General features: G+C 58.3%; 55 protein-coding genes and 6 tRNA genes (1 of these 61 running past the window's edge). 46 read left to right on the top strand and 15 right to left on the bottom strand.

Annotated elements, in window-relative coordinates; translation table 11 throughout:
• From DW171_RS00555 to folB, 18 genes are all read left to right on the top strand, one after another.
• Positions 1-910, top strand: the 3' portion of a protein-coding gene (locus DW171_RS00555) for an ABC transporter permease (RefSeq protein ID WP_118270155.1). The gene continues 128 nt to the left of window position 1, outside the view; 910 of the gene's 1,038 nt are visible here — the last part of the coding sequence; the start codon falls outside the window, past its left edge; it ends in the stop codon at positions 908-910.
• A gap of 14 nt (positions 911-924) precedes the next feature.
• Positions 925-1,860 carry an ABC transporter permease gene (locus DW171_RS00550; protein ID WP_118270154.1) on the top strand — a complete coding sequence of 312 codons (936 nt, stop codon included), beginning with the start codon at positions 925-927 and terminating at the stop codon, positions 1,858-1,860.
• A gap of 2 nt (positions 1,861-1,862) precedes the next feature.
• Positions 1,863-2,954, top strand: coding sequence for an ABC transporter ATP-binding protein (locus DW171_RS00545; protein ID WP_118270153.1), 1,092 nt, complete (start codon positions 1,863-1,865; stop codon positions 2,952-2,954).
• Entirely contained in the window at positions 2,954-3,982 is a 1,029-nt protein-coding gene (locus DW171_RS00540) for an ABC transporter ATP-binding protein (RefSeq protein WP_022094888.1), read from the top strand. Before DW171_RS00545 ends, DW171_RS00540 begins: the two co-directional genes overlap by 1 nt.
• 590 nt (positions 3,983-4,572) lie before the next feature.
• A tRNA-Leu gene (locus DW171_RS00535) sits at positions 4,573-4,662 on the top strand.
• Positions 4,663-4,721: 59 nt separating this feature from the next.
• Entirely contained in the window at positions 4,722-7,067 is a 2,346-nt protein-coding gene (locus DW171_RS00530) for a GAF domain-containing SpoIIE family protein phosphatase (protein ID WP_118270152.1), read from the top strand.
• A gap of 78 nt (positions 7,068-7,145) precedes the next feature.
• Positions 7,146-7,892, top strand: a complete 747-nt coding sequence (locus DW171_RS00525; protein ID WP_118270151.1) for an anti-sigma factor antagonist — start codon at positions 7,146-7,148, stop codon at positions 7,890-7,892.
• Between the two features lie 105 nt (positions 7,893-7,997).
• Positions 7,998-8,073: transfer RNA gene (locus DW171_RS00520), tRNA-Gly, on the top strand.
• A gap of 34 nt (positions 8,074-8,107) precedes the next feature.
• A tRNA-Cys gene (locus DW171_RS00515) sits at positions 8,108-8,181 on the top strand.
• Between the two features lie 42 nt (positions 8,182-8,223).
• Positions 8,224-8,299 (top strand) — tRNA-Gly (locus DW171_RS00510).
• Between the two features lie 528 nt (positions 8,300-8,827).
• Positions 8,828-10,561, top strand: coding sequence for a glycoside hydrolase family 13 protein (locus DW171_RS00505; protein ID WP_233539058.1), 1,734 nt, complete (start codon positions 8,828-8,830; stop codon positions 10,559-10,561).
• A gap of 141 nt (positions 10,562-10,702) precedes the next feature.
• Positions 10,703-10,778, top strand: a tRNA-Gly gene (locus DW171_RS00500).
• A 3-nt stretch (positions 10,779-10,781) separates the two neighbouring features.
• A tRNA-Val gene (locus DW171_RS00495) sits at positions 10,782-10,856 on the top strand.
• 667 nt (positions 10,857-11,523) lie between these two features.
• Positions 11,524-13,746 (top strand): anaerobic ribonucleoside-triphosphate reductase, encoded by a 2,223-nt coding sequence (gene nrdD, locus DW171_RS00490; protein ID WP_118270150.1) that lies wholly within the window; start codon positions 11,524-11,526, stop codon positions 13,744-13,746.
• Positions 13,747-14,172: 426 nt separating this feature from the next.
• The gene (gene nrdG, locus DW171_RS00485) at positions 14,173-14,754 is read left to right on the top strand and encodes an anaerobic ribonucleoside-triphosphate reductase activating protein (protein WP_118270149.1); all 582 of its coding nucleotides are present in this window, start codon (positions 14,173-14,175) and stop codon (positions 14,752-14,754) included.
• A 66-nt stretch (positions 14,755-14,820) separates the two neighbouring features.
• Complete coding sequence (folE, locus tag DW171_RS00480; RefSeq protein WP_055251394.1) at positions 14,821-15,378, top strand: GTP cyclohydrolase I FolE; 558 nt, start codon at positions 14,821-14,823, stop codon at positions 15,376-15,378.
• Between the two features lie 2 nt (positions 15,379-15,380).
• The gene (locus tag DW171_RS00475) at positions 15,381-15,962 is read left to right on the top strand and encodes an HD domain-containing protein (RefSeq protein WP_172622418.1); all 582 of its coding nucleotides are present in this window, start codon (positions 15,381-15,383) and stop codon (positions 15,960-15,962) included.
• A gap of 43 nt (positions 15,963-16,005) precedes the next feature.
• Complete coding sequence (folB, locus tag DW171_RS00470; protein ID WP_117648306.1) at positions 16,006-16,491, top strand: dihydroneopterin aldolase; 486 nt, start codon at positions 16,006-16,008, stop codon at positions 16,489-16,491.
• Between the two features lie 6 nt (positions 16,492-16,497).
• On the opposite strand, the gene DW171_RS00465 is transcribed toward folB, so the two are convergent.
• Complete coding sequence (locus DW171_RS00465) at positions 16,498-17,274, bottom strand: M48 family metallopeptidase (protein ID WP_158570984.1); 777 nt, start codon at positions 17,272-17,274, stop codon at positions 16,498-16,500.
• Positions 17,275-17,348: 74 nt separating this feature from the next.
• Positions 17,349-18,362 carry a dipeptidase gene (locus DW171_RS00460; protein WP_117648308.1) on the bottom strand — a complete coding sequence of 338 codons (1,014 nt, stop codon included), beginning with the start codon at positions 18,360-18,362 and terminating at the stop codon, positions 17,349-17,351.
• A gap of 120 nt (positions 18,363-18,482) precedes the next feature.
• Here DW171_RS00460 and DW171_RS00455 point away from each other — a divergent pair, with 120 nt between their 5' ends.
• From DW171_RS00455 to DW171_RS00445, 3 genes are all read left to right on the top strand, one after another.
• Positions 18,483-18,911 (top strand): peptidylprolyl isomerase, encoded by a 429-nt coding sequence (locus DW171_RS00455; protein WP_117855062.1) that lies wholly within the window; start codon positions 18,483-18,485, stop codon positions 18,909-18,911.
• A gap of 3 nt (positions 18,912-18,914) precedes the next feature.
• On the top strand, positions 18,915-19,493 hold the full coding sequence (locus DW171_RS00450; RefSeq protein WP_117855061.1) for an urease accessory protein UreE: 579 nt from the start codon (positions 18,915-18,917) through the stop codon (positions 19,491-19,493).
• 83 nt (positions 19,494-19,576) lie between these two features.
• Positions 19,577-20,374, top strand: coding sequence for an HAD-IIB family hydrolase (locus tag DW171_RS00445; RefSeq protein WP_117855059.1), 798 nt, complete (start codon positions 19,577-19,579; stop codon positions 20,372-20,374).
• 15 nt (positions 20,375-20,389) lie between these two features.
• Here the strand turns inward: DW171_RS00445 and DW171_RS00440 are convergent, their stop codons facing one another.
• From DW171_RS00440 to DW171_RS00420, 5 genes are all read right to left on the bottom strand, one after another.
• On the bottom strand, positions 20,390-20,770 hold the full coding sequence (locus DW171_RS00440) for a Fur family transcriptional regulator (protein ID WP_172677978.1): 381 nt from the start codon (positions 20,768-20,770) through the stop codon (positions 20,390-20,392).
• A gap of 61 nt (positions 20,771-20,831) precedes the next feature.
• Positions 20,832-21,242, bottom strand: coding sequence for an acylphosphatase (locus DW171_RS00435; protein ID WP_117655275.1), 411 nt, complete (start codon positions 21,240-21,242; stop codon positions 20,832-20,834).
• A 2-nt stretch (positions 21,243-21,244) separates the two neighbouring features.
• Entirely contained in the window at positions 21,245-22,351 is a 1,107-nt protein-coding gene (locus DW171_RS00430) for a Gfo/Idh/MocA family protein (protein ID WP_117855058.1), read from the bottom strand.
• A gap of 73 nt (positions 22,352-22,424) precedes the next feature.
• Positions 22,425-22,961 (bottom strand): ribonuclease HI, encoded by a 537-nt coding sequence (gene rnhA / locus DW171_RS00425; RefSeq protein WP_117637459.1) that lies wholly within the window; start codon positions 22,959-22,961, stop codon positions 22,425-22,427.
• A 48-nt stretch (positions 22,962-23,009) separates the two neighbouring features.
• Positions 23,010-23,912 carry a LysR family transcriptional regulator gene (locus DW171_RS00420; protein ID WP_117855056.1) on the bottom strand — a complete coding sequence of 301 codons (903 nt, stop codon included), beginning with the start codon at positions 23,910-23,912 and terminating at the stop codon, positions 23,010-23,012.
• A gap of 273 nt (positions 23,913-24,185) precedes the next feature.
• Between DW171_RS00420 and DW171_RS00415 the strand changes: the two genes are divergently transcribed.
• The 3 genes from DW171_RS00415 to DW171_RS00405 all read left to right on the top strand — a co-directional run bounded on the left by DW171_RS00415 (position 24,186) and on the right by DW171_RS00405 (position 26,982).
• Positions 24,186-25,496 carry an O-acetylhomoserine aminocarboxypropyltransferase/cysteine synthase family protein gene (locus tag DW171_RS00415; protein WP_055251414.1) on the top strand — a complete coding sequence of 437 codons (1,311 nt, stop codon included), beginning with the start codon at positions 24,186-24,188 and terminating at the stop codon, positions 25,494-25,496.
• Between the two features lie 311 nt (positions 25,497-25,807).
• Positions 25,808-26,584 (top strand): hypothetical protein, encoded by a 777-nt coding sequence (locus DW171_RS00410; RefSeq protein WP_117855053.1) that lies wholly within the window; start codon positions 25,808-25,810, stop codon positions 26,582-26,584.
• 191 nt (positions 26,585-26,775) lie between these two features.
• Positions 26,776-26,982, top strand: a complete 207-nt coding sequence (locus DW171_RS00405) for a hypothetical protein (RefSeq protein WP_117564436.1) — start codon at positions 26,776-26,778, stop codon at positions 26,980-26,982.
• A 108-nt stretch (positions 26,983-27,090) separates the two neighbouring features.
• On the opposite strand, the gene DW171_RS00400 is transcribed toward DW171_RS00405, so the two are convergent.
• Both DW171_RS00400 and DW171_RS00395 read right to left on the bottom strand, forming a co-directional pair.
• Positions 27,091-28,005: a ketopantoate reductase family protein gene (locus DW171_RS00400; RefSeq protein ID WP_229057805.1), complete on the bottom strand. Its 915-nt coding sequence runs from the start codon at positions 28,003-28,005 to the stop codon at positions 27,091-27,093.
• A 117-nt stretch (positions 28,006-28,122) separates the two neighbouring features.
• The gene (locus DW171_RS00395; RefSeq protein WP_118270147.1) at positions 28,123-28,893 is read right to left on the bottom strand and encodes a cyclase family protein; all 771 of its coding nucleotides are present in this window, start codon (positions 28,891-28,893) and stop codon (positions 28,123-28,125) included.
• A 163-nt stretch (positions 28,894-29,056) separates the two neighbouring features.
• On the opposite strand from DW171_RS00395, the gene DW171_RS00390 reads away from it, so the two are divergent.
• The 5 genes from DW171_RS00390 to DW171_RS00370 all read left to right on the top strand — a co-directional run bounded on the left by DW171_RS00390 (position 29,057) and on the right by DW171_RS00370 (position 34,460).
• Positions 29,057-30,244: an aldo/keto reductase gene (locus DW171_RS00390; protein WP_118270146.1), complete on the top strand. Its 1,188-nt coding sequence runs from the start codon at positions 29,057-29,059 to the stop codon at positions 30,242-30,244.
• 98 nt (positions 30,245-30,342) lie between these two features.
• A complete protein-coding gene (locus DW171_RS00385; protein WP_117716548.1) occupies positions 30,343-31,209 on the top strand; it encodes a deoxyribonuclease IV in 867 nt (288 codons plus the stop codon).
• 147 nt (positions 31,210-31,356) lie between these two features.
• On the top strand, positions 31,357-32,217 hold the full coding sequence (locus tag DW171_RS00380; RefSeq protein ID WP_117629739.1) for an ABC transporter substrate-binding protein: 861 nt from the start codon (positions 31,357-31,359) through the stop codon (positions 32,215-32,217).
• A 116-nt stretch (positions 32,218-32,333) separates the two neighbouring features.
• Entirely contained in the window at positions 32,334-33,695 is a 1,362-nt protein-coding gene (locus tag DW171_RS00375) for an ABC transporter permease subunit (protein WP_233539057.1), read from the top strand.
• A 12-nt stretch (positions 33,696-33,707) separates the two neighbouring features.
• Entirely contained in the window at positions 33,708-34,460 is a 753-nt protein-coding gene (locus DW171_RS00370; protein ID WP_055251428.1) for an amino acid ABC transporter ATP-binding protein, read from the top strand.
• Positions 34,461-34,577: 117 nt separating this feature from the next.
• Here the strand turns inward: DW171_RS00370 and DW171_RS00365 are convergent, their stop codons facing one another.
• Both DW171_RS00365 and DW171_RS00360 read right to left on the bottom strand, forming a co-directional pair.
• Positions 34,578-34,997, bottom strand: coding sequence for a flavodoxin (locus DW171_RS00365; RefSeq protein WP_118270145.1), 420 nt, complete (start codon positions 34,995-34,997; stop codon positions 34,578-34,580).
• A gap of 46 nt (positions 34,998-35,043) precedes the next feature.
• Complete coding sequence (locus DW171_RS00360; RefSeq protein ID WP_158551283.1) at positions 35,044-35,748, bottom strand: DUF3793 family protein; 705 nt, start codon at positions 35,746-35,748, stop codon at positions 35,044-35,046.
• Positions 35,749-35,923: 175 nt separating this feature from the next.
• On the opposite strand from DW171_RS00360, the gene DW171_RS00355 reads away from it, so the two are divergent.
• A complete protein-coding gene (locus DW171_RS00355) occupies positions 35,924-36,307 on the top strand; it encodes a heavy-metal-associated domain-containing protein (RefSeq protein ID WP_118270144.1) in 384 nt (127 codons plus the stop codon).
• A gap of 26 nt (positions 36,308-36,333) precedes the next feature.
• Here the strand turns inward: DW171_RS00355 and DW171_RS00350 are convergent, their stop codons facing one another.
• The gene (locus DW171_RS00350) at positions 36,334-36,759 is read right to left on the bottom strand and encodes a hypothetical protein (RefSeq protein ID WP_233539056.1); all 426 of its coding nucleotides are present in this window, start codon (positions 36,757-36,759) and stop codon (positions 36,334-36,336) included.
• Positions 36,752-38,278 carry a DNA repair protein gene (locus tag DW171_RS00345; RefSeq protein WP_118270195.1) on the bottom strand — a complete coding sequence of 509 codons (1,527 nt, stop codon included), beginning with the start codon at positions 38,276-38,278 and terminating at the stop codon, positions 36,752-36,754. The genes DW171_RS00350 and DW171_RS00345 overlap by 8 nt, the downstream gene beginning before the upstream one ends.
• A gap of 250 nt (positions 38,279-38,528) precedes the next feature.
• Between DW171_RS00345 and pgi the strand changes: the two genes are divergently transcribed.
• The 14 genes from pgi (at position 38,529) to DW171_RS00275 (ending at position 53,565) form a co-directional block, all read left to right on the top strand.
• A complete protein-coding gene (gene pgi, locus DW171_RS00340) occupies positions 38,529-40,223 on the top strand; it encodes a glucose-6-phosphate isomerase (protein WP_118270142.1) in 1,695 nt (564 codons plus the stop codon).
• A gap of 237 nt (positions 40,224-40,460) precedes the next feature.
• Positions 40,461-41,303 (top strand): Cof-type HAD-IIB family hydrolase, encoded by an 843-nt coding sequence (locus DW171_RS00335; RefSeq protein ID WP_199586761.1) that lies wholly within the window; start codon positions 40,461-40,463, stop codon positions 41,301-41,303.
• Between the two features lie 63 nt (positions 41,304-41,366).
• Positions 41,367-42,026, top strand: a complete 660-nt coding sequence (locus tag DW171_RS00330; protein ID WP_334204046.1) for an HAD family phosphatase — start codon at positions 41,367-41,369, stop codon at positions 42,024-42,026.
• A 150-nt stretch (positions 42,027-42,176) separates the two neighbouring features.
• A complete protein-coding gene (locus tag DW171_RS00325) occupies positions 42,177-42,920 on the top strand; it encodes a GntR family transcriptional regulator (protein ID WP_117629749.1) in 744 nt (247 codons plus the stop codon).
• 218 nt (positions 42,921-43,138) lie between these two features.
• Positions 43,139-44,602, top strand: coding sequence for a YfcC family protein (locus DW171_RS00320; protein WP_118270140.1), 1,464 nt, complete (start codon positions 43,139-43,141; stop codon positions 44,600-44,602).
• A gap of 9 nt (positions 44,603-44,611) precedes the next feature.
• Positions 44,612-46,195, top strand: a complete 1,584-nt coding sequence (locus DW171_RS00315) for an amidohydrolase (RefSeq protein WP_118270139.1) — start codon at positions 44,612-44,614, stop codon at positions 46,193-46,195.
• A gap of 1 nt (position 46,196) precedes the next feature.
• Complete coding sequence (locus tag DW171_RS00310) at positions 46,197-47,048, top strand: sugar phosphate isomerase/epimerase (RefSeq protein ID WP_117629752.1); 852 nt, start codon at positions 46,197-46,199, stop codon at positions 47,046-47,048.
• Positions 47,049-47,110: 62 nt separating this feature from the next.
• Positions 47,111-48,079 (top strand): SIS domain-containing protein, encoded by a 969-nt coding sequence (locus DW171_RS00305; RefSeq protein ID WP_022094440.1) that lies wholly within the window; start codon positions 47,111-47,113, stop codon positions 48,077-48,079.
• Between the two features lie 14 nt (positions 48,080-48,093).
• Complete coding sequence (locus DW171_RS00300; RefSeq protein WP_035138847.1) at positions 48,094-48,957, top strand: PfkB family carbohydrate kinase; 864 nt, start codon at positions 48,094-48,096, stop codon at positions 48,955-48,957.
• Positions 48,958-49,078: 121 nt separating this feature from the next.
• Positions 49,079-49,879 carry a fructoselysine 6-kinase gene (gene frlD / locus DW171_RS00295; RefSeq protein ID WP_118270194.1) on the top strand — a complete coding sequence of 267 codons (801 nt, stop codon included), beginning with the start codon at positions 49,079-49,081 and terminating at the stop codon, positions 49,877-49,879.
• A gap of 27 nt (positions 49,880-49,906) precedes the next feature.
• On the top strand, positions 49,907-50,767 hold the full coding sequence (locus DW171_RS00290) for an amidohydrolase family protein (RefSeq protein ID WP_233539055.1): 861 nt from the start codon (positions 49,907-49,909) through the stop codon (positions 50,765-50,767).
• A gap of 2 nt (positions 50,768-50,769) precedes the next feature.
• Positions 50,770-51,198, top strand: coding sequence for a secondary thiamine-phosphate synthase enzyme YjbQ (locus DW171_RS00285; protein ID WP_117735290.1), 429 nt, complete (start codon positions 50,770-50,772; stop codon positions 51,196-51,198).
• A 33-nt stretch (positions 51,199-51,231) separates the two neighbouring features.
• Complete coding sequence (locus DW171_RS00280; protein WP_233539054.1) at positions 51,232-52,041, top strand: BtpA/SgcQ family protein; 810 nt, start codon at positions 51,232-51,234, stop codon at positions 52,039-52,041.
• Positions 52,042-52,047: 6 nt separating this feature from the next.
• Positions 52,048-53,565, top strand: a complete 1,518-nt coding sequence (locus DW171_RS00275) for an FGGY-family carbohydrate kinase (protein ID WP_118256440.1) — start codon at positions 52,048-52,050, stop codon at positions 53,563-53,565.
• A gap of 79 nt (positions 53,566-53,644) precedes the next feature.
• On the opposite strand, the gene DW171_RS00270 is transcribed toward DW171_RS00275, so the two are convergent.
• Complete coding sequence (locus DW171_RS00270; RefSeq protein WP_118256441.1) at positions 53,645-54,427, bottom strand: TatD family hydrolase; 783 nt, start codon at positions 54,425-54,427, stop codon at positions 53,645-53,647.
• 14 nt (positions 54,428-54,441) lie between these two features.
• Complete coding sequence (locus DW171_RS00265) at positions 54,442-55,233, bottom strand: ThiF family adenylyltransferase (RefSeq protein WP_369832451.1); 792 nt, start codon at positions 55,231-55,233, stop codon at positions 54,442-54,444.
• A 461-nt stretch (positions 55,234-55,694) separates the two neighbouring features.
• Here DW171_RS00265 and DW171_RS00260 point away from each other — a divergent pair, with 461 nt between their 5' ends.
• Together DW171_RS00260 and DW171_RS00255 are read left to right on the top strand one after the other, a co-directional pair.
• Positions 55,695-55,973, top strand: coding sequence for an autorepressor SdpR family transcription factor (locus DW171_RS00260; protein WP_022094448.1), 279 nt, complete (start codon positions 55,695-55,697; stop codon positions 55,971-55,973).
• Complete coding sequence (locus DW171_RS00255) at positions 55,966-56,670, top strand: SdpI family protein (RefSeq protein ID WP_118270138.1); 705 nt, start codon at positions 55,966-55,968, stop codon at positions 56,668-56,670. The genes DW171_RS00260 and DW171_RS00255 overlap by 8 nt, the downstream gene beginning before the upstream one ends.
• Positions 56,671-56,830 lie beyond the last annotated feature (160 nt).

Here is a 56,830-nt window from a genome sequence, read left to right as displayed (position 1 = left end):
TCTGTCCCCCGAGGTGGAGCTTCAGCTTCGCGTGCGCTATCACCTGGTCCAGGCGGATGAGGACGGCAACGCGATCCTTGACGAGAACGGCGATCCCGTTCAAACGTCGCTCGTGGACCGTTATTTGTATTACATGAACGGTCTGCTTCATGGCGATCTGGGCAATTCGTACCAGCGCAAGCTGCCGGTTACGGATATCTTTGCCCAGAAGTATCCGTATACGGTCAAACTTGCCGCGTGCGCTATCGTGCTCGAGGCAATCATGGGTATCGGTGCGGGTATTATTTCGGCGGTCAAGCGTTACTCCTTCTGGGATATTTTGGTAACGCTGACCACGTCGATTCTCGTTGCCGTCCCTGCTTTCTGGCTCGGTATGCTGCTGCAGCTGTTCTTCGGCGTCATCCTTAAGGATGCCACCGGCGGCGCATTCTCCATGCCGATCTCGGGTGCCGGCGGTGCCAGCTCCCAGTATCAGGATTGGATGCACTACGTGCTTCCGACCATCACGCTGGCTTCGGTTTCGACCGCCTATGCTGCCCGCATCATGCGTTCGCAGCTGCTCGACGTCATGAACCAGGATTACATCCGCACGGCAAAGGCAAAGGGTCTCTCCAATCGCGCGATCATCATCAAGCATGCGCTTAAGAATGCACTCATCCCCGTCGTTACCTATATTGGTGTCGACTTCGGCGGCATGCTTTCGGGCGCCATCCTGACCGAGACGGTCTTTAACTGGCCCGGCATCGGCTTCGAGGTCTACCGCGCCATTAGCATGCGCGACTGGCCCATCGTTATGGGCGGCGTTACGCTCATTGTTGTCGTCGTTATGGTGATCAACCTGCTCGTCGACATTAGCTATGCATTCCTCGACCCGCGCATCCGCCTCGGCGGTCCGTCGGATAAGGCCTAAGGGAGGTACGTCTCATGCAGGAAACTGATTCTCAGTCTCAGGAGCAGGCTACCGCCACCAAGGCCGCATCTGCTCCCGCCAAGTCCCGCACGCTGTGGGGCGACGCTTTTAAGCGTCTTCGTAAGAACAAGCTCGCCGTTATCGGTGTCTGCTGGATCATCATCGTTGTTGTGGTTGCCCTGACCGCCGATCTGTGGGCTCAGCCCTGGCTCGGCTCTCCTACGGCTTCCGACTCGACTACCATGGCCGAGACTTCGCTGCTGGCTCCGTGTGCCGAGCACCCGTTTGGCACCGACTCTCTTGGTCGTGACATTCTCGTCCGTGTTATCTACGGTGCACGCGTTTCGCTTTCCGTCGGTATTATGGCCACCGCCATCTCCACGGTGATCGGTCTGGTCATGGGCGCCCTCGCCGGTTTCTATGGTGGCATCTGGGATACGATCATCATGCGCTGTGCGGATATCTTCCTGGCGTTCCCGTACGTGCTGTTCGTTGTTGCCATGATTGCCGTTATCGGTCGTGGTCTTCAGAACGTCTTTATCGCCATCGGCATTCTCGGCTGGCCTTCGATTGCGCGCGTCTTCCGATCCGCGATCCTGACGGTCAAAGAGAACGACTATGTTGACGCCGCTCGCGCTATGGGTGCATCCGATGCCCGTATCGTTATGCGCCATATCTTCCCGAACTCCGTTGCTTCTATCGTGGTCTACGCGACCATGAACATTGGTGGCGCTATTCTGACCGAGTCCGCTCTGTCCTTCCTCGGCATGGGCGTTATCCCGCCCACGCCTTCGTGGGGCTCCATGATTCAGGACGGCCAGCAGTATCTTCTGACTGCTCCCTGGATGATGATCATGCCCGGTCTGGCAATTCTCTCGACGGTGCTCGCCTTCACCCTGCTGGGTGACGGTCTGCGCGACGCCCTCGACGTCAAGATGAAGGACGCATAAGGATGAAGAAGAACAAGAACTATGTGGACCTGAAGGACCAGCCGGTTCCCGAGGGCCAGCATCTGCTCGAGGTCGATGACCTTAAGATGTATTTCCACACCGAAGATGGCGTTGTTCGCGCTGTCGACGGTGTCTCCTACACGCTCGATCGCGGCGAGACCCTCGGTGTCGTCGGTGAGTCCGGCTCCGGTAAGTCCGTGACCGCCATGACCATCATGGGTCTTATCTCGATGCCTCCGGGAAAGATTGAGGGCGGCGACGTTCGCTATCGCGGCCGTTCTATCCTCGAAATGACCGAGGAAGAGATGCAGCACATTCGCGGTAACGACATCGCGATGATCTTCCAGGATCCTATGACCTCCTTGAACCCGGTCTATAAGATCGGCAAGCAGGTGGGCGAGGGCCTTCGCTTGCACCGTGGCTACTCCAAGCAGGAGGCGCTCAAGCGCGCCACCGAGCTCTTGGACCTCGTGGGTATTCCCGAGCCCGAGAAGCGCGTCAACGAGTATCCGCACCAGTTCTCCGGCGGTATGCGTCAGCGCGTCATGATCGCCATGGCTCTTGCCTGCGATCCCGATATTCTGATTGCCGACGAGCCCACGACTGCTCTGGACGTTACCATCCAGGCTCAGATTATTGAGCTCATGCAGGAAATGCAGGAGAAGAACGGCAACGCCATCATCATGATTACTCACGACCTGGGCGTTGTCGCCGACATGGCCGACAAGATCATGGTTATGTATGCCGGCCGTCCCGTCGAGTTCGGTACTGCTGACGAGATCTTCTATGAGAGCCGTCATCCCTATACTTGGGGTCTTATCCGTTCCATCCCGGAGCAGGCCATCGATGAGAAGAAGCCGCTTACGCCGATTCACGGCAATCCGCCCTCGCTCATGAACCTGCCCCAGGGCTGCGTCTTCTCCCCTCGTTGCCCCTATGCGACCGACAAGTGCCGCAAGCAGCGCCCCGAGCGCGTTGTCACCGAGTCTGGTCATTACTCTGCGTGCCACTACTCCGGTGACCCCGAGTTCCTCAAGAACGCTCCTGAGACGTCCCGTACGCGCAAGGATTCCAAGAAGGGAGGCGAGGCGTAATGGCAGATACCAACGAGCGTACTCCACTGCTGAAGGTCGAGCACCTCTCTAAGGAGTTTCCCGCTGAGTCCGGCATGTTCGCCAAGCGCTTCTCCAAGCGTGTCGTCTCTGCTGTGAATGACATTTCGTTCGAGATTTATCCGGGCGAGACCTTTGGCCTGGTCGGCGAGTCTGGTTGCGGTAAGTCCACCACGGGCCGCACCATCATGCGCCTGACCAAGCCGACGGCAGGCAAAGTGTTCTTCCAGGGCAAAGACGTTGCCGAGATGAGCAAGCACGAGATCAAGGATATGCGTCGCGAGATGCAGTTCATCTTCCAGGACCCCTATGCTTCGCTCAACCCTCGTATGACCATCGGCGAAATTGTTTCTGAGCCCATGACCATTCATGGCGTGGGTACAAAGGAAGAGCGTATCGAGCGCGTCCGCGAGCTGCTGGACGTCGTCGGTCTGAACCCCGAGCACATCAACCGCTATCCGCACGAGTTCTCGGGCGGCCAGCGCCAGCGTGTCGGCATTGCCCGCGCCTTTGCGCTCAAGCCCAAGCTGATTATCTGCGATGAGCCCGTCTCTGCGCTTGACGTATCCATTCAGGCCCAGGTTCTGAACCTTCTTAAGGAGCTCCAGGACAAGTTCGGTACGGCTTATCTCTTCATTGCTCACGACCTCTCTGTCGTGCAGCACATTTCTGATCGCGTTGCCGTTATGTATCTGGGCAAGATGGTCGAGGTTTCGGACTGGAAGACGCTCTACAGTGAGCCGCACCACCCGTACACGCAGTCGCTGCTGTCTGCCGTGCCGGTGCCCGATCCAGATATCCAGAAGACCCGCAAACGCATCATCCTCGCTGGCGACCCGCCGTCGCCGCTGGATCCGCCGACCGGCTGCCGTTTCCACACGCGCTGCCCGATCGCGCAGGGCATCTGCTCCGAGAAGCTTCCTGAGTTTAAGGAAGTCGCTCCGGGCCACTGCTGCGCGTGCCACTTCGCGGAGCCGTTCCCGATCAAGGAATCGCACATCGACCTGTAGCCGGTTGTTATCGTCCGGGCCCGCCTGGTGTTACTTTTCAGAACGTCCTCGGACATGTCGGAAGCCCCGCTGCGCGCTACGCGCTGCGGGGCTTCCTCCGTCCTGCGGAATGTTCTGAAAAGTAACACCAGGCGGGCCCTGCGTTAACGCGGCAGAGGGGAGTGAGATTCCTTGATCGCTCACTTAATCTAATAGGAAAGTTAGTGAGGCCGGAGCTTTGGCTCCGGCCTCCCCATATAAGGGCTCGGCTTTGCCGAGCCACCAAATTTGCATCAGCCCCCAGAACATGTTTAAGAATGGCGCCTGGAGTACGTGCCCCTAGGGCAGGAATGAGGTCGCTTTCCAACGCATTCCGCAGGGGGCGGCATTATTTTGTAGCGCGAAGCGCGGATCAAAATAATGCCGCATGCCCGAGGACGCGTTGGAAAGCGACCTCATTCCTGCCCGAACAGGTCGGTCTACCTGCGCATTTACAAATTCGTAAACTTTTTTCAAAAAAGTGCTTGCACAGTTCTCGAATCATAGGTTATTATCTTCCTCGTTGAACGCGCGGGTCGAACAAAACGAACTGCGAATCAGCAACATAGCATGTCGGAGTGGCGGAATTGGCAGACGCGCTAGCTTGAGGTGCTAGTGACCGCTTTTTGGTCATGCGGGTTCAAGTCCCGCCTCCGACACCATCGCAATTGAGAAGCCTCTTCGGAGGCTTTTTTGTTACCGATAGACGGTGGGGTCCACGATGGAAACGCTTGAACGCAACGAGTGGGCAGACGTTGCCCAACTAGTCGAGATCACGAGCGATGCTGTCATCATCTGCGAGCTCGACGGAACCATTCTGCATGTGAATAATCGCTTACTTGGTTTGATGTGCGAGGAGCGCGCCGACGTCATCGGTGGAGATGTTAAAGACGTCCTGTACTCGTCCGCTTTTGAACGTGCGACGGAACATCGTCTGCCATTTGAAACTGATGGCTCCGAGAACGAACTGATGCTCAAACTGAGTGACGGCTCTTTTATTCCCGTCTTGGTTCGTGCGGGCTCCGTAACGCCTCCACGCATCTTTGGGCGCCGCGCACCACGTGTCCTGGTGGCGCTTCACAGTATCGAGGAACAGTATTCTCACGACCGGCAACTCAAGCGTGCGTTATCGGAGCTTAGAGTGGCGAACAAGCGTCTCTCTGGCACGCTCTCGGTCATTATGAGCACTGTGGGCTCCGATGAGTTGCCCAGCCTGCTTGATACCGTTTTGAACCAGCTTGTAGGAACGCTCGATGCTTCGGGTGCCGCTATCTATTTTTCTGAGAGCGGCGGCTTTAAGCTTCGCGGTGTTTCCAAGGAGCTGCTCGACAGCTACCTGCCCGAGTTTTTGCCGTATGGCGCTGGCATTCCGACGTATGTTCTTCGCGAGTCGCGTGCCTGTCGCTTGTCGATTCAACAGGACCTTGAGGGCGATAAGGCCGCCTCCGGTATGTTCATGGACCTGGATAATCGTTCTAAGCACCTGTTGCGCATGCAAGATATGCCTCCGTACCGCAGTGAAATCTGTCTTCCCGTTTTTTACGGTACGCAGATCCTTGGCGTGCTGGAAGTTGGTTGGAAACGCCCCCAGGCACCGCTCGCCTATGACGTTAATGTGCTCGAGGTCATTTGCGATTACCTGTCTATCCAGCTGGTCGGCATGGCATCGAGCCTTCGCTCCCGTCGCACGGCCGAGCTTGGTCGTTCCCTCAATGTGCTGCGTGATGAGTTGTTTACCTTTCTAGACGATTCCGCCGCGGCTACCCAGGCGGTGTCGTCCGAGATCTGCAATATGCTCAACTGCCATTTTTGCCCTGTTGAGTATGACGCCAGTCTGGATTCCTACGTCATAGATTTTGAAGGCGGCAGTCGCGTTGCTTTGCCGGACGATCCCGAGAAGCTTTTCTTTTCCACGACGGCGCCAGCGGCACGTCTGGGGGCTGCCCCTGATGGCTTTGAGGCATCTGTTTTGGGCGGCACGAGTGCCGAGGACCTTAAACACGTCCGTATAACTCGCGTTGACGAATCGATGCCTATGGGAGGCTGGCTTAGAGCGCATGGCCTGCCTTGCCAGGGTCTCTACGTCGACGCCGGCATCGAGGCGGGGCGCCCACGCCCTGAGGGCGATGGCAAGCACAGTAACGACGCAATCGTTCCTGCTTCTGTTGCGAAGGGGCCGACGACGCGTGCGCTGCTGCTTCGTGATGGTAGCCAAGAGCCGATTGATGACCTTGAATATGACTACTTGGTGCACTTGGCTCATGACTTTGAACTGATCTACGAAGGCGAATCTCAAAAGCGTGAGGAGCGCCATATCGCTCAGACCCTCCAGATTGGCATGAGAAATTCACTGGGGGATGTTCCGGGAATCGCCGCCGATTCGGTGTACCTGTCGGCCACGAACTCGGCGTTGGTCGGCGGCGATTTCTATACGCTCATCCGTCTTCCCGACGATTGCGCCGTCATGATTCTGGGCGATGTGTCTGGCAAAGGCATTGAGGCTGCATCGATGTCCGCACTCGTCAAGACGGCCCTGACGGCATATGCCTGGGAGGGCGCTGGACCGGCCCGCATGGCACGCTCCCTTAACAGCATGCTTATGGGCTTTTCGAGGGTCGAGACGTTCGTGACGGCCTTTATCGCCAAGATTGACCTTAAAGCCGGACGCGCAACGTATTGTTCGGCGGGCCATCCTCCGACCATGGTCATCAGGCCAGAGTCGATGCCGCTGGGTGGCGGCGAGGCTCGTGGGGGAGAGGTCGAGCTGCTTGGATGCCAATCGGGGGTAATCGGTGCCTTTGAGAGCATGGTGTACGAGACAGGCGTGTTTACGTTCGCTCCTGGTGACATGCTATTTATGTACACCGACGGAACAATCGAAGCGCGTGACCGCTCGGGTGCTTTCTTTGGCGAGCAGCGCCTTCGCGACCTTCTGCTCTCTGTCTCGGGTGAGGGCGTGTCGGGCATTTGCGGCAAGGTCTTGGGCGAGCTTGACCGATTTACCGAATCGGCGCTGGACGATGACATTGCATTGGTGTCCCTTGAGTTTTTACGGGGTCGTTCATAGACGACGCTGGGCGGGCTGAATCCGTACGGTTGGGGAAACGAATGCATCGAGTGGGCTTTTTTGGGGAACCATGGTCGTATGAATGAGTGGAATGACATAGCGGTTTTGACGCCACCAGGCGATATCGACATCGCCACGGTGCCTGCGCTGCGTCGGCGGTTGGATGTTTCGATTGGCCGCGGCGTGCGTCGTGTCGTCATCAACTGTCAGGCTGTTAGCTTTATCGATTCGACGGGCCTGGCATTCCTGCTTACGCGCGCTCGTGAGCTCATGAGGCGAGAAGGCCTGCTTTCGCTCGTCAATGCATCAGGTGAAGTTGTTCGCTTTTTGGAGATTGCTCGTCTTGTCGATATCCTTCATGTCGCGGGGCCGGCACGGGAGTCTATTCCCGCCATTCCGGTGGGGGAGCTGCCTCGCTGGAGTAAGAGCGTCGAGGTCCGTCAGGGTATCGAGAATCTTCCATACTACCGACATCGCATCGCCGAACTCCTTGAATCGCTTCCGTTGCGCCGTGACGAGCGCTACGATGTCGCATTGGCGTCGGGGGAGGCGCTGGGTAATGCCTATGACCATGCGGGCGGTATCGGCTGCGTCCTGACGGTTCAGGCCTATAGCGATCGCGTTGTGGTTGAGGTGCTTGATCGAGGTGCCGGCTATTCTATCGATGAAACGAGCGAACCGGTCGCATCAGAGGAACGCGGCCGTGGTATCAAGCTTATGCGTATGCTCGTCGATAACGTGGAGGTTGCTCGTCGTACGGACGGCGCCGGCACGCGCGTGCAGATGGTGAAGCTGTTTAGCGGAGCGCTGGAATCGTGTGCCTAGCCAATCGCTTTAGCGCGTTTAGCTACTAAGAACATGCGGCAGACAAGTTTTTTGAAAAAAGTACTTGCGTCTTTTGGACAACTCGCGTAAATTAATAACCCGCAAGCGGACATGGCTCAGTTGGTAGAGCACAACCTTGCCAAGGTTGGGGTCGCGGGTTCGAGCCCCGTTGTCCGCTCCATTGCATTTCCGGACCGTTTAGGCGGTCCTTTTTCGGCGAAGTGGCCAAGTGGTAAGGCAGAGGCCTGCAAAGCCTTTACCCCCGGTTCGAATCCGGGCTTCGCCTCCAGGCAACATCCGGGCGCTCCGGCGCCCGTTTTGTTTTACATATGCGGACATGGCTCAGTTGGTAGAGCACAACCTTGCCAAGGTTGGGGTCGCGGGTTCGAGCCCCGTTGTCCGCTCCAAACGCAACAGCCCGACTACTACGGTAGCCGGGCTTTTTCGTACCCATCGTATGGGCTCGAACCCGAGAGGGAGCGAGCGTTAAGCAAACGCGGAGCGTTTGTAGCGAGCTGGCGAGGACGCCGACAGGCGACCGAAGCCGGTGCGTATCCGCGAAGCGGATACGCAGACGCCCCGTTGTCCGCTCCAACTATCTTACGCGGTTCTAACGAACCGCGTTTTTTGTTGACGCTGCGCGAGCCCCGGGCACCCCATCTTGCCCCTCAATCGTCGGTCGCGTACACGTACATAAAGTACGCTTCCCTCCTCTTTCGCGGCAACTTGGGGCACCCGGAGCCCGCTCGCTGTCGTGGCCGGAGGAGTGGGCCTTCCGTTCTTTTCACTAATCGATCGATTCGTCCCAGGAGACTCGAACCCGAGAGGGAGCGAGCGTTTGGGGCGTGGCTGTGGCGTTGTTTGCCGCGAATGTCCGCTTTGGGCGTATCATCGTGGGCATCTCGCATAACCTCGTTGCAAGGGAGATACGCCCCATGGCTACAGAAAAGTCTTCTTCGCGCTCATGGATGTCCGACGCCGCGATCTATCAGATCTACCCGCGCTCGTTTAAGGATTCGACTGGTTCGGGTCTGGGCGATATCGCGGGCATTACCCAGCAGATGGACTATCTTGAGCAGCTGGGCATCGAGGCTATCTGGCTGAGCCCGTTTTACCCATCGCCTCTTGTCGATGGCGGCTATGATGTGGCAGACTACTGCGATGTCGACCCACGTCTCGGCTCGCTTGATGACTTCGATGACATGATCGCTGCGGCTCATGCGCGCGACATCAAGGTCATCGTCGACATCGTGCCCAACCATTCATCTAACCAGCATCCTTGGTTCAAAGCCGCTCTTGCCGCCGGCCCCGGATCGCCCGAGCGCACCCGTTATATCTTCCGCGATGGTCGCGGCGAGCATGGCGAGCTGCCTCCCACCAATTGGAATGCCAACTTTGGCGGCCCCGCCTGGACGCGTGTCGCGGACGGTCAGTGGTATCTGCACATGTTTACGCCTGAGCAGCCGGACTTTGACTGGTCGTGCCCCGAGGTTCATGCGTTCTTTTGCGACGTCCTGGCGTTTTGGAGCGATCGAGGCGTCGATGGCTTTCGCATTGATGTGGCGCACGGTCTCGCCAAGGATCTCGACCGCGATGACCTCGACCGGTGGCATCTCGCCGAGGGCGATGACATGGTTGAGGACGGCACCCATCCGCTGTGGGACCGCAACGAGGTCCACGAGATCTATCGCGAGTGGCGCCGCGTGTTCGACCGCTATGATCCGCCACGCAGCGCCGTTGCCGAGGCGTGGGTGCTGCCCGATCGCCAGTATCTCTACGCGCGTCCCAGCGAGCTTGGCCAGACATTCAACTTTGAGTTTGCCAAGGCCACTTGGACCTATGATGACATGCACGCTGCAATCGAGGAGGGCTTGAAGGCAGCTATAGAATCCGATTCCGCCTCGACCTGGGTGCTCTCCAACCACGACGTGCCGCGCGTGGCGACGCGCTATGCCCTGCCGCAGATCAAGGCGACGCGCTACCACCAGATTGCGCTCGACTGGCTCTTACGCGACGGGTCGTCTTATGACGAGGAACGTGAACTCGGCGAGCGCCGCGCGCGGGCGGCCCTTTTGCTCGAGCTGGCGCTTCCGGGCTCGGCATACGTGTATCAGGGTGAGGAGCTCGGCCTTTTTGAGGCGGCTGACATTCCGTGGGCTGTACTCGAAGATCCTACTGCGACCAATACGCACGGACCGAAGCGCGAGAAGGGGCGCGACGGCTGCCGTGTGCCCCTGCCGTGGGTGGCGGCGGACGATCCCGCGCAGGGCGGATCGTTTGGGTTTTCACCGGCGGACGCCGATGCGGTGCCCCATCTGCCGCAGCCTGCATGGTTTTCCGATTACGCTGCCGATAGGGAAGAAGCGGACCCGACATCGATGCTTGCGCTCTATCGTGACGCCCTCTGGCTGCGGCGCAAGCTGCGCGGGTGCGCCAACGATCTTGCGTGGCTCGATCTTGACGGGCGCACCGGTCTTGCGGATGGCGCCGAGGGCGCTGAGGGCGGCGTCATCGCCTATCGCCGCGACAACGGCTGGGCGTGTGTGACGAACTTCGGTGCAGCACCCGTGGAGCTGCCGGCGGGCAGGGTCCTGCTCACCTCATCACCGCTCGCAGACGGCAGGCTCGTGCAGGACAGCTCTGCCTGGATCATGCTCGCTGAGTTGTAGGGGCCTCTTGCGGCGAGTTTGCGTTTGCCTGCGCCTTCCGTGGTGTCTGATGCCTTCATGAGGCTCGCGAGGGCGTCGCGAAACTTTTCAAAAAAAGTTCTTGCATAGGATGCGGGCATCACGTAAGATTAATCCTCGTAAGCGGACATGGCTCAGTTGGTAGAGCACAACCTTGCCAAGGTTGGGGTCGCGGGTTCGAGCCCCGTTGTCCGCTCCATTTGGGCGTTTAGCTCAGGGGGAGAGCGCTTCCCTGACACGGAAGAGGTCAGAAGTTCAAATCTTCTAACGCCCACCAAATGTTCGCAGCTCAGAGGCTTAGCCTCTGAGCTGTTTTGTTTTGGTCGCCAAATACGTCACCAAATTTCGAGTTTTTGATCTTCCGGGATGCTTCTCAGCAGTCATCCGAGGAAACTCTCATCTTCTCCGTTTGCATACACATATCTTTCAAGGATTCGTGCCGCGGTTGCATGAGGCTCGGCAAGGCACGACCACAACATGTTGGTCAAGCATAATCTTTTGGATTCTTTTGGCGTGAGCGGCTTGGTTTTGGTAGGATTTGTCAGCGGCTTGACTAAGGGGGTTTTATAACTGCCATGCAGGTAGCCGTGTTGGTAACGTTTTACCGACTTGTCAAATACCCCTCATTTTTAATGCGTCTGCAAAATGACCAATTGCTTTGACCTGCTGAAACACTATATGTTGTGTTTGACCTAAAAAAAGAATACAGGATATAGATGCCTCTTTGTCGTATGATAGATGGCGGACAGAGAACGAAGACCTTAACTGCCTCTTTTGAACGTGTCCTTGAACCGTTTGATCGGCTCCTGGGAATGTCCGCATGGAGGCTTATGGTTTATCGAAAACACAGATTGCGCGACGGCGCCGCAAGGCAGGGGCAGGCCCTGCCGGGCATCGTTTGGCTCTGAAGCGCAATGAGGCTACGACGCGAAAGAGGCAAGAGGATGAAGATCATCAAGCGCAGCGGCACCGAGGTTGTCTTTGACATCGATAAGATCGTCAATGCCATCCGCGCCGCAAACTTGGAGGTCGAGGAGAGCTCTCGTCTTACCGACCGCCAGGTGGTTTATGCGGCGCAAAACGTCGCCGAGGCATGCGAGAACGCGGGCCACACCGTTTCGGTCGAGGAGATCCAGGATTTGGTCGAGGACGAGATCATGCGTCTCGACTGCTACGAGGTCGCCCGCCACTACATCATCTATCGCTATGTTCAGAGCCTGAAGCGCCAGAAGAACACGACCGACGACAAGATTCTGTCGCTGATCGAGTGCAATAACGAAGAGGTCAAGCAGGAGAACTCTAACAAGAACCCGACCGTCAATTCCGTCCAGCGCGACTATATGGCCGGCGAGATTTCAAAGGATCTGACTCAGCGTGTGCTGCTGCCCCAGGAGATCGTGGATGCCCACAATGAGGGCCTGATCCACTTCCACGATTCCGACTACTTTGCCCAGCACATGCATAACTGCGACCTGGTGAACCTGGAGGACATGCTCCAGAACGGCACCGTTATCTCGGGCACGCTGATCGAGAAGCCGCACAGCTTCTCGACTGCCTGCAACATCGCGACGCAGATTATCGCCCAGGTTGCTTCCTCCCAGTACGGCGGCCAGTCTATTTCACTGACCCATCTCGCCCCCTTTGTCGAGGTGAGCCGTCAAAAGATTCGCGGCGAGGTTGCCCGCGAGCTCGAGGAGCTCGGCGTTTCCGCATCTCCCGAAAAGGTCCGCGAGGTTGTTGAGGACCGCCTGCGTGACGAGATCCGTCGCGGCGTCCAGACGATTCAGTATCAGGTCGTGACCCTTATGACCACAAACGGCCAGGCGCCGTTTGTGACGGTCTTTATGTATCTCAACGAGGCTCGCTCAGCGCAGGAGAAGCACGACCTTGCCATGATCGTGGAGGAGACGCTTCGTCAGCGCTATGAGGGCGTTAAGAACGAAGCCGGTGTGTGGATTACCCCGGCATTCCCCAAGCTTATCTATGTACTCGAGGACGATAACGTTCACGAGAATTCCCCGTACTTCTACCTGACCCAGCTGGCTGCCAAGTGTACCGCCAAGCGCATGGTGCCCGACTACATCTCCGAGAAGAAGATGCGCGAGCTCAAGCTGTCTAAGGGCGAGACCGCCGGCAACGGCGATTGCTACACCTGCATGGGTTGCCGTAGTTTCCTGACGCCCGACCGTTCGGGCAACGGCTTTAACAATGTCGCCAACGCGCTGAACTATGACCCGACCAGGCCTAAGTACTATGGTCGCTTTAACCAGGGTGTTGTGACCATCAACCTGCCCGATGTCGCGCTGAGCTCGCATCAGGACATGGACAAGTTCTGGAAAATCTTCGACGAGCGCCTCGAGCTGTGCCACCGCGCCCTGCTGTGCCGTCATGAGCGTCTGATGGGTACGCTTTCGGATGCCGCACCGATTCTTTGGCAGTACGGCGCCCTGGCGCGTCTGAAGAAGGGCGAGACGATCGATAAGCTGCTCGTGGGCGGCTATTCCACCATCAGCCTGGGGTATGCCGGCCTGTATGAGTGCGTCAAGTACATGACGGGCCACAGCCACACCGAGAAGGAGGGCACGCCCTTTGCCATGGCCGTCATGCAGCGCATGAACGACAAGTGCGCCGAGTGGAAGGCCGAAAGCGATATTGACTTCTCGCTGTACGGTACCCCGCTTGAGTCGACGACCTACAAGTTCGCCAAGTGCCTGCAGCGTCGTTTTGGCATCATCCCGGGCGTGACGGACAAGGGCTACATCACCAACAGCTACCACGTCCACGTGTCCGAGGAGATCGACGCATTCGACAAGCTCAAGTTCGAGGGCATGTTCCAGCAGCTTTCGCCGGGCGGTGCCATCTCCTACGTCGAGGTTCCCAACATGCAGGACAACCTCAAGGCTGTCATCCGCGTGATGCAGTACATCTACGACAACATCATGTACGCCGAGCTCAACACCAAGAGCGACTACTGCCAGGTGTGCGGCTACGATGGCGAGATCAAGATTGTCGAGGATGACGGCAAGCTGGTGTGGGAGTGCCCCAGCTGCGGCAACCGCGACCAGGAGAAGATGAATGTCGCCCGTCGCACGTGCGGCTACATCGGTACCCAGTTCTGGAACCAGGGTCGAACCGAGGAGATCCGCGACCGCGTGCTGCATCTCTAATAGTCATCCCAGGCCGCCCCGTAGCGAGGCCCCGGACCTTTACTCGCTATTTCGGACAGTCCTGGCTCACGACGGAGGCGCCACTGGCGCCTCCTGTTCGTGCGGAACTCATATCGAGCAAAGGTCCGGGGCCTCGCTACGGGGCGGCCAAGTTGATGTAGCTGAGATGCAGCATGCGGTCTGCTCACTCCTCGAAGTTCTTAGCGGAAATAATTCGAGCTGCAGCTGCGATTTACTTGCGATGGCGGTTGAGCCGCAACCCAGTTTTTATTGGACCTCGAACCCTATACTCGATGTTCGCTTCGTTCATTGAGTTGCCTTTTGCATGAGGCCGGGACATATCGTCCCGCCCGCAGTTTCGCAGGCCGCAGGCCGAGAATGTTTGAGGACGGGATGATATGCTCCAGACCCCCAGGAAGGTTACTTATGAACTACGCGAACATTAAATATTTCGACATTGCCGATGGGGAAGGTGTTCGTACTTCTCTGTTTGTGAGCGGGTGCCGTCGTGGGTGCAAGAATTGCTTTAACTCTGTTGCGTGGGACTTTGCTGCGGGCGAGCCCTTTGATCGTGCCGTCGAGGACAAGATTATCGAGAGCCTCGATCATCCCTTTATTGACGGCCTGACGATTCTGGGCGGAGAGCCCATGGAGCCCGAGAACCAGGCGGGGCTCGTTGAGTTTGTCGAGCGTGTTCGTGCCGCTTATCCTGCGGGGTCAGGAAAGACCATTTGGTGTTTTACCGGCGATGTGCTCGAGGAGCTTATGCCGGGAGGACGCCACCATACCGAGGTCACGGACCGTATCCTTACCTGTCTTGATATGTTGGTGGACGGCCCGTTTGTTCAGGACCTGTACGATATCACGCTGCGCTTTAGGGGCTCGAGTAACCAGCGCGTGATCGATATGAACGCCACGCGCGCCCGTGCTGAGCGCGAGGGCGTTGCGCTTTGTGATGCGGTTGAACTTTGGCGTGATGATCCGGTCTATTCGACCCATACTATGTAGCTTGTGGTCGATGCCGGAGGGCGTGGTACCATAGCGCGAACGTGAAATCGGAAAAGTGAGGCCCAGATGGTCGATCAGGAAAAAGTCGAGGCCGCCATTAAGCTGTTGCTTGAGGGCATAGGCGAGGACCCAACTCGTGAGGGCCTGCTGGAGACCCCGGCGCGCGTTGCCCGTATGTATGGTGAGATCGCCGGCGGCATGGACCAGAGTGCCGAGGAGCACCTGTCCAAAACCTTTGCCGTCGCTTCGAACGATTTGGTTATCGAGCGCGACATTACGTTCTACTCGCTGTGCGAACATCATCTGCTGCCGTTTTATGGCAAGGCCGCCATTGGTTATATCCCTAACGGTCGGGTGGCTGGGCTTTCCAAGCTCGCCCGCACGGTTGAGGTTTATGCCCGCCGTCTTCAGCTGCAGGAGCAACTGTGCACACAGGTTGCCGATGCCCTCATGGATTATCTCGCTCCCCAGGGAGCGATTGTGTTGATGGAGGCCGAGCATATGTGCATGACGATGCGTGGCGTGCAAAAGCCCGGCACCAAGACCGTGACGCTTGCTCGCCGCGGCGTCTTTGAGACCGATCCCGCGCTCGAGGAGCGTTTCTTTAGGATGCTGGGCCGCTAACCATGAGAGTCGTCAACGACTTTACATCGAAGACCGATGAGGGGACGTCGCGTCGCGGCTTTATGGCTTCGGGCCTGGCCCCCTTTGGTGCCATGCCTCGCATTGATTACATTTGTGCCAACGGGCTGTTCCGGCGGCACCTGGGCAACATCGTACAGTTGGAATCGGGGCGCATCTTCTGCCGCCACGGTATTGACCATCTGCTCGATGTCGCTCGCATTATGTGGATCAAGAATCTCGAGGAGCAGCTCGAATTTGACCGCGAGGTCATCTACGCCACGGCACTTCTTCACGATATCGGCAAAGATGAACAGTATGAATCGGGTATATCCCATGATGTTGCAAGCGAACGCGTCGCTGATGCGATTCTCGGCGGCATGCCCGATGACGTGGCGTTTGAGCCGGCCGATGCCGCAGCCATTAAGACGGCCATTCTGGGCCATCGAAAGCTGCGCGTGAACAGCCAACCGCTTGAGCGTCTGCTCTATGCGGCCGACAAAGCCTCGCGCGCCTGCTTTGCATGCCCCGCGCGCAATGCTTGCAACTGGAGCGATGATAAAAAGAACCTGTCGATTCGCGTGTAGTTAGTTTGCGCGGTCGGGGTTCTAAACGAAGGAGACGATCGCGATGAGTAACAAGAAACTGCCCGAGAATGCAACCAAGACTGAAGGCGCCGAGCTCGCCCGCCGTGGAAGGGGCGAAATATCCACCGCAACGGCGGTGCCCCATGTAAGCTATGACGATTTGCGCCATGCCGATCGTATTGTCATTGACGGCCTTGAGGTTTTTGCCAACCATGGCGTGTATCCCGAGGAGAACGCGCTGGGTCAGAAGTTCATCGTTTCTCTGGTGCTCTATGCCGACCTGCGCGCGGCGGGGGAGCACGATAACCTGGATGCCTCGATTGACTACGGCTCGGTGTGCCACGATGTTGATGGCTATCTGCGCGAGCATACGTTTAAACTCATCGAGGCGGCAGCCGAGGGTGTGGCCCAGATGCTGCTGCGTCGTTACCCCCTGCTGCTTGGTGTGCGCATAAAGCTCGATAAGCCGTGGGCTCCTGTTGGCCTGCCCCTGGCAAGCTGCGGTGTCGAGATCGAGCGCGTGCGGTAACCGGTTCTAATACGTCTCTATGGGTGGCTGCTTGAGCCGCTGCGACAGAGCTCTATTGTTGGGACAGTACGTGTCGAGCAGGGCGTGAAAACGCTGATTGTGGCTTGGCTCGAGCAAGTGGACGAACTCGTGGGCGACAACCATGTCGAGGCATTCGACGGGGTAGGCGGCGAGCTCGCGCGCGATGCGAATGGCGCCGGATTTGGGCGTGCATGATCCCCAGCGCGTTTTCATGCTGCGCACGGAGATGCGGGCCACGGTGACGCCCATTGCGACTTCGTACGCGTGCACGATGTCGCGCAGCGCCGATGTGACCTCGGACGCAAAGAGCTGGTCGATGTGGGCTTGGAGCTCATCGGACGTTAGGCCGTCGAGGATTGCGTGCCGCTTGGCCTGTGGGCCTTCGTCCGATTCATCGGTACCCATAAAACTTGCGAAGGTGGCCTGTTTGGGTCGCGGTGCGGGTGATGCAAAGTTGTGATCGAGTGCATCCTGTACCGTGATGGGCTTGCCCCAAAGTGCAATGATGGACGAGGGGCTGAGCGGCTCTCGTGCCGTCGCCTGACGCTGCTCGCGCTGGGCAAGTCGGCTGGTAATCCAGGCGCTGTTGCGCTTCACAAACGCTTCGATACGCTCGCGGGTGGCGCCGAGCGGTGCGCTGGCGTGGACCTCACCGCTCGAAGTGACGCGTAGGTTGAAGTTCTTGACGCACTTTTTGGTAACGACGACGGGGATGGGCGTCCCATCCGGTCGGGATGCGGAAATCGTAAACTGCTGCGTCAAAAGCGGTCCTTTGGATTGGGGACGGGCCGGCATGTCGACCGTTCGGCATGCCGGCCCGCTCAAGGGATGTGAAATTAATAACGCTCAAAGAAGGCGAGCGCGTTGTCGCTGCAGAGCTTTTGCATCACGGTCTTGCCAAAGTGCTTGGAGAGCATGTTCTGGAACTCGGGCATCATGCTGGCATCGGAGAGGAAGGCGGGCACAGTGGCGCCGTCCCAGTCGCCACCGAGTGCGATGACGTCCTCGCCGCCCAGGTCGAGCCAGTGCTCGATATGTGCCGCTAGCTGGTCGAAGGTGACGTCTGCGGCGGTCTTTTTGGTTGCGTCGTTGGAAAGGAACTCGCTGCAGTAGTTGAGGCCGACGATACCGCCCATGTCGCGAATGGTGCGGAACTGGTCGTCGGTGAGGTTGCGCTTGACTCTGCAGACGGTACGGGAGTTGGAGTGGCTGGCGACGAAGGGGCGCGTGGCGTGGGCGACAACCTCGTCAAAGCACTCATCGTTGAGGTGGGAGACGTCGAGCACCATGCCGGCGTGCTCCATCTGCGTAAGCGCCTCGATGCCGGCGGCGGTGAGGCCGGCGTGGGTGTCGTGGCCGCTCGCGAGCGGTCCCTGCGCGTTCCAGCTGAGTGACGACATAAGCACGCCCAGGCTCTTGAGCACCTCGATCAGCGCGGGGTCCTCGGCAAAGAACGTGGCGTTTTCGATGGTGTGGATGCAAGCGACCTTGCCGTCCTTGAGCGCGGGGCGAATGTCTGCGGCGCTGCGCACGTTGACCATACGGTCGTGGTTGAGCATTGCCTGGCCGCTCATATGCGCCATGATCTGCGCCTGGAAGCGCGCGGCGTGGGCGGTGGGAATCTCGTCGGGGACAAACGTGGCGAAGCACTGTGCCCACGGCGTGTTGCCGATCTTTGCGAGCGAGATGGCACAGGCGTTACCCTCGATGAGGTCGAAATCTTGCGGATGCGTTTCGTCGCCGGGGAAATAACCGTCGGTGCCGGCGGTAAAGCGCAGGTCGAGATCGAGCGTGGCCCAGCCGATTCGGTCGGCAGTGTCGCAGTGTAGGTCAAATACGGGATATGCCATGGTTCCTCCGGTTGCAGCGTTTCTTTGCAAACTGTCATTGAATTGTATGACTAGGGTATAGTTAGCGCCATATGTTCACGGCGGCCCGCGTTGTGCGCCGCCCTTATCACGGAGGTTATCATGTCCAACCAGGGCAAGAAGGTCAAGACCCATTATCGCGGCACGCTCGATGACGGCACGCAGTTCGATAGCTCCTACGATCGCGGCGAGCCGCTGGAGTTCACCTGCGGCGCCGGTCAGATGATCAAGGGCTTCGACGCCGCTGTTGTCGACATGCAGGTGGGCGAGAAGAAGACCGTGCACATTCCTGCTGCCGATGCCTACGGCGAGCGCAATCCCGAGATGGTTATTACCTTCCCGGCCGAACAGGTTCCCAACATCGAGCAGATCGAGAAGGGCATGAAGCTTTTCCTGTCCACGCCGAGCGGTATGCCCGTCCCCGCCGTGGTCATCGACGTGACGCCTGAGGCCGTGACGCTCGACGCCAACCACGAGCTGGCCGGCAAGGACCTCAACTTTGATATCGAGCTCGTCGAGGTCGAGGGCTAGAGTATGCCTGAACGCTTGGTTTCGACGACATGCTTGGGAAATCTCAACGATCCGTCCTATGAACTCCTACTTCGCCGGGAGCTGGGCGGTGTCTTTGAAGTTGACGAGCTCCTGCTCGATTGGGACCAGGCTGATGCGCGCACGTTTGTGGGCGTGACGGAGCTGGGGCGCACGATCGATGTTCGGCTGGATACTGCCGACGGCGGTCGTCTTGCCGATGGCGACGTGCTCACCATTGACCGTTCGGGCAGGGTGCCCGTGGTGGTTGTCGTGCGCCTGCGCAGCGCCGAGGTCTATTTGGTCGAAGTCGACCGCATGGATCCGATTGCGCTCGCGCATGCGTGCTGGGAGATCGGCAACATGCATGCGCCGCTCTTCCGGGGCGACTCGGACGAGCATACCGTGCGCATGTATACGCCGGTGCAGCCGGTTTTGGGCCGTATGCTTCGCGGCGTCGAGGGAGCTCGAATCTCGATCGTTTCGCGCGAGCTCGATGCGGGCCGACGCTTTGCGTCGAGCGCGGCCGATGTTGTCGTGAGCATGGCTCCGGACTTTACCATCGTTAAAAAGACGCGCGACTAAGCGCGCGTATGCGCAAGACGGGCTTTGAGGGGTGACCGATCAAGGTCCGTCTTGCTGTTGATAGGAGGCTTTGGGGGAAGCATATGGGTCTTGAGGGAATCAAGCTGATTGCATGCGATTTGGACGGCACGTTGCTGCACCCGGGGGAGCGCGAACCGCGTTCCGAGGCCTTTGAGCTTATCGATGAGCTGCATCGTCGCGGTATCGTGTTTATGCCGGCGAGTGGCCGTCAATATGCGAGCCTGCGCTACCTGTTTGCCCCGGTGGCCGATGAACTCGCCTATGTATGCGAAAACGGAGCCCTGGTCATGAGCGAGGGGCGTGCCGTGGTCAAGCGTTCTATGGAGCGTGGCCTGGCCATGGATATCGCGAATGCCGTGGTTGCGTACCCCCATGCCGACGTGACCCTTTCGTGCAAGGGACACCTCTACACCATGAGCAGCAACGATGCGTTTGTTGACCACCTGCGTTATGAGGTCCATTGTGATGTGGCGGTAGTCGACCGTCCCGAAGACATTGACGAGGATGTCATTAAGATTGCCTTCCAGACGCCCGGGGCGGAGCAGCCGGCGGCGCTGGAGTATTTTGTGCGTCGCTTTAGCGACCGGGTCGATGTGATGACGTCGGGAACCGAATGGACCGACTTTATCGGCTTTGATTCGGGCAAGGGGTCCGCGCTTGCCGATTATGGTTGTGCGCTGGGGATCTCACCTAACGAAATGATGGCGTTTGGCGATAACGAAAACGATCGCGACATGCTCAACGTGGTGGGCCATCCCTATCTGATGGAGAGCTGCAATCCCAGCATGCGCGGTGTCAATGACCGTGTCCGCTACGTGCGCACGGTCGAAGAGGAGCTGCGTCGTCTACTTGCTGAGTAGGCATGTCCCAAACATCTACCGGCAGTCGGGGCAGAGACCCTCGAAGATGGTGTAGTGCGACGTGACGTGCCAGCCGATTTGCTCGGACGCCTTGGCGTCGAGCTGGGCATCGAAGGGGAGCGGTACGTCGATGACGCGGCTGCATGAGGTGCAGATGATATGCGCATGCGGCTCGATCGTGCGATCGAAGCGGCTGCCGCCCGGCGTCTTGATGGAGAGGATCTCGCCGGCGTCGGCCAAGAGATTGAGATTGCGGTAGACCGTACCGCGGCTGATTTTGTCATCCTGTGCGCGCACGACGTTGTAGATTTCGTCGGCGGTGGGATGGTTGTAGCTTTGGCGCACGGCGTCAAGAACCAGCTTTCGCTGCCTGGTATTCCTTCTTTGCACCGCCATGCGCCTCGCCTCTTTTCTACAAACGGTTGTAGGTAAATGATACCGTATTTAGCACACAATACTAATAACGAGGAATGAAGCTGTCTTCATTGGCAAGTGGGGCTTGGGCCTGGGCTTCTACGAGGCGAAAGCGCGTTCCCATGCGCTCGTAGGAGGCATGAAGCGCCTCGAGATGAGATAGGATGTTTGCCGGAGCTCCCTGTATCTCCATCTCGACCGAGCCGTCTTCCATGTTGCGCACCCAGCCGGTGAGTGCGCGTGCCTGTGCGAGGTTGGTGTTGGTGAAGCGAAAACCAACGCCCTGGACTTGCCCCGCCCAGCGCAGGAAATAGCGCAGGGGAGTGTCTTGAGTGGCCTCGTCGCTTGCGAGCACAGTAAGCCTGCGGCGCAACTCGAGCTCAATGTTTGATGGTTTTTGAGGCTCTCGACTGCCGCCGGTGACGCTGGAGAAGAACGCATCGAAGAAGCCCATCGCTAGGCCTGCTTGCCTGCGTCGGACGGGAAGGTAATGCCGGCCTGCTGGCGCACGGCATCCATGATGCGCAATGAGACGAGCGTGACATCGCGGTAGTGGCCAAGTTCGTGACGTCCCGCCGGGGTCTCCCAAATCTCCTCCTTAACGTTATCGATGCCGCCGATGGCGGTGATAAAGTCTGTGAGTTCGTATTCCATAGTGTTGCTCGATTTGGGCAGGTCGAGCACGCGGCCGTTGTCGCCCTGTTCGCGCGGTGCCTCGGTCGCCGAGCCGCATACGACATCGCCGCGATAGTCGATGCGGACATTGCGGGGCGTGGACAGATGGTCGATCTGGATAGTGCCACGCTCGCCTTCGATCTGCGAGGGCAGCAGGTCATTCGTAATTTTGGAGTGCGCAAGTTCGACGGAGATGCGCCCTCCGCCATAGCTGGCGAGGATGGAACCGCAACCGTCGATGGGGCCGTGCGTGAGCCGTCGCGTGGTGGGGTCGAGTAGAGTAGTCATGCTCGTAAGGCCGGAGGGCATGCCGAAAATCTCGACCATGGGCTCGACGGCGTAGACGCCAATGTCCATGAGGGAACCCGATGCCATATTGCAGTCGAAGATATTGGTGGCGCGCCCCGCGAGAACCTCGTTGTAGCGCGAAGAATACTTGCCAAAGCGCAATGAGGCGCGGCGGATGGGGGCGATCTCGCTCAGGACGTCCTCGATGGCGTGGAAGGCGGGATCGTGGAGGGGACGCATGGCCTCGAGGGCCACGACACCTGCTGCCTCGGCAGCGAGGAAGACTTCCAGAGCCTGCGCTTCGGTGGCGCAGAAGGGCTTCTCGACGATGACGTGCTTGCCACCGGCGATGCAGGCAAGGGCCTGCTCGTAGTGGAGCGCATTGGGGCTGCCGATGTAGACGGCGTCGACGTCGGCGGCTGTCGCGAGCTCATCGAGTGAAGTAAAGTTTCGCTCGCCACCGCGCTCGGCGGTAAAGGCAGCACCGCGATTGGCATCGCGTGAAAGCGTGCCCACAAACGCGGCTTGGTCGTTGGCGTTGACGACTTGGATAAAGTCGTCAGTGATCATGGATGTGCCGATGGTCGCGATGCGCAGCATACGTCCCCCTTGCGTTGTTTGGTCTACAGGATGAGTGTAGCGCGTGGGGATATAAAGCTGCGCGAAAACGCTATTACAGGTCGCTCTCGTTAAAGCCGGTGTCGATATCGAGGTTGCTGCCGTCGGCCGCCGTGGTGGCGAGCTCATCGCAGCGCTCGTTGAGCTCGTGGCCGGCGTGACCCTTAACCCAGATGAACTCAACCTTGTGCTTGCTTTTGGCGGTGAGTAGGCGCTCCCACAGGTCGCGGTTCTTGACGGGCTGCTTGTTGGCGGTTTTCCACCCGCGCTTTTTCCAGCCGTCGATCCAGTGCTTGTTAAAGGCGTTGACGACGTACTGCGAATCGGAATGGACTTCGACCTCGCAGGGGCGGTTGAGTGCCTCGAGCGCCACGATAACGGCCATGAGCTCCATGCGGTTGTTGGTGGTCTTGGCGTAGCCGCGCGAAAGCTCGGAGGTAAAGGTCTTGCCGGCGGGGTTGGTGTATTTGAGCACGGCGCCGTAGCCGCCGCGTCCCGGATTTGATCGGGCCGAGCCGTCGGTGTAGATGATGACCTTCACGGGTTTCCTTTCGTTGGGTACGTTTCGTGTGAGTGACCATTGTAGCGCCATGCCCGCCGGGGGCCAGCAATCTACGATTTCTGCCCCGTCTTCCGACTGTTAGCTGGCATGGATGATGCGGTTGAGCTCGTCGAGGTATTGCTGCAAGAGGAGAGAGGGCTTGCGCTCGTCGTGCATGATGTAGCCAACGTGCATCGTTGGGGCGTCTGCTAACGGGATCGATGCCATGCCCCATTGCATTTCATTGGAGAGGACACCGGTCGACAGGGTGTAACCGTTCGACGTGATAAGTAAGTTGGTAAGTGTTCCGCGGTCCGAGATTCGTATGTTGCGGTCGCAAGGGATATAGCTAAAGGGTTCCTCGGCGTAATAGAAGGAGTTTGAGGTTCCCTGCTCAAAGCTGTAGCGCGTATAGGGCGTGAGGTCGGCAAGGGACAGTTGAGGGCGGCGTGCGAGCGGATGGCGTTCGCTGACGAAGACGTGGACCGTCGCGTCGAAGAGGGAATGGAAGCTTGCGCGGGCATCGGCGAAGGCTTTCTGCAAGACACGGGTATTAAAGTCGTCCAGATAGAGGATGCCGATGTCGCTGCGAAACGCGCGCACGTCGTCGATGATCTGCGATGTGGTGGTCTCGCGCATGATGAACTCGAACTTGCTGTCGCGGCAGCGCTCGACTACGTTGACAAAGGCCTCGACCGAAAAGGCGTAGTGCTGGGCGGAAATGGCGAGGCGGGCTTGCGGGGTGCCGCCGTCCTCGTAGCGTGCCTCGAGCATATCTGCCTGCTCCACGACCTGGCGCGCATAGCCTAAAAGCTCGGTACCGTCGTTGGTGAGCGTGACGCCGCGGCTGGAGCGCGTAAAGATCTCCAGATGGAGCTCCTGCTCGAGGCTTTTGACGGCGTTGGAGATATTGGACTGTGCGGTATAGAGGCGCTGCGCTGCGGCGTTAATTGAGCCGGATTCTGCCACGGCGATAAGAAAGCGAAGCTGCTGGAGGGTCATCGGCGCCCGTCCTTTCGATAGCTATCTAAAAAACCGATAACAGGATAGCGCTTTTAAGTGATTGACTGAGGGAGACGATGCTCGTACTATTCAAAACACACAAAGGCGGTAGGTAATTAAGCCGACCACGGAACCGGGATGCGAAAGGAGGCCCGCATATGAATTGCTTACCAAGACGAATGCCGGGCTCCTGTTTGCGCCCGTCGGCGTGATCAGGAGACAGCGACTTACTTCTCTCTTTTTATTTACTTTCGTTCGATCAAGGAGATCATCATGAGCCAGTTCATCAACAACCCCGAGCACACCTTTGGTTTCGATACCCTGCAGCTTCATGTTGGCCAGGAGAGCGCCGACCCCGCATCCGACTCCCGCGCCGTGCCTATCTACCAGACCACGAGCTATGTGTTCCGCAACTCCCAGCACGCCGCCGACCGCTTTGGTCTTGCCGACGCCGGTAACATCTACGGCCGTCTGACCAACTCCACCCAGGGCGTCTTTGAGGACCGTATCGCCGCGCTCGAGGGTGGCGTGGCCGGTCTTGCCGTCGCCTCCGGTGCCGCTGCCATCACCTATACCCTGCAGGCTCTTGCCCAGGCTGGTGACCACGTGGTGGCTCAGAAGACCATCTACGGTGGCTCCTACAACCTGCTCGAGCATACGCTCTCCCAGTTTGGCGTCGAGACCACGTTTGTCGATGCTCATAACCTGGAAGAGGTTGAGGGTGCCATCAAGGACAACACCACGGTCATCTATCTCGAGACGCTCGGCAACCCCAACTCTGACATCCCCAACATCGACGCCATCTCCGAGATCGCCAAGAAGCACGGTCTGCCGGTTGTCGTCGACAACACCTTCGGCACCCCGTATCTGTTCCGTCCGCTGGAGCATGGCGCCAATATCGTTGTCCACTCCGCAACCAAGTTCATCGGCGGCCACGGCACCTCGCTGGGCGGTGTGATCGTCGACGGCGGTAACTTCGATTGGAAGGCGAGCGGAAAGTACGCCCAGATCGCCGAGCCCAACCCCTCCTACCATGGCGTCTCGTTTGCCGAGGCTGCCGGTCCCGCCGCCTTCGCAACCTATGTCCGCGCCATCCTGCTGCGTGACGAGGGTGCCTGCATCAGCCCGTTCAACGCCTGGGTCCTGCTCCAGGGCACCGAGACCCTGTCGCTGCGCGTCGACCGCCATGTCGAGAACACCAAGAAGGTCGTTGAGTTCCTTGCCGGCGACAGCCACGTTGCCAAGGTGAACCACCCGAGCCTGCCTGAGCACCCCGATCACGAGCTCTATCAGAAGTACTTCCCCAACGGCGGCGCCTCGATCTTCACCTTTGAGATTAAGGGTGGCCAGGAGGCTGCCTGGAAGTTCATCGATCATCTGCAGGTGTTCTCGCTGCTCGCCAACGTGGCCGACGTCAAGTCGCTCGTCGTGCACCCGGCTACCACCACGCACTCCCAGCTCTCTGCCGAGGAGCTCGCCGAGCAGAACATCACGCCCTCCACGATCCGTCTTTCCATCGGTACCGAGAACGCCGAGGACATCATTTGGGATCTGAAGCAGGCCTTCGCCGCGCTGGACGAGTAAGGCGACTTGTGCAAGGACCCCTTGCGACTCGATAGGTATAACTGCATAAATGCCTGCTCAAGGCGCCTGCGCAAGCAATGGTTGCGCAGGCGTCTTTTTTGCATAGGAAGGGCGCTATTACAGGGTTTTTGGCATGCTTTATGCATTCGAGTTGTGGAAAACTCCTGTTGAGAGGATGTGAGTTTTACGCAATTGACGTGCGCCTTTTGAGTAAAACCGCAGGTCGCGATTTGCTCGAGGTACTATGCAGCGCGATCGAATCACACGCAGCTCAAACGCAGCAAAAACGCACTACGGAGGTTTCCAGCTACATGAGGATCGATTCACGAAAACCGAAAGCCGCTGCCCTTTCCGCCGCTCTGACCGTGGCACTTTTGGCAGGCGCCGGCGCAACTGATGCCCACGCGGCAACACTGTCCGATACGGTTGGATCTACGCCGTCCGAGGCGACGCTGGTACAGCCCGTTGATTATCGCGGCGATGGTTATGGTTCCATGCAGGAGTGGAACGCCTCGATGGAGGCCAAGCGCGATTCCCTTGAGATGCGCGCTCAGATCATTATGAATATGTATGGTGACTATGCCACCGATGACGAGCACGCTGTGCTGCAGGGTTGTATCGATGGTGCGGGCAGCCTTTTGACGATGGGGGAGGTCGACGCGAAGTCGACCGAGCTCGATGAGCTGCGCACTGCGCTTGAGAATGCCAAGCGCGAAGCGCTCGAGGCCGCCGCAGCCGAGGCGGAGGCTGCCGAGGCCGCCCAGGCTTCGTACTACAACGCCGGCTCTGGCTCGTCTTACACGTCTGCTGCGTATTACGCGAACGGCTCGGGTCTGACGCGCTCGAGCGGCGTCAATAACTATAACGGCCGCCGCGAGACTTATTACAGCAGCAACGTGTTGTATCACCACCGCACGGGCGAATGGACGCAGGATTCCGAGGGCTTTTGGCGCGATTCCGATGGCTACTACGTCGTTGCCGCGGGCGATAAGGCCCAAGGCTCCACGTTTACCGGTTCCAAGGGCGAGTGCAAGGTCTATGACTCCGGCTGTGCTGCCGGAACCACCGACTACTACACTGGCTGGTAATCTGCCATCAGAGCAAAATAGGCACATGATGGGCGGGCGTCTTTGCTGAGCTTTTAGGCAACGTAAAGCCGCCCTTTCTTTATGTGCGTTTGAGTTAACAGAGCCCTTACCGTGGCGGTACGCTGGGCGTATGCATGCTGGGCACACTGGTTCATGAGAAATAAGGTCTTTCTCGTGGAGGAAGTGGTCTCATGAACGCTCGAGATATCGCTATCGCCGCCGTCGCATTGGTACTTGGCTGTCTTGGCCCTACAGCTGCGTTTGTCGCAGGCATGCAGGGCTCGTGCGGGGCTGCTCCTATTGTGGTCGGCGCGCTCATCGCAGCAGCGCTGCTGGGAAGTGCGGGCGTGACCCTTTGCCGCGATGACGAGGACGAGACGCCGCAGGTGCGGCGCTAGCCGTTGTGAAGCTGGTTTTGCCCATAGATGAAGAAGGAAGCCGCCGCAAGGGGAGTGCCCTTTGCGGCGGTTTTTGCTATTGAGACTGTTGGATGCGGTGCGGCGGCGTTACCAGCTGGCCTCGATTTCGCGGATGCGCGAATAGAGCCATTCGTTTTGCGGCACCTGGATACCGTGCTTGGCCGCGAGGCGGCAGATGGTACCCGCAAATTCCTCGACCTCGGTTCTGCGTTGAGCGATGCGGTCTTGCGCCATCGAGGGCATGCCGGCGGGATCGAGCCCTTTTATGAGACGCACCATCTGCGTTAGGTCTGCCTCGGTGAGCTCGATGCCCTCGGCATTGGCGACTGCAAGCGTCTCGCGCATGGCGGAGACAAAACTGCGGAGCTGCTCGGAGCCCTGCTCCGTAGCGCTTCCGTAGGTGCCGCCGTAGGCCATACAGGTCTGGTTGATGCCGTCGTTGAGCATGAGTTTGGCCCACATGCGATGTGCGATGTCGTGCTCGACGGTATGGGCGATGCCGCAACGCGTGTAGAGCTCGTCGATGGCGATAACGGTTGCGGGGTCGGTGCCCGCTGCCGCACCAAAGCGGATCTCGCCGGCATTGGTATAGGTGAGCTCCCCGTTGAGGAATACGGCGTCCATGCCCTGGCAGATACCAAGGACGGTGTGCTCCCAGCCAAAGCGCTCGGCAATCTTCTGCTCGCTCGTGATGCCGTTGCACAGCGACGCGATCAGCGTGTCGGGTCCCACGACGCTTTCCAGGGTTTTGAGCGCCACATCGAGCCCGGTTGTCTTGACCGTGAGGATGACCAGGTCGACGGGCGTCGCCTCGCTCGCGCGGACGGACTTGAGCGCGCAGGGCTTGCCGTTGACGGTGAGCGCATCACCCGCGTGGCGCTCAAAGCGCGCGTCGTCCATAACGTATTCGACGGCGTCGTTGCCGAGCGCTTGGGCGATCATGCTGCCGTAGAGCAGGCCCACGCCGCCCTTGCCGATGAAGGCGACCTTGTTGATCTGCATGTGAATCATCTCCCCATAAAAAGGCGCCCGCGTATGGGGCGTCTGATGGATTGTATGCCGCCGGGCCATGTCGCGTGCACCGGATGGCCGTATTTAGAAGAACAAACGCATGGGAACTTATGACGCGGAGCAGACCGCAAAGACGCGCGCGGGGTATCCGACACCATCACGGACCTTAGGGAAGGTGCAGAAGATGACGGCGCCTGTGGCGGGAAGCTCGTCCAGATGGTCCATGACCTCGATCTGATAGCGGTCGACCGAGAGGATGTATTGCTCGCCGGGATAGGGGTAGGCATCCTCGCGTGTGGTCACGGTTGCGGGGTCGGTGTCTGCCGGTTCGTGGCCGATGGCACCGATGTTGCGCTCTTCTACAAGCCATTTGATGGCATCGAGGTCCCAGCCGGGGTAGTGGGGTTGGCCGTCCTCGTCCTTGTTTTCGAGGTCGGCGAGCTTGGACCAGTCGGAGCGGAAGGCGACGAAAGCGTCCTTGGGAATGCGACCGTGCTCGTCCTCCCAAGCCTTGAGGTCATCGATGGTCAGGATAAAGTCGGGGTTTGCGGCGCACTCCTCGTGCTTGTCGATGACGCAGAGCGGATGCATAAACTCGATAGGTTCGATCTCGCCAAGGGAGCGGCCATCGACATGGAAGTGGCGCGGCGCGTCGACGTGGGTGCCGTACTGCGGGGCGACCGAATACTGGAAGCAACGCATGGGCGCGAGCATATCTTCGGGCGTGCCGGGCAGGTAGTCGAAGAGCTTGGTGGACTCAAATGGCTCAAAGCCAAACCAGTGTGGGGTGTCGCACGAGAGCGTGTGGGTGAGGTTGACCCAGCGATAATCGGTGCTTTTGAGCTGGGATGCGAGGTTCCAAAGGTCGAGCGCGGGCATGGGTGGCTCCTTTCATCGGGCTTTTTGCTGATGTTAAAGCGGTGTCATGACGGCTCGATTTCTGCTGCGTTACGATACGTTCTCGATTGCGATTCCACGATGTTTCGGTCGCGTGACCATTGTGTTTCGTCTTGCCGGGGCGCTGATGGCGAAAGGAGGGGCCGTGCAATACCGCGTTGACCCCAAAAGTGGTAACCGAATATCTGCTCTGGGTCTGGGCTGCATGAGATTTCCCGGTGCGCCGGGACACCCCGATGCGAAGACGGCCGATGCCATCATTTCCCGTGCGGTGGAACAGGGGATTAATTATCTGGATACTGCGTATCTTTATCCCGGTAACGAGGTGTGCGTGGGCGCCTCACTTGAGCGCTTGGGGCTGCGTGACCGGGTGTTGCTGGCGACTAAGTTGCCGCACGCTTCGTGCAAATGTGCGGAGGATTTCGACCGCTTTTTTGACGAGCAACTGCACCGTTTGCGGACCGACCATATCGACTACTACCTTATGCACAACATTACCTCGCCCGCCCAGTGGGAGCGCGTGGTGGCGTTGGGCATCGAGGGCTGGATTGCGCACCAAAAGGCTGCGGGGCGTATTCGCCAGATAGGTTTTTCGTACCACGGCAGTGCGGCGGACTTCCTCACGATGCTTGACGCGTATGACTGGGATTTTTGCCAGATCCAGTACAACTACGCTGGAGAGCGCTACCAAGCGGGAACGGCGGGACTCATGGCGGCTGCGGAGCGCGGGCTCGCGGTGTTTGTGATGGAGCCGCTGCTGGGCGGGCGTTTAGCGGGCAAGCTGCCGCCGCGGGCCCGCGCTGTGCTCGATGGCGCCCCTGACCCGCATTTGCGCACTCCTGCCGCCTGGGGCCTTTCGTGGGTGTGGAACCATCCTCAAGTCACGATGCTGCTTTCGGGCATGACCGATACCGCGCAGGTGGACGAGAACGCGGCATTGGCGGATCGCGCACTGCCGAATTCGATGACGACAGAGCAGCTCGATACCATCGCGCGTGTGCTGGGAGAGTTTGAGAAATCGAATCGCGTGCCCTGTACGGGCTGCGGCTACTGCATGCCGTGTCCCAAAGGCATCAATATCCCTGGGTGTTTCGCCGCCTACAACGCAAGCTATGCGCACGGCTGGTTTACGGGCCTGTCGCAGTATTTTACGGCGAGCGCGGTGCGGACGAGTGAGCCCAAGTTGGTGAGCAATTGCGTCAAATGCGGCAAATGCGCACGTCACTGCCCGCAGCACATCGATATTCCTGAGCGTCTCGACGATGTGCGCCGACGTTTCCAGCCTGGCCCCGTAACGGCCGCGCTTAAAGCCTTTTGCAAAACGCGTTCCTGATGCCCCTTTTATAAGTTGCGGTGGAATAGTTCCTGTTTGCGGCAGAATAGGGCATCGACAGGAACTATTTCACCGCAACTGATGAGGGGGAGCTGGAGATGCTGACGATTGGGTGTCATCTTTCGACGACGAAGGGCTATCGGGCGATGGGGGAGACGGCGCTATCCATTGGCGCCAACACCTTTGCATTCTTCACGCGCAACCCGCGCGGCGGCAAGGCGAAAGATCTTGACATGGATGACGTGGCGGCCCTGCGCGAGCTTATGGAGAAAAACGACTTTGGCCCGCTTGTGGCTCATGCCCCCTATACCTACAACCCCTGTTCTGCCAAAGAGCGGGCACGCGAGTTTGCCTTGGAGGCAATGGCCGAGGACTTGCAGCGTCTGGAAGCGCTGCCCGGCAACTACTACAACTTCCACCCCGGCGCGCATGTGGGGCAGGGGACTGATGCCGGCATTCAGATGATCGTCGACACCTTGTGTCAGGTGATGTTTGAGGGGCAGCAGACGACGGTGCTGCTCGAGACCATGGCGGGAAAGGGTACCGAGGTGGGCCGTAGCTTTGAAGAGCTGGCGCGCATTATCGAGGGTGCTGCCGCCAGGCGTCCAGAGCTATCGGACAAGCTGGGCGTGTGTCTGGACACCTGCCATGTGAGCGATGCCGGCTACGACATCATCCATGATCTGGACGGCGTACTCGACGAGTTCGACCGCGTGGTGGGTATCGACCGCTTGCGTGCCGTACACATCAACGATTCGAAGAACCCCAGTGGTGCCCATAAAGATCGTCACGAGTGCATCGGCAAGGGCTACCTTGGCAGCGAGGAGTTTGGCGGCGGCATGCAGGTTATGCAGAATATTGTATCGAATGGCCGCTTGCGCGCATTGCCATTCATTTTGGAGACACCGAACGAACTTGCAGGTTATGCGGCTGAAATCAAACTGTTAAGGTCATTGCAGCAGTAATGACTGTCATAAAGTGGAGTGTTCCATTCACGTTATGGGTTTGTTTCAATCAGTTTTCTAATTGCGGATTCTTCCAAACGGGCGCATAATATCCAACAGTTTTTGCAGACCTCTGAATCAAACGGGGTCACCGGAAGGAGACTGATTATGAAGCTGAAGAAGCTTGGCGCATTTGCCGCCACGGGCGCCATGGCACTCGCCCTCGCACTGACGGGCTGCGGCTCGTCCAACGCCACCTCTGGTTCTGATGCCGGTTCCAGCAGCTCTGACGACGCTAAGGTCGAGAAGGTCGACGGCTCCAAGGAGTACGCGCTCGTCAAGGACGGTACGCTGACCGTCGGCACCTCTGCCGAGTACGCTCCGTTTGAGTACAAGGATGACAACGGCGATTATCAGGGCTTTGACCTTGAGCTTATCAAGGCTATCGGCGACAAGCTGGGCCTGGATGTCGAGTACGTCAACAATGACTTTGACACGCTGGTTCCGGGTGTCGCTTCGGGCGCCAAGTATGACGTTTCCATCGCGGCTATCACCGACACGCCCGAGCGTGAGAAGGAAGTCACTTTCTCCGATTCCTACTACATGGACGATCAGGCTATCGTGACCAAGGTCGATAACACCGACATCACGGCCGACAACTACAGCGAGAAGCTCAACAACGCCGACGCTACCATCATCGTCCAGTCTGGATCGACCGCCGAGGCCTTTGCTCAGGAAAACTTCCCCAAGGCTAAGATCGTTCCCTACAAGGACGCCACCGAGTGCTTCAGCGCCCTGCAGTCCGATAAGGGCGATGCCGTAGTCACCAACCGCTCCGTTGCCAGCCAGCTGACCGCCGAGCAGTTCAACACCTGCCAGACCATCAAGCAGGTCAGCACCGGCGAGGAGTACGCCATCGCCATCAACCAGGGCAACACCAAGCTCAAGGACGACATCAACCAGGCCATCAAGGACCTGACCGACGACGGTACCGTTGACGCCCTCATGGCTAAGTACAACATCAAGTAAATTAATGCTTGATTGCGCGCGGGCCCTTTCCGTTTTGCGGAGAGGGCCTTTGCGCCTCTCTTGACGGAGAGCGTTTCCGTCTCGTTTTGTCGGCAACTTCTACGATAGGAGCCACCTTGTCTCGACTGAACAAAGGGGCCACGGAGCAGCGTTTTTCACTGCCCGCCTTGCTCCAAAAGCTATCCTGCGTCATGGCCGTGGCGCTCGCGCTGGTGTGCGCGGGGGCATATGCGCCCACGACCGCCCAGGCGCTTGAGACCGCAAAGATTACTGCCCGACCCAACACCGGTTCGGGCAGCGCTGTGGTCGGCGGCACCGAGACGCGCATTACCTGGGAAGTTCAGGCCGATGCCGACGAGGAGCTGAGCGGTCTTTCGCTGACGTTTGTCGACGGCACGACGTTTGGTACCGATGACACGCGATTGACGATGCTCTCGGGCGAGGACCTCATGGATCGTACGCCCATGAAGCCTACGTGCAAGGTCGACGGCCAGACGCTCAAGATCGATTTTGGCGAGACGGCTCCGGCCGGCGGCTATTTCCGTGTCGAGGTCTACGGCGTGACCTTCCCCGTCGAGGGCGGCGACGAGGCTTTTAGCGGCACCTACACGTTGGCTGACGGTTCAACCAAGAAGATCTCAAAGATTCCTTCCGTCGAGATTAAGGGCGTGACGGCATTCGATAACTTCCTGGCCGACCTTAAGGAGCAGCCGTGGGTCGAGGCATGGAATTCCAACATGTTCCTTCGCCTGTTCCTGAACCCGGTCATTTTGGTTCAGAGCCTGCCGATCGTCTTCAAAGGCTTCCTCATGTCGCTCTCGATCGTGCTCGTGGCATTTCCGTTGGCCATTCCCTTCGGTTTTGCCCTGTCGCTCATGCGCATCTCCAAGTCGCGCATCCTGCGTTGCCTTGCCGGCATCTATGTGAATATCATCCGCGGTACGCCGGCGTTCCTGCAGATCTACATCGCGTTCTTCGGTCTGCCGCTGGCCGGCGTCAAGGTTGACGACTATGTCTTGGGCGTCATCGTCATGGCCATGAACTCGTCCGCCTACCTGTGCGAGATCTTCCGCGCCGGTATTCAGTCGATCCCCAAGGGCCAGAACGAGGCCGCGCGCTCGCTGGGCATGAACGCCTTCCAGACGCTGCTCTACGTTATGATTCCGCAGACGTTCCGCAATGTCCTGCCTACGCTGACCAGCGAGTTTATCCTGCTTTACAAGGATACGTCGCTGCTCGCGGCCGTGGGCGTGGTCGAGATCGTCATGAACGCCCGTACCATCGTGGCCACGACGGGTTCCATTACGCCGTATGTGGTTGCCGCGCTGTTCTACCTGGTCATCACCCTGCCGCTTGCTCGCTTGGTGAGCGGTCTTGAGGCGAGGCTTCTGGGGACGGCCGAAACCAAGAAGAAGCGTCCCGCCAAGAGCGCTGGACAGGTCGTCGCGACGCCCGCCGACCACATCGCCGGTCTGTAAGGAGGTCCTATCATGAGCGAAACCAATAACTCGAACGAGGTCGTCGTCAGCATCAAGAACCTCCAGAAGGCCTTCGGCGATAACGTGGTCCTGCGCGACATCGATCTGGATGTGCACAAGGGCGAGGTCGTCGTAGTCCTGGGTCCTTCGGGCTCGGGCAAGTCGACGATGCTTCGCTGCATCAATCGCCTGGAGCATCCCACGAGCGGCTCGATCGTCGTTGAGGGCGTGGACGTTTGCGCCAAGGGCGTCGACCTTAACAAGGTACGTACGCATCTGGGTATGGTGTTCCAGCAGTTCAATTTGTTCCCGCACCTGTCAGTCAAAAAGAACGTCATGCTCGCACAGCAAAAGGTACTCAAGCGCAGCAAGGAAGAGGCCGAGAAGATTGCCGTCGAGGAGCTGACCAAGGTCGGTCTTGCCGAGCGCATCGACTTTATGCCGAGCCAGCTCTCGGGCGGTCAGCAGCAGCGCGTGGCGATCGCCCGCGCCCTGTCGATGAACCCGCACGTCATGCTCTTTGACGAGGCCACGTCGGCGCTCGACCCCGAGCTTGTTCGCGACGTCCTGGGCGTCATGCGCGACCTGGCACGTGATGGCATGACTATGATCGTGGTGACGCACGAGATGGGCTTTGCCCGCGACGTCGCCGACCGCGTCGTCTTTATGGACGGCGGCGTTATCGTGGAAGAGGGTACGCCGAGCGAGGTCTTCGACCACCCCAAGAGCGAGCGCACCAAGGCGTTCTTGGGAAATATCTCGTAGCTGGTTCATGCGGCTGGCATTGCAGAAAACGGGGCTGGACATGGATCCAGCCCCGTTTTTTGTTGGGACGCGAATGTGTTTTGGTGCAGATCGCGTTACGGGCGGAGCTCATTGCCGCTAGGCAAGCTCGGCGCCAAGGGCGCGGCAGGTAGCCTCAGACTCCTCGTCGGGAGCGTCGTAGCAGATGACGGAATCGACGACGTTGACGCCCGCCTCGTCGGCGTCGGCCTTCCAGTTGTCCATCCACTCGCCCTCGGCCCACGAATAGGAGCCAAAGAGGACGACCTTCTTGTCGCCGAGAACCTCCTTGACCTCGTCCCACATCGGCTGGAACTCATCGTACTCGAGTTCCTCGGAGCCCATGGCGGGGCAGCCGAAGGCGAAGGCGTCGTAGTCGGCGGCCCTGTCGGCAGAGAAGTCGGCGCAGGGGATGACCTCAGTCTCGGCACCCGCGGACGTGGCGCCTTCGGCGACGAGGTTTGCCATGGCCTCGGTATTGCCCGTGCCGCTCCAGTAGACGACTGCGATCTTGCTCATATGTTTTCCTTTCGGTTGTGCGGCGTGCGGCCGCGTTTTGTATGCTCTATCGGGTTGCCTGGACAAGTTGTCCCAGGGTGCAGCCCTGTTGATAGATGTACGTAAGGTATTGCGTGCATGCGCGATAGGAATCGAAGGTCGTGAGCGCCTGCTCAACGTTTGTGTATACCTTCCATGCGCCAAAGACCTTATAGTTTTCGCCGTGCTGGACGATAAACTGATGGACATCTTCGTAGGGATAGCCCAAAAAATAGCCAATTTCGTGGGGGAACTCGCACATGCACCCCGTATCGCAGTGCCTATTTCGCGCGAGTGCGCAGACGCTGCTGTCATAGGCGCTTTCTGCGGCATTGCTGCTTGCCAGCGTGATGCGCGCGGCGAGATGCACCAGGGATGCGGGCAGGTTGTGGACATCGTAACCTTCGGCGGTAAGCGCCGTCGTGGCGCGGGGGTCGGAGAGGTATCGCATGAGGTCCGCAGGGCGGTACACATAGATGAGCGCTCCGCAGGGGCGCCAGACCAAAACGCTCATATGGATCCCGAGTGGCTGGAGCTCGCGGTTGCATTGGGCAATGACCGCGAGCAGGCGAGAGCGTCGCTCTTCGATATGGGCGGCGCCGGGTTTTCCGCCTTGGTTGGCGTAAACGCCGGGATAGGTAAAGAGCGAAGCCGGCTTGATACCTGCGAGCGTAGGGGAGCAGTTGCGCACGACAGCCGTTTGGTATGTTGGGATGTCAATGGTTCGAGTCACGATGCTCCTTTCGGGTCCTCAGTTGTTAGCCTAGGAAAACTTATACACGAAAGTAAGCCAAGGTCAACAAAAAAGTTTAAGCGGGAAACTAATTGACCGAACCGACACGAGTTTGGAGTAAGATGGGAACACCCCATGGGGGTATAGGTATAAGAGTTTGGAGAAAGGGGATCGCATGGAAGACTTGCTAAACCCTGCGAATCTCATCGTGCTTGCTGTGATTGTCGTCGGCATGTTCTTTGGCCTGCGGCGTATTGTCGCTTCGACACACGGAAAAAGCTGCTGCAGCGATGGCGCGAGCGGTAAGAAGGCCAAGAAGGTAGTGATTGCGGATACCGATCCGTCCCACTACCCCTATAGCGACGAGTTGCTCATTGGCGGCATGAGCTGCGATGGCTGCGCTCAGAACGTGGCCAATACCCTGAATGCACTGGATGGCGTGTGGGCAACGGTGACGTATGCGGACCACACGGCGCGCGTGCGCTCTAAGCAGCCGATCGATCGCGGTGCTCTCGTGGCGGCCGTGAAGGACGCGGGTTACTACGTCATGACGCTGTAGGCCTTGCCTTGGATGCGCGTCCTTGTCTAGGCTCGTCCGCGTAGCTCAATGTCCTGGATGTCATCGAAGTCGATGGCGATGTCTTTGAGCTTGAGGAGCTTGAAGGCGGGGAGTACCTCGTCAAGGATGCCCGTGCGAGCGCGATAGCCGTACGTATCGTAATAGGTGACGCGCACCAGGTCGCCACGTTTGAGGCCCTCGAGCTTTTTCGAAAGCTCGAGGGCTTTTTCTTCCGTGAGTTCACATTTTGGTTCGGCGGTGATCTCTTGCTTGCGCACGAGTTCGTAATATCCCGTGAGGGCGGCAAAGGGCATAAACTGCGCGGCACGGCCGGCACGGACGGCGCCGTTAGCGGTGAGCTTGGGGTCGGCGGAGCGACGTCTTCCCTCGGGGTCCGCTAGGCGTTCAAAAGGTGTCGGTGGCCGCATCGGCTGCTGTTGGGGCTTAGGCACGGTGCCCTCCTACCTGATCGTTGCGTTCGCGTGCGGTGGCACCGGCGGTAAAGCTCAGTCCCTTAACCAGCGCGTTCTTGCCGTATTTGCCTTTTACAGCCAGCACGGCACGGGCCAGCTCGCGCTCGCGCTCATCGGCCTCGACATCGCTAAATAGATCGATGGTGGCAAACTCCTCCGGCATGAGGTTGCCAAATCCCAGGTTGATGCGCTTGACTGGTCGTTTGGGATCGACAGTCTGCGCCCAGAGCTCATCGAAATAGCCCATGATCTTCTTAAACGAATTGGTGCGCTCGGGCAGCTTGCGCGAGGCGTTGGAGTGCGCAAAGAGTGCGGCATAGCCACCGCGCGGTTTGCCGCCATGCTCTCCCACAAAGATGCCATCGATAGCCTGCGCCTCCCGCACCAGGCGGCGCCGTTCGTCATCGCGCTGGACGGGCTTGGGCGCACGGGGCGCGAGCTCAGGGCCGGCGGTTGCGATGGGTTCGATGCTCGACGTGCTCGAGCGTAGGTGTCCGCATCCGTCCACATATTGCGCTGTACCGCTGGCGTCGAGGCGGCGTATGTCAGCTCGTTCGCTCGCATAACCCACAAAGAGCGAGATGCTGTCACACACCACGTGCTTATCGATCAAGTCCAGTACGGCGTTGTCGACCATCTCGCGCAAGACGGTGTAGGCCTGCTCATAGGCATAGCCCTTCGAGAGCACCTGTCCTGTGGTGGTCGAGGTCGCTTGCGGGCGATAAGCTTGGATATCGGCGATGGTTGTCGGCTCACGCCCGAAGGCGTGGTCGATAAGATATTCGGCATTGACGCCGAGTTCGTCGTAGAGCAGGTTCTCGTCGAGTGCGGCGACGCCCATCAGGTCGTAGACGCCGTATTTCTCGAGACGGGCCGCCACGCCGGGGCCGATGCCCCAGATGTCGGTGATGGGGCGATGGGGCCAGATCTCCTTGCGAAAGGTTTCGTTATCGAGTATGCCGATGCGGCTGGGTACGTGCTTTGCGGTAATATCGAGCGCTACTTTGGCCTGGAATAGGTTGGGGCCGATACCGACGGTGGCCGTGATGCCGGTGCGCGCGAGGACCTCGTCGCGCAACATGCAGGCGAACCCTTCGGCATCGGTGTGGTAGAGGTCTAGATAGGGCGTCACGTCGATAAAGCACTCGTCGATTGAATAGACGTGAATGTCTTGCGGGCTCACGTATTCCAGATAGATGCCGTAGATTTTCGCCGACACCTCCATGTAGTGCTGCATGCGCGGTATGGCCTTGATGCAGTCGATGCCGTCAGGAATCTCGAACAGACGGCAGCGGTTGTGTATCCCGAGGTCTTTCATGGCCTGCGTGATGGCGAGGCAGATGGTCGTGCGTCCGCGCGATTCATCGGCAACGACCAGGCACGTGGTGAGTGGGTCGAGCCCGCGGTCGACACACTCGACGCTGGCGTAAAACGTCTTAAGGTCGATGCAGATATAGGTATGCTGCTCGTGCCCCACGCGTCCTCCCATCAAACACATGTTCTTATCGAATACCTGTTCGATAATACCTGCTTGCGCGGACACCGTCAAAACCTGCCAGGAATGGACAGGTTTATTTTGGTAGGTAAAGCGTTTGACCTGCCAAAACAAACCTGTCCCTTTTTGGTCGGTTGCCGTTGGGGGGCGGATTGGCAACGCTCGCTGATTGTAGTCTTGACCTGCGCTAGAATAGGACTATCTGATTATCCGGGCGCATGGAGGCTTGCGCCCGTATGCTGAGGAGGACTTTATGGCAACTGTTGCCGCACCTATCGACGCTACGTCGACCGCCGCTTGGAAGGCGCTCGAGGCTCATCAGGAGAAGCTCGAGGCCGAGGGTATCGACCTCAAGGCCTGGTTCGCCGCTGACGCCGACCGCGTGAACAAGCTGAGCTTTGACGCCGGCGACCTTCACTTCGATCTGTCCAAGAACCTGGTGACCGATGAGACCGTCAAGCTGCTGTGCGATCTTGCCCGCGAGGTGAAGCTCGAGGAGCGCCGCGACGCCATGTTCTCCGGCGAGCACATCAACACCACCGAGGACCGCGCCGTCCTGCACACCGCGCTGCGCCGTCCGGCAAGCGAGAAAGGCCAGCTTATCGTCGACGGCCAGGATGTCGTCGCCGACGTGCACGAGGTCCTCGATCGCATGTATGCCTTCGCCGAGCGCGTGCGCTCCGGTGAGTGGAAGGGCGTTACCGGCAAGAAGATTGAGCACCTGGTGTCCATCGGCATCGGCGGCTCCGATCTGGGCCCGGTCATGGCTTACGAGGCCCTGCGTCCCTATGCCGACGCCGGTATCGACTGCCGCTATATCTCCAACATCGACCCCAACGACCAGGCCGAGAAGCTCAAGGGTTTGGATCCCGAGACCACGCTCGTGATCATCGTCTCTAAGACCTTCACCACGCTCGAGACCCTCACCAACGCCCGCGAGGTCAAGACCTGGATGCTCGAGCAGCTCAAGACTCAGGGCGCCATCGATGGCTCCGATGAGCAGAACGCCGAGGCTGTTGCAAAGCACTTCGTCGCCGTTTCCACCGCACTCGACAAGGTCGAGGCTTTCGGTATCGACCCGGCCAACGCCTTTGGTTTCTGGAACTGGGTCGGCGGCCGCTACTCCGTCGACTCCGCCGTGGGCCTGTCGCTGATCGTCGTGCTCGGCCCCGAGCGTTTCCAGCAGTTCCTTGAGGGCTTCCACGCCATCGACGAGTACTTCTGCAACACTCCGCTCGAGAACAACGCCGTCGCGCTGATGGGTCTGCTCAACGTCTGGTACGTCAACTTCTTCGGTTCCAAGAGCCACGCTGTGCTTCCGTACTGCCAGTATCTGCACCGCTTCCCGGCCTACCTGCAGCAGCTCACCATGGAGTCCAACGGCAAGCATGTCCGCTGGGACGGCAGCGCCGTGACCTCCGATACCGGTGAGATCTTCTGGGGCGAGCCCGGTACCAATGGTCAGCACGCCTTCTACCAGCTGCTGCACCAGGGCACCGTGGTGGTCCCGGCCGATTTCATCGCCTTTGCCAACACTGCCAACCCCGCAACCGACAGCGGCCAGGATGTCCACGAGCTGTTCCTAGGCAACTTCCTGGCTCAGACCAAGGCGCTCGCCTTTGGTAAGACGGCCGATGAGGTGCGCGCCGAGGGCACGCCCGAGCAGATCGTCCCGGCCCGCTGCTTTGAGGGCAACCGTCCGACGACTTCGATCTTCGGTGACACGCTGACCCCGTTCGCACTCGGCGAGCTCATCGCCCTGTACGAGCACATTACGTTTGTCGAGGGCACGGTCTGGGGCATCGACTCCTACGACCAGTGGGGCGTTGAGCTGGGCAAGCAGCTTGCCAAGCAGATCACCCCGGCCTTCCACGACGACGCCGCCAAGGCCGAGCAGGACGCTTCGACTCAGGCGCTCATCGAGTTCTACCGCGCTCACCGCAAGTAGGATTCGCTGCGATAAGTAACGCATAGTAGACAAGGGCCCGTATCCGTTGGGATGCGGGCCCTTTGCTATTTGGATAGGATGGAATGTATCGGGAGGCGCCTCGACGGGCATCGCAATCGTCGAAGGCGCGCCGTTCATGTTTGGGACAATATGACATTTTCCCCGTTGCAAACAGCGCCGCCGTGGGTGTTCTGTATGATGGCTCAGACAAGGTTGTTCAATGACAGGGAGGCATATATGGCAATCAAAGCCATCGCAATGGATATCGACGGTACGCTCACCAACGACCAAAAGGTCATCAGCCCGCGTACGCGCGAGAAACTGCTCGCGGCTCAGGAGTCGGGCATTAAGCTCATCTTGGCTTCGGGTCGCCCCGCATGGGGGCTGCACGCCTTGGCGCAGGAGCTCGACCTTCAGAACCATGATGGTCTGCTAGTTGCCTTTAATGGCGCGCATGTGGTCGACGCTCAGACCGATGAGGTGCTGTTCGATCAGGCTATGCCTGCCGACGAATTGCATCGCCTGAGTGATCACCTGCGCAATTTCGACGTGATTCCCATGATCTCGCTCGGTCGGGACCTGCACGTCGTGGACTCGTATCGCTGCATGATCACACTGCCGGACGGTTCGCAGAAGAATATTGTCAAGTATGAGCGCGATGCGTGCGACCTTAAGATCCGTGAGGTCGAGAGCTTGCATGAGGTTGTGGACGCTTATCCCGTGGACAAGCTGCTGACGGCAGGCGACCCGGCCTACCTACAGGCGCATTACGAGGAGATGTATGCGCCCTTTACCCAGACGCTTTCGGGCATGTTTACGGCCGACTGGTACTTTGAGTACACGGCGCCCGGTATCGACAAGGCCCGCGCGCTCGAGGGTGCCCTGCCCAAGCTCGGTATCGATGCCAGCGAGGTCGTCTCGTTTGGCGATGGCCAGAACGACAAGTCCATGATTGAGTGGGCGGGTACCGGTGTTGCCATGGGCAACGCCGTCGATGAGGTTAAGGCGGTAGCCCAGATGGTGACCGCCAATAACAACGAAGACGGTATTGCAGTGGCGCTGGATAAGCTGCTGGGCTAGAATCGCCGATAATGCATGGTTCGGGCGCCTGCTTACAGGCGCCCTTTTGTTAGGGAGGGTGCCGTGTCCGCATTTCCGTTCGACGCCGTTATCTTTGACATGGACGGTGTCATTGTCGATACCGAGTATTACTATCTGGGCGAGACTGCCGCGTTTGCCAAGGAGCTTGGGTTGAACCTGACCCAAGAGGAGTTGAACGGGCAGGTCGGTACCTCGCATCAGTTCTTTCTCCACATGCTGGTCGATTGGTTTGAGCGTGCCGGTAAGGGACATTTTACTGGCGAGGAGGCGTTGGCCCGTTGGGATGAGTGGGCGCATAAACGTCCGCGCGACTATCAGACTTTGATTAACCCAGGCGCCGTGGATACGATTCGAGAGCTGCCGCGCCGCGGCGTTCGCGTGGCGCTTGCTAGCTCGTCGCCCATGGATAGCATCGAGGAAGTACTCAATGCGTGCGGGCTGTCGGATGCCTTTGAGTATGTGGTGAGCGGCGAGCAGTTTAAGGAGAGCAAGCCCGAGCCCGACATCTACCTGCATGCGCTTGACCTACTGGGGCTGCCCGCGAATCGCTGCTGCTGCGTTGAGGATTCGGTGCCTGGCATCACCGCTGGCAAGCGAGCCGGCCTGACAGTTATTGCCAAGCGCGAGGAGCGCTTTGGCTTTAGCCAAGATGCCGCGGATAAGATTATCGATCAGCTGCCGGAGCTGCTCACGCTTTCTTAGGAGCGCGGTAGTTGCGCGTTTTTCGGGTCTGATGAGTAAATAGCCAACATTTTGGTGCGACACCTAGCATACTTTAAGCTAATGCGGGCTTAAGGGCTTGTTGAATGCCCTTAAGCCCGTTTTAGAATTAATTGTGCTGGGAGAGGGTATATGCCACCGACTGAAGGGCCGACTGACGGTAAAGCAGCGATACCGCTGTACCAACAGGTCATTGATATCATTAAAAACGAAATCAACTCCGGCGCCTACAAGGCAGGCGCGCGGATACCCAACGAATTCGAATTGGCTGAGAGCTATAAAGTTGGCCGCGTTACCGTGCGACGCGCTATTGAGGAGCTCGTCCAGCAGGGCTATCTAACGAAGCGACAGGGGAAAGGCACGTTTGTCAATGCCCCCAAGCTCAAGCGCAAGATTCGCCAGAAGGATGACGTTCAGAGTTTTTCGGACGCATGCCGCGTTAACGGAATGGAACCGGGGGCGTGTGTCATTTCGAGAAAGATACTGCCGGCGGATTCCACCGAAGCACAGTTCTTTGGTGTTCCCGTTGGAACTGACTTGATTTGCGTTGAGCGCGTGCGCACTGCCGATGGCGTCCCTGTCATGCTCGAGAACAACATATATGTTTACGAGGACAACGCCTATCTATCAACGGCACCTCTATCTAACCAATCCATTTTTGAGTTCGTGCGCAACCGGACGGGCCGCACGCCCGCGTTTACCGACCCGTGCACGCTCGAGATCGCCTGCGCGTCGCCCGAGGTCGCTCGACTGTTGGCAGTTCCCGTTGGCGAACCCTTGTTTTATATGGAAGCCTTCTTTTTCGATGAGCAGCGGCGGCCGTTTATCATCGGTCGTCAGCGAATCGTTGGGTCTCGCTACGTTTTTGACATCTAGGACATTGCGAATGGAAGCGCCCGGTGGATCATCTCACCGGGCGTTTCCATACCGTTCACGGCGCAAACGCAACCGTTCAACCGCGTTGCGGCAATCAGTTTGAAATTATCTTGATGAAGGAAAAAGCTGCTGGTAATCTATAGAACGTCATAGAACGTTTGCATTGTGCAAACGTTGAAGCGAGATGCGATGCAGTCTCGAGTTCTTTGGAGGTATCTATGTCAGATACGATGGCAAAGAAGACAAACAGACGTTTTAAGTTCAAATTACCGCATGTCTATACGATCATGTTCTTGCTGATCGTTGTCTTTGCGGTCCTGACTTGGATCGTTCCCTCTGGTCAGTATCAGCGCAAGACGATTTCGACAGCGGCGGGCGAGCGTGAAGTCGCCGTTGCTGGAACCTATGAACAGGTCGATAAGAACTACACCGATTCCGAGACCGGTGAGACCATCAATCTGGGCCAGGATATCTTCGCGGTCCTGCAAGCGCCCACCAAGGGTATCCAAGAGGCTGCCGACGTCGTTGCGTTCGTCTTATTGATTGGCGGATCGTTCGCAATCATCACCAAGACCAACGCTTTGAATGCCGGCATGAGCCGTGTGATTAAAAAGCTTAAGAACAAGGACATCCTCATCATTCCCATCACGATGACGTTGCTGTCCATTTGCGGCACTACGTTTGGTATGTCTGAGGAAGCCCTGCCGTTCTATGCCATCTTCATTCCCATCATGATGGGTATCGGTTATGACTCGATGACGGCATTCATCATCTGCTTCCTTGGCCCTAACCTGGGATATTGTGCCTCGACCATCGACCCGTTTAATGTTTTGATCGCCCAAGGCATCATTGGCATCGAGGGCAATCCGCAACTGTGGCTGCGCGCCGTTTCTTGGGTCATCTTCACTGCCGTCGGTATCGCATGGGCCATGCGCTACGCCATGCGCGTCAAGAAAAACCCCGAGTCGTCCATTACGTATGAGGACGATAAGCTCAAGCGTATCGAGTTTTCCGTGACCGATGCCTCCATTGAGGAAGAGTTCACTATCCGTCAGAAGCTCGTGCTTATCGATTTTGCTTGCGGTATGGGCATTATCGTCTGGGGTCTTGTTACCCAGGGCTGGTACATGAATGAGATTTCCGCCGTGTTCCTTGGCATGGGCTTGCTTGCCGGTATCCTGGGCGGTCTTGACCAGCAGACGATCGCTGAGGAGTTCGTTAAGGGTCTCGCCGACTTTGCGTACGCTGCCATCGTTATTGGTATCGCTCGCGGTATTCTGGTCATCGCCGAGGGCGGCATGATCATCGACACCATCCTCCAGGCGCTCGCTACTGCGCTCGCCGGTGCACCCGCCGCCGTCTACACCACGTTTATGTATATCGTCCTTGGCCTGCTCTCTTTGCTGGTTCCCTCGAGTTCTGGCCTGGCGGCGCTCACCATGCCTGTTATGGGCCCCCTGACCGAGCTTATGGGCCTCAATCCCGAGGCAGCCGTTACCGCGCTCCAGTTTGCTAATCAGACCATCAACACTATCAGTCCCGTGGCGGGCATGACGGTCGCCGGCCTTGCCGTGGCTAAGATTTCGTTTGGCCAATGGTGGAAGACCATTTGGAAGTTCTTCATTTTCATGGTCGTCTTTGGCCTGATCGTAACGGCAATCTCTGGCATGCTTCCGATGTAGGTGGTTGTGATGTCTGATCGTTTGACGGTCCTGACGTCTAAGAGCGTCTTTACCGGTACGGGGGACCTGCCGTTTGAAGGTTTCGTAGCGGTCCGTGGCAATCGAATTGAGGCTGTTGGCACCAAGTGTGAGGTAGCTTCGTATTTGACCCAAGCGGACGAGGTGGTTGACCTGGGCGACCGCACCGTCATGCCTGGCCTGATCGATGTGCATACCTTCTATACGGGCTGGGCGCTGCGGACGTTGGGGTCTGATCTATCCGGCGTCGCCGATGCCAAAGAGGCCGTGTCGCTCTTGCGTGCATGGAAAGATGATCATCCGGATTGTGCGGCGGCTTTTGGCCACAACATGCCCGAAACGTTGGCATCGGATGCCGAGAACGCAAATACGGCAGCTGTGTTTGACGATTGTTTTGGCGATATCCCTGTCGTCTGCTTTACACCGGGTGCGGAGACCTGCGTTCTCAATGCTGCCGCCAGTGCGCGATACGGCTTTACACCCCAGGCGTGCTATGCCGAGAAGATCTGGCGCATGATGAGCGATTTCCTCGCGCTACCCGAGGTGCGCGCCGGGTATTCGGACTACATGAGCATGCTTAACGAGCGCGGCGTTACCGCCATCAAGGAAATGGCGTTTGATGACTACTACGGCTTTGCCGACGAAATGGCTCGCCGTGAGGAATCTGGTGAGCTGACGGTTCGCGTCTCTATGATGTCGCAGCCGGTGGGTGCCGGTGCAAATCTGGCATATGCCCGCGAGGCGCGAGAGCGCTTCCGGGGACCGTTCGTTCGTTTTTCTGGCTTCAACCGTATGACCGATCGCGGCGTATGGGCGGGGCTTGCCGAGATGATTGGCCCCTATGAGGACACGGCCGATGCGGGAGCTGCCGGCAAGACGGTTGTCGAAGAGCCCGAGTGGGATCTGATTGAGAACGAGCTGCGTGCAATTGATGCTGACGGCTTCCGATATTCCTTGCATTGCCAGGGCGATGGCGCCGTTCGCCGCACCGTGGCGCTCTATGCCTCGCTGCCTCGAGACGAGCATGGACGGATGCTTCGCCGCCATGCGATTACCGATCTCGAGAACTCTGACCCGACCGATCTTGTCGAGTTTGGCAAGTTAGGTGGAATTTGCGAGGTCTATCCGCAGATTTTGACGCTGGACAGGCGCGAGGACTGCCTGTCGATGATGCGTCGACAAATTGGCGAGACGCGACTTTTGCATAGCTGGAATCGCCGCAGCATGGAAGATTCCGGATGCACAGTGTGCTGTGGCACGGATTTACCGCTGTTGATTCCGAGCTTGGGCGAGTCAATCTACAGTGCGTGCGGCGGATACTTCGACGACGGACTGCCCGTGAATGAGGTCAACGCGCTGACGCTTGTCGAGCTCTTGCGCGCTTGGACTGCCGGGGGCGCGTACGACCTGATGCGCGAAGACGAGCTGGGTACGCTCGAGGTCGGCAAGCTTGCCGATATTTGCGTGCTCGATCGGGATGTGTTTGACCTCGATTATCGCGACGCACGCGATCTTGCGGTTGATATGACGATGTCGGACGGACAAATCGTGTTCGATCGAAATAAGGAGGCATAAGATGTCTGAATCCAAGCCGACGCTGCGCCGCGAGCAGATTGCGGGCATGAATATCCACTACATCATGTGGTCGCTCGATTACTTCCTTGATGTGCAGCAGCGTTTGGGCTTTGAGTCCATTGAGCTGTGGTGTGCGGAGCCGCATGTGACGCTCGACCACACGGGCTACTTTGAGGCTGAGGTCCTGGCGAAAAAGGCTGCAGACCGTGGGCTTAGGTATCGTACTCTGTGCCCCGAGAATGTTGTCTATCCTTGGCAATACTGCGCACGCAAGCCGCTGCATGAACAGCGCAGCCTGGCGTACTTTAAGCACGGCATTGAGCTTGCCGAGGTACTTGGGTGCGACCGTATGTCCGTCAACTCGGGCTGGGGCGACTGGGACGAGGATCGCGAGGAAGCCTGGAAGCGCAGCCGCGAGCACTTGTCCATTCTGGCGGAGTATGCCGGCGAGCACGGTCTGGTGCTTACGATGGAAAGCCTGCGTCCCGAGGAGAGTAACCTTGTGACGACGGTTTCCGATGCGAAGCGCATGATTGACGAGGTCGCGAGCCCGTACTTACAGCCCATGGTTGATACAACCGCGATGGGCGTTGCAGGCGAGACGCTCGAGGACTGGTTTGCCGCCTTTGGTGATGGGGCAATTCACGAGATGCACTTTATCGACGGTGACCCGTATGGACATCTGGTGTGGGGCGATGGCAAGCACGATATGGACGCCTTCGTCGCCACGCTCAACGCCCATGGTTTTGACGGCATGCTGGGCCAGGAAATCACGGACGGTCGTTACTACGATGACCCGGCGGCGGCAGATGCCAAGAACATGGCCGCATTCGAGAAATATCTGATTGACTAAAACAACTATCGGCCACGCAGCCAATCTCATTGATTGCGGACCAAACAAGAAAGGAACTGGATATGAACGCACACGATCTGATCAAAGAGGCAATTGCCGAGAAGGGCAAGTTCGACAGCGTCTACTGGATTGCTTGCGGTGGCTCCATGATCGATTTGATCCCGGCTCATGAGCTTCTGCAGCGCGAGGCAACCACCTTCACTTCGTATATCTATACCGCGCGTGAATTCGACATTATGCGTCCGCGTCGTCTGGGCGAGAAGTCCCTGGTCATCGCTTGTAGCCACAGTGGCAACACCCCCGAGGTCGTCGAGGGCTGCGAGATTGCCCTTGCTGCCGGCGCTACGGTGATCGCCCAGACCGACAACGCTGGATCTAAGATCGACTCCGGCAAGTGGACCACGTGGGTCTACCCGTGGGGCGAGGGTGTGCCGCAGGCCGAGGTCCCCGCTGGTATTTCGCTGTCGCTTGCGGCAGAGCTGCTCGATCAGCAGGAGGGCTACGCCGATCTTGCCGATATGTATGCCGGTATCGCCGAGATGGATAAGATTCTTCCCCCGGCACGCGAGAAGGTAAATGCCGAGCTGGGCGATCGCTTTGCCAAGCTTTGCCAGGAGCACGAGTTCTTCTATATTCTGGGCAGCGGTCCCAACTTTAGCCAGACCTACGGTTTCGCTATCTGCTCTCTTATGGAGATGCAGTGGCAGCACTGCAGCTACATCCACTCTGCCGAGTACTTCCATGGCCCCTTCGAGGCTACTCAGGATGGCGTTTTTTACTTCCTGCAGATGGGCTCCAGCGAGTGCCGTGCTATGGACGAGCGCGCCCTGGCGTTCCTTAAGACGCATACCGATACGCTGATGGTGCTCGATGCCAAGGAGTACGGTATGGAAGCCGTGCCGGCGAGCGTCCGTGCCTATCTGGACCCGGTGCTGTTCTATGCCATGAACTGCGAGCTGCGTGCTGCACGCGGCAAGGTGTTTGATCACGATCCCGATTTCCGTCGCTATATGGGTGTTGTCGAGTACTAGAAGGGACAAAGGCCATGGCATTTAACGTTAACGCGCTCGGATTTGGCGACAACGTCGTCGATCGCTACGAGCATATCCATACCATGTATCCTGGCGGCAATGCGGTGAACTTCGCCGTTTATGCCAAGAAATGCGGTGCCGCACGCTCCGCATACATGGGCATTTTTGGCAATGACGCCGCTGCCGAGCATGTCATTGCAAGCCTCGAGGATGAGGGTATCGAGCTTGACAAGTGCGAGCAGATGATTGGCGAGAACGGAGCGGCTCGCGTCACCGTCGTTGACGGTGACCGTGTCTTCCTTGGCTCCAACGAGGGCGGTATCCGTGGCGATGCGCGCTATGTCCTCGATCGCTTTGACCTTTCGTACATGAAGCAGTTCGATGTGGTTCATTCGGGCAACTATTGCTTTACCGAGCGCGAGCTGCCCAAGCTGAAGGCTGCGGGCGTCACGGTCTCTTTTGACTTTTCGGACGACTCCACCGACGAGTACTACGAGCAGATTGCGCCCTACGTCGATTTCGCTTTCTTTAGTGCGGCGGATGCCGCGAGTGAGGACGAGATTCGCGAGCGTCTGGCATGGGTGAAGGGCTTGGGTCCGCGTTTTGTGTCGGCTACGGCGGGCGCCGAGGGCTGCATTGCTTACGACGGCGAGCGTTATTACCGCCAGCTGGCTAAACCGGTAACGGACATGAAGGACACCATGGGGGCGGGCGACTCGTTCCTCACCTCGTTTTTGATGTGCTATCTCGATTCCGCCAAGCGTGGTGAAGATGGCGCCGAGGCCATCGAGCGTGCGCTCGACTTTGCTGCCGGGTTTGCCTCGACCGTGTGCGGCATGGAAGGTTCTTGGGGCCACGGAGCACCAATCGTCGAATAGCTTAAGAAAGCGTACGGCGGTCTGGCTATGAGGCTTTGGACGGCCGATGCAAAACAATAAGCGAAACGCGAAAAGGGGGCTCGCCATGTGGTGGGTCCCCTTTTGAACATTGGAGAAGACCATGAGTATTAAAGCGTGCGCGGCTGGTTTTTGCTGTGCGGACGTCTATCAAAACATCGGCGTGTTCTATCCGACTGGTAATGGCATTGACTGGGGTATCCATCTTGCACGAATGGGAGTTTCGGTATCCGCCGTGTCGGTTGTCGGCAAGGACGAGTACGGAGACAAGATGAGAGAGGCGCTGGCCGCTGAGGGGTTCGATATCTCACATCTGCGGGTGGAGGATGGCGACACCTCGGTGATGCTCATGGCATTGAAAGACGGCGTCGATCGCGTGCATCTCGAGGCAATCGATGGCGTAATAGAGACATATCGACCGAATGAAGATGACCGGGCGTTTATCCTAGAGCATGACATCATTCATACCGACCTGTTTGGCAATTGTTTGGACCTCCTGCCCGAATGGCATGATGCGGGCAAGACGGTGGTTATGGACTTCTCGGTGTTCAGCCAGGATCCCGAATATGCCTGCGAGGCTCATTTTCCTTACGTAGACTATGCGTTTATGTCGTTTGAAGAGGACACTCCGGAGCTGCGTGATTGGGTACGTCACGTACAGAAGTTGGGGCCGCGGGTGGCAGTTGCCACGCTTGGCGAGAAGGGAAGCATTGCCTTTGACGGCGAACGCTTCTATGAGTGCGGGATCGTACCGGCGGAGAAGGTCGTTAACACCGTGGGCGCCGGTGACTCGTATATCGCCGGGTTTACCAAGGGCGTGATTGATGGCCTTGATATTCCGGCGTGTATGAAGGCGGGCGCCGAGCTTTCGTCCCGCGTCATCGGCTCTTTTGAGCCGTACTAGGGTCAAATGCTTGGAAAGGAGTGCGAAATGGTTATCGACATGTTGGTCCAGCCCATGCTCTACGGCGAGATCTATACGCCGGGTGATGAGCCTGATGGATTCGGTTTTTGGTCACGAGAATTTGGTATGGGGCATATGGGCCCCATGGATTGGGATGAGCTTCAAGTCGAGATGGACGTCTGCGATGTGCAGAAGAGCGTGCTCATGCCGCTCGATGTAACCACGGCATGCGGAGGGCATTTTGGCACCAATGACCAGATTGCCATGCTGGTTGCCGCGCATCCCGATCGTCTGTGGGGATTTGCGAGCGTAGATCCGCAGGTGAGCGGTGCCGCAGACGAATTGGGGCGCGCCTTTACCGAGTTGGGGGCAAAGGGGCTTTGCCTGCATCCGGCAAAGCAGGGTTTTGCTCCCGATGATGCCGTGGCCGAGCCGCTTTACGAGCTGTGCGAGCGCTATAACAAGCCGGTAGTTTTCCATGCCGGTATGTCTTGGGAGCCGGGCGCAGAGCTCTCGCGCAGTAATCCGCTTGTATTTGAGCACACAATCGCAACGCATCCAAATGTGCGTTTTAGTTTGACCCACTTTGGCTGGCCCTGGGTGCGCGAGACCGTGGCGATGCTGCTCAAGTATCCCAACTGCTACACGGACACCTCTATCACTTACATCGATTCGCCCGAGGAGATGATGCAGCGTCTTTTCACGGTCGATATGGGGCCGCTGTGGTATGAGCGCGCGCTATCGCATCAAGTGATGTTCGCCAGCAATACGCCGCGCTTCCGTGCGTTCAAACTCAAACGGGCGCTCGATACCGTGTCCATGCGCGATGATGCGCGAGAAAGGCTCTACTGGGGTAATGCCCTGCGTTTTCTTGAAGGGGATGAGTGAACATGGTGACGCTCGAGACATTGAGCTATCTATCGACTGCTCCGGACCAGTTCATCGATATTACCGAAGACGTGCACGCTGCCATTGAACGCAGCTCGGTGACGAATGGCTTGGCAGCGATTATTTTGTCGCATACGACCTGTGGAATCGTGGTAAACGAGGGGCTGCCCTGCGTGGAGACGGATCTTATGGAGACGCTTGATCGCATCGCCCCGCTAGATGCCCCCTATGCGCATGCACACTTCCTGCCGAGCTATGGAGCCACCGGCAACAACTCCTGTGGGCATATCAAGAGCATGATTTGTGGAAACAGCTGCTTCTTTCCCGTCCAAGATGGCCACATCGTGTGTGGAGGTGCGCAGAACATCTATCTTGCGGAGTTTGACGGTCCGCAGAAGCGAAAAGTGTACGTCGAGGTGCTGGGGGAGTAACGTCCCTGCAATAACCCTATGAAGGAGCACGCTATGTCGTTTCTAACCTCGATGTTCAAGACCGAAAAGCCGGTTATCGGAATGCTGCACCTGCGTCCTCTGCCGGGCGATCCACTGTATTACCCGGGCGGAAGCGTGTCGCAGGTCGTGGAAGCCGCCAAGCGCGATCTCGAAGCGTTGCAACGGGGCGGTGTCGATGGCATTTTGATTACCAATGAGCTCTCGATGCCCTATGAGCAGCACGTTTCTCCCTCAACCCTTGCATCGATGGGCTATGTAATCGGGGTTCTGTCCCATGATTTGTCGACCCCTTGGGGAGCTGAAGCTATTTACGATGGTGATGCCACAATCGAGCTGTGCGCTGCCGTCGATGCGCAGTTCACGCGCTGCAATTTTTGCGGTGCCTGGGCCGGTGATCTCGGGCTGATTAACCGAGATTTCGCTCACACCATGCGTCGCAAGACGGCGCTGCGCCTGGACGACCTCAAGCTTTTTCACTTCATCACGAGCGAGGGGGAGGTTTATCTCAACGACCGCACGACTGCGGACATTGCCGATTCACTTCTCTTTAATTGCCTACCGGATGCGATGGTCATCGGCGGTTCGGCTGCCGGTCGTGGTGCTTCGGGCGAGCTTGCCGATGAGGTCCGCGAGCGTGTTGGCGAAGTGCCTGTGGTATGTGGCACCGGTTGTCGCGAAAATACCGTGGCTGACGTATTTGCTCACTACGATGGCGCGTTTGTCGGCACCTGCTTAAAGCGCGACGGAAAGCTGGATGCCCCGGTTGATGTTGAGCGGGTAGTTCGTTTTATGGCTGCCGCTCGTACGGCGCGAGGGGAGTAGGCACCTATGGCGTTCTATCTGGGTATTGATATTGGGACAAGCGCCTCTAAAGGCGTTTTAATCGATGATCGATGCAATATCGTTTGCCAGGCTTCTTGTGGACACGAGACGGACAACCCGCGTGATGGATGGTACCAGCATGATGCGGAGGCAGTTTGGTGGGGAGATTTTTGCCGCTTGTCGCGCGAGCTGGTGGTGCGATCGGGGGTTAATGCGGCGCAGATTGGATGCGTGGGCCTTTCCGCATTGGGTTGCGACTGCGTACCGGTCGATACCGAGTGCAACGCGCTGGCACCCGCGATTTTATATGGAGTCGATGCACGTTCGAAGCCGCAGATTGACGAGCTTCTTTCCGAATATGGGCCAGATCGCGCACGCGAGCTTTTCGGGCACGATCCCTGTTCGTCAGATATTGCTCCAAAGATCTTGTGGTTTAAGGAGAATATGCCCGAGGTGCACGAACGTGCCGCGAAGTTCCTGACGGCGTCATCGTTTCTGTGCGCGAAGTTGACGGGGCGTTTTACGGTGGACCGTTATTTGGCGGAGGATTTTCTTCCCCTATACGATCGCTACACTTGGAAGGTTGATGCTCGGGAATGTGCTCGTTTCTGCCGGCCTGACCAGATGGCGGAGGTAATGTCGGCTACCGATATTGCCGGGGTGATTACGCAGCGTGCGGCTGAGGCGACGGGGCTCGTGGCAGGGACACCTGTCTTGGTGGGAACGGGCGACTCTGGTGCCGAGGCCATTTCGACGGGTGTATTCCGTCCCGGCGATATGATGGTTCAGTTGGGGAGCACGGCGTATTTCATCTACTTAGCTGATCATATGGTCGATGATGCTCGCCTGTGGCCAGGGACGTTTATCATTCCCGGAACTTACGGGATCTGCGCGGGGACCAATACAGCGGGTGCACTCACATCGTGGCTGCGCCAAGAGCTGTATCGCGACGCGGTAGAGGCCGAGGGCCACGGTGGCCCCGATGCATATTCGGTTATGGCGCATGATGCCGCCGATGTGGCGCCGGGTGCCGATGGGCTCCTGTGTCTGCCGTACTTTGCGGGGGAGCGTACTCCGCTCAACGATCCCGAGGCGCGTGGCGTCTTCTTTGGCCTGACCGGAAGGCATACGCGAGCCCATATGGTTCGCGCCGCCTTGGAAGGCGTCGCGTATACCGTTGCATCCCATGTCGACATTATCGAGCGAGAGCATGGACTGCCAATTGGGCGCATTATGCTTGTCGGAGGTGGAACCAAGAATCCAATTTGGATGCAAGCTATCGCCGACGTATGCGGGCGCGAGGTCTCGGTTGCCAAGGTTACGGTGGGCGCATGCTTCGGTGATGCTATTATGGCAGCTCTCGCAGGTGGCGCCTATACATCATGGGATGAACTCGCCCGAGTCCTTGGCGTTGCGCAAACAATCGTGCCCGATATGACTGCCCACGAGCTATATGCGTCGCGTCGTCATATCTTTGACGAATTGTATACACGCAACCGTGATCTCATGCACGAATTGGTGTAATGCCGCCGAACTGTACCGCCTTCCAATAAGGACTGCGTTGTGCGATTCGCATGTCCCTTGGCATTTTTGCCCACAGGGGTTAGCGAAGGTCAAAAACAGAGCGCGCATTTGCTAAAACTGCCGATTCGATGTGCTTTATGTCACATTTTTTGAGCGAGGCGATGCGTTCTGAGGTCCTTGTGAGCGATCTGATGAGCGATTGCGCGCTTGTTTCTGTGTTTGGCTCGGCCGGCGCATCGGTCTCGAGCAGTAGACGGTCGAGTGGAATCTGTCGTGTGTATTCGCGTCCTCGTTTAGATGCGAGCATGCGTTCGTTGACGGAAAAATAGCAGCCCGCATTACGCGCGCGGACGAGTTCGTCCGAAGTGCCGCTAAACCAGTGGAAGATGATAACGGGGGAGTCGGAGTTTGGGATGAGTAGTCCATGCGATTCGAGGACGTCCAGTACGGTTCCCGCCGAACGAACGGCGTGAATTGATATTACGCGCCCGGTAAGAGGATGCTGCACGAGCGCATCGCAGAGCCGGTCAAATGTCTGTATTTGTAGCGGTTCGCTTCCGGCAAAGCGCGCGGAAAAGTCGAGTCCTACCTCGCCGATATAGCGCTCTTGGTCAGCGACTTCGCAAAGCAGATTGACTTCGGCAGGACCACATCGTCCGTCGGCGAGCCACCAGGGATGGAGGCCGATGCCGGCAAAAATATTTGAACGGCTGCAGGCGCGCTTCTTGGCGCGTGCAAAGTCGTGCGGATCGACGCCGCAGTCAAATAGAACCAGGCCCAGCGCCGTTGCCTCATCGGCAACGGCGTCCGGGTGAGCCATTAAATCGAGATGACAGTGCACATCAAACAGCTGCAGCTTCATCGTGGCGCACCCTGCTAGTCCAAGCGCTGGCCATCGGCGCGCACGCGCTCGCACCCGCGCCCGCTAATCTGGCGGATAACCTCGCCGGCAATCATCTGACCCATGATGGGCGGCATAAAGCTGGCGGTTCCCAGCTCGGTGCGCTCGTGGATGTTGGAAGGATCGCGGGGCTGTGTCTTAACCGATTCCTCGCAGCTAAACAGTACGTGTAGGCTCTTGATTCCGCGCTTCTTACATTCTTTGCGCATAATGCGGCTCATGGGGTCACGTACCGTATCGAAGATGTCGGCAAAGCGGAGGCACTCGGGATGGAGCTTGTTGGCCCCGCCCATGGAACTAACCAAACGAATGCCGTGGTCCTGAGCATATTTGGCAATGGTGAGCTTGGCCGAGATGGTGTCGATGGCGTCGACGACGTAGTCGAGCTTGCCGCCCGTCTGCTCCAAAACGCTCGCGAAGAAATCATCGATGTTGTCGCTCAGCAGGTATTCGGTACGCTTGATGACGGTGGCGGCAGGATTGATATCGTGGATCATGGCTTCCATCACGTCAACCTTGCGCTTGCCGACGGTGCTATGAAAGGCGATGGCCTGGCGATTGATATTGCTGGGCGCGATGATGTCCTTGTCCAGAATGACGAAATGACCAATGCCGCCACGGGCAAGTGCCTCGCAGCAGTTAGAGCCCACACCTCCGCAGCCGAGTACCAGCACCGTGGCATCGGCGAGCTTGTCGAGTGCCTCGCGGCCCATGATGATTTCGAGCTTGGTGTCGCGTGTCTCGACGAGTGCAGCAGTTTCGGTCATAGACATCCTCCGATGGGGAAGCGAATCGTGTTTTAGCTATCGCCATTATAGGTATTATCGCGATTCCATTTGAGCCCTAGGGGCTTGTTGAAATGAGGCAGTGATTCGCATAAGATGAAGCAGATGGCACCCGTTGCAGCGGGTTGGCCAACTCCCAAACACGTTTGTAGCGTGAGAAGTGGCCGTCTTCGCATTACGCGGGGGCGGCTATTTCATTCGACCTCCAATGTGGATGCCGAGCTCCACAGCCGCGATTACAAGCAACAACAACGTCAGGACATCGTTAATACTCATAGTCCATCTCCTTCTTGGGAAGAGGGAGCTGGCCCATCTGCTTCTGGACCCATTGTATCTAAAAACGAACGAATGTTCTATACATAACATTGCTATTAGATAATTAGACAAACATCTAAATATCGAGTATAGTGTGCACGTCGCGAGAGATAGCGAGAGGAGGTTCTATGCCGGGAGAAGGTTTTAAGGCGCTGGCGGATCCAACGCGGCGGCGCATTTTAGAACTGCTGCGCGAGGGCAATTGCACGGCGGGGGAGCTCGCCGAGCATTTCGACATAAGCAAACCGTCGCTCAGCCATCATCTGGCAACGCTTAAAAACGCCGGGCTGGTGACCGATGAGCGCCATGGCCAAAACATCGTTTACAGCTTAAATACCACCGTCATGCAGGACTTGATTGGCTGGTTTATGGGCTTTACAAACACTGAAGGTGATAAGGATGAATAACGAAAACAAGGGCATTCACGTCACGGGGGTATCGTCGCGCGTGTGGATTGCACTGGTCGCTCTGTGCGTTGCCAATGTCGCAGCGCATCTGATAGTGATGCCGAGCCTGCCGGCGCAGATTCCCACGCACTGGGGCGCGAATGGCGCCGTCGACGGTTGGGGCCCTAGCTGGATGGCCTCCGCGCTCGGCGTGTTGCCTCTGGCACTTCTCGCGATGTTCTACGTCGTGCCACGCATTGACCCCAAGGGCGAGGCGTATCGGACCTCGGGTAAGTTCTATCAGGGCTTCGTAATCGCCTTCACGCTGCTCATGTGTGCCATAAGCTGGCTGGGGGAGCTAACGGTGTGGGGCATCGTGCCGGTGGTAGGAACGGTCAATTTGCTGGTATCAGGCGCTATCGGCTTGCTCTTTATTGGTATGGGCAACTACTTACCGCGCGTAAAGCAGAACTACACGCTCGGTATCAAGACGCCCTGGGCGCTTGCCGATCCCGAGAACTGGCGCCGTACGCAGCGTTTTGGCGGTGCCTGCTTTATGGTGCTGGGCGTTGGCCTGATTGTGATGGGCGTGGCGGGTAGCGTGCTTTCGAGTGAAGTCGTCGCCGCGGTGATTGCGGTTCTGGCGTTTGGTTCAGCTGGAGCTGCCTACGTCTATTCGTATCTGCTGTGGCGCAAATCGCAGCGAGCCGCTCGTTAAGGTTGCGGAAAACTAGCGTACGCAGTTCATAGTATGTTCCGAGGGACTTTTCCCAGGTAGTATTAGGGGGTGTGGGCAACCATGCCCCTTTTTCGTTTAGTTTCAGAGCTGGTTTCCTCATTTCGTTTCCACTAAAGCGAATCAAGAATAGGGAAACAGA

The organism is Collinsella sp. AM15-2, from assembly GCF_003471985.1.
GTDB lineage: Bacteria > Actinomycetota > Coriobacteriia > Coriobacteriales > Coriobacteriaceae > Collinsella.
Note: the sequence above shows the minus strand (reverse complement) of the source record. Positions and strands in the feature narration are given on the sequence as shown.

What these genes read in the sequence shown, in the direction of transcription:
- DW171_RS00265 (WP_369832451.1), bottom strand. Translation starts at nt 55,233, where the DNA reads ATGACCGAAACTGCTGCACTCGTCGAGACACGCGACACCAAGCTCGAA.
- DW171_RS00325 (WP_117629749.1), top strand. Translation starts at nt 42,177, where the DNA reads ATGCCACCGACTGAAGGGCCGACTGACGGTAAAGCAGCGATACCGCTG.
- DW171_RS00410 (WP_117855053.1), top strand. Translation starts at nt 25,808, where the DNA reads ATGAGGATCGATTCACGAAAACCGAAAGCCGCTGCCCTTTCCGCCGCT.
- DW171_RS00305 (WP_022094440.1), top strand. Translation starts at nt 47,111, where the DNA reads ATGAACGCACACGATCTGATCAAAGAGGCAATTGCCGAGAAGGGCAAG.
- rnhA (WP_117637459.1), bottom strand. Translation starts at nt 22,961, where the DNA reads ATGGCGCTACAATGGTCACTCACACGAAACGTACCCAACGAAAGGAAA.
- DW171_RS00280 (WP_233539054.1), top strand. Translation starts at nt 51,232, where the DNA reads ATGTCGTTTCTAACCTCGATGTTCAAGACCGAAAAGCCGGTTATCGGA.
- DW171_RS00445 (WP_117855059.1), top strand. Translation starts at nt 19,577, where the DNA reads ATGGGTCTTGAGGGAATCAAGCTGATTGCATGCGATTTGGACGGCACG.
- DW171_RS00260 (WP_022094448.1), top strand. Translation starts at nt 55,695, where the DNA reads ATGCCGGGAGAAGGTTTTAAGGCGCTGGCGGATCCAACGCGGCGGCGC.
- DW171_RS00440 (WP_172677978.1), bottom strand. Translation starts at nt 20,770, where the DNA reads ATGGCGGTGCAAAGAAGGAATACCAGGCAGCGAAAGCTGGTTCTTGAC.
- DW171_RS00420 (WP_117855056.1), bottom strand. Translation starts at nt 23,912, where the DNA reads ATGACCCTCCAGCAGCTTCGCTTTCTTATCGCCGTGGCAGAATCCGGC.
- DW171_RS00545 (WP_118270153.1), top strand. Translation starts at nt 1,863, where the DNA reads ATGAAGAAGAACAAGAACTATGTGGACCTGAAGGACCAGCCGGTTCCC.
- DW171_RS00285 (WP_117735290.1), top strand. Translation starts at nt 50,770, where the DNA reads ATGGTGACGCTCGAGACATTGAGCTATCTATCGACTGCTCCGGACCAG.
- DW171_RS00365 (WP_118270145.1), bottom strand. Translation starts at nt 34,997, where the DNA reads ATGAGCAAGATCGCAGTCGTCTACTGGAGCGGCACGGGCAATACCGAG.
- DW171_RS00525 (WP_118270151.1), top strand. Translation starts at nt 7,146, where the DNA reads ATGAATGAGTGGAATGACATAGCGGTTTTGACGCCACCAGGCGATATC.
- DW171_RS00315 (WP_118270139.1), top strand. Translation starts at nt 44,612, where the DNA reads ATGTCTGATCGTTTGACGGTCCTGACGTCTAAGAGCGTCTTTACCGGT.
- pgi (WP_118270142.1), top strand. Translation starts at nt 38,529, where the DNA reads ATGGCAACTGTTGCCGCACCTATCGACGCTACGTCGACCGCCGCTTGG.
- DW171_RS00550 (WP_118270154.1), top strand. Translation starts at nt 925, where the DNA reads ATGCAGGAAACTGATTCTCAGTCTCAGGAGCAGGCTACCGCCACCAAG.
- DW171_RS00430 (WP_117855058.1), bottom strand. Translation starts at nt 22,351, where the DNA reads ATGCTGCGCATCGCGACCATCGGCACATCCATGATCACTGACGACTTT.
- DW171_RS00400 (WP_229057805.1), bottom strand. Translation starts at nt 28,005, where the DNA reads ATGCAGATCAACAAGGTCGCCTTCATCGGCAAGGGCGGCGTGGGCCTG.
- DW171_RS00335 (WP_199586761.1), top strand. Translation starts at nt 40,461, where the DNA reads ATGGCAATCAAAGCCATCGCAATGGATATCGACGGTACGCTCACCAAC.
- nrdG (WP_118270149.1), top strand. Translation starts at nt 14,173, where the DNA reads ATGAACTACGCGAACATTAAATATTTCGACATTGCCGATGGGGAAGGT.
- frlD (WP_118270194.1), top strand. Translation starts at nt 49,079, where the DNA reads ATGAGTATTAAAGCGTGCGCGGCTGGTTTTTGCTGTGCGGACGTCTAT.
- DW171_RS00345 (WP_118270195.1), bottom strand. Translation starts at nt 38,278, where the DNA reads ATGTGTTTGATGGGAGGACGCGTGGGGCACGAGCAGCATACCTATATC.
- DW171_RS00395 (WP_118270147.1), bottom strand. Translation starts at nt 28,893, where the DNA reads ATGCCCGCGCTCGACCTTTGGAACCTCGCATCCCAGCTCAAAAGCACC.
- DW171_RS00460 (WP_117648308.1), bottom strand. Translation starts at nt 18,362, where the DNA reads ATGGCATATCCCGTATTTGACCTACACTGCGACACTGCCGACCGAATC.
- DW171_RS00380 (WP_117629739.1), top strand. Translation starts at nt 31,357, where the DNA reads ATGAAGCTGAAGAAGCTTGGCGCATTTGCCGCCACGGGCGCCATGGCA.
- nrdD (WP_118270150.1), top strand. Translation starts at nt 11,524, where the DNA reads ATGAAGATCATCAAGCGCAGCGGCACCGAGGTTGTCTTTGACATCGAT.
- DW171_RS00435 (WP_117655275.1), bottom strand. Translation starts at nt 21,242, where the DNA reads ATGGGCTTCTTCGATGCGTTCTTCTCCAGCGTCACCGGCGGCAGTCGA.
- DW171_RS00415 (WP_055251414.1), top strand. Translation starts at nt 24,186, where the DNA reads ATGAGCCAGTTCATCAACAACCCCGAGCACACCTTTGGTTTCGATACC.
- DW171_RS00370 (WP_055251428.1), top strand. Translation starts at nt 33,708, where the DNA reads ATGAGCGAAACCAATAACTCGAACGAGGTCGTCGTCAGCATCAAGAAC.
- DW171_RS00450 (WP_117855061.1), top strand. Translation starts at nt 18,915, where the DNA reads ATGCCTGAACGCTTGGTTTCGACGACATGCTTGGGAAATCTCAACGAT.
- DW171_RS00275 (WP_118256440.1), top strand. Translation starts at nt 52,048, where the DNA reads ATGGCGTTCTATCTGGGTATTGATATTGGGACAAGCGCCTCTAAAGGC.
- DW171_RS00255 (WP_118270138.1), top strand. Translation starts at nt 55,966, where the DNA reads ATGAATAACGAAAACAAGGGCATTCACGTCACGGGGGTATCGTCGCGC.
- DW171_RS00310 (WP_117629752.1), top strand. Translation starts at nt 46,197, where the DNA reads ATGTCTGAATCCAAGCCGACGCTGCGCCGCGAGCAGATTGCGGGCATG.
- DW171_RS00540 (WP_022094888.1), top strand. Translation starts at nt 2,954, where the DNA reads ATGGCAGATACCAACGAGCGTACTCCACTGCTGAAGGTCGAGCACCTC.
- DW171_RS00355 (WP_118270144.1), top strand. Translation starts at nt 35,924, where the DNA reads ATGGAAGACTTGCTAAACCCTGCGAATCTCATCGTGCTTGCTGTGATT.
- DW171_RS00320 (WP_118270140.1), top strand. Translation starts at nt 43,139, where the DNA reads ATGTCAGATACGATGGCAAAGAAGACAAACAGACGTTTTAAGTTCAAA.
- folB (WP_117648306.1), top strand. Translation starts at nt 16,006, where the DNA reads ATGAGTAACAAGAAACTGCCCGAGAATGCAACCAAGACTGAAGGCGCC.
- DW171_RS00505 (WP_233539058.1), top strand. Translation starts at nt 8,828, where the DNA reads ATGGCTACAGAAAAGTCTTCTTCGCGCTCATGGATGTCCGACGCCGCG.
- DW171_RS00475 (WP_172622418.1), top strand. Translation starts at nt 15,381, where the DNA reads ATGAGAGTCGTCAACGACTTTACATCGAAGACCGATGAGGGGACGTCG.
- DW171_RS00290 (WP_233539055.1), top strand. Translation starts at nt 49,907, where the DNA reads ATGGTTATCGACATGTTGGTCCAGCCCATGCTCTACGGCGAGATCTAT.
- DW171_RS00405 (WP_117564436.1), top strand. Translation starts at nt 26,776, where the DNA reads ATGAACGCTCGAGATATCGCTATCGCCGCCGTCGCATTGGTACTTGGC.
- folE (WP_055251394.1), top strand. Translation starts at nt 14,821, where the DNA reads ATGGTCGATCAGGAAAAAGTCGAGGCCGCCATTAAGCTGTTGCTTGAG.
- DW171_RS00455 (WP_117855062.1), top strand. Translation starts at nt 18,483, where the DNA reads ATGTCCAACCAGGGCAAGAAGGTCAAGACCCATTATCGCGGCACGCTC.
- DW171_RS00530 (WP_118270152.1), top strand. Translation starts at nt 4,722, where the DNA reads ATGGAAACGCTTGAACGCAACGAGTGGGCAGACGTTGCCCAACTAGTC.
- DW171_RS00270 (WP_118256441.1), bottom strand. Translation starts at nt 54,427, where the DNA reads ATGAAGCTGCAGCTGTTTGATGTGCACTGTCATCTCGATTTAATGGCT.
- DW171_RS00385 (WP_117716548.1), top strand. Translation starts at nt 30,343, where the DNA reads ATGCTGACGATTGGGTGTCATCTTTCGACGACGAAGGGCTATCGGGCG.
- DW171_RS00300 (WP_035138847.1), top strand. Translation starts at nt 48,094, where the DNA reads ATGGCATTTAACGTTAACGCGCTCGGATTTGGCGACAACGTCGTCGAT.